Consider the following 57,084-nt stretch of genomic DNA (forward strand, 5'->3'; position numbering starts at 1 on the left):
GGCTTCGCCGCCATCGGTACCGACACCCATCCGCCGGGCTCGCTGGCCGCGGTGGTGCGTCGTGCCGCCAGCCCCGGACCGTTTGGCATTCGCCGGGTGATCGCCGACATGGCGGCGAGCACCGAGCTGTTCTGCCGCGAGGCGCCTGCCGTGTTGCGGGCGCTGGAAGTGGAGGCGGTGCTGGCCGACCAGATGGAGCCGGCCGGTGCGCTGCTGGCCGAGCACCTCGGGCTGCCATTCGTTTCCATCGCCTGCGCCCTGCCGTTCAACCGCGAGCCGCTGGTGCCGCTGCCGGTGATGCCCTGGCGCTACCGGGCCACGGACTGGGGCGAGCAGCTCAACCGGCACAGCAGCGGCGTCTACGATCGGCTGATGCGGCCGCACGGCGAAGTGATCGAGCGCTATTGCCGGGCGTTCGGCCTGGCCAGGCGCACGAGCCTGAGCGACTGTCTGTCGCCGCTGCTGCAGATCAGCCAGACGGTGGAAGGTTTCGACTTTCCGCGGCAGGCCCTGCCGCCACACTTCCATGCCGTCGGCCCGTTGCGTCGACCTCTGCAGGCGGAGGGGGAGCTGGACCGGCCGATCGACCGCGCGCGGCCCTTCGTCTTCGCCTCGCTGGGCACGCTGCAGGGCCACCGCTACGGCCTGTTGCGCAATATCGCCCACGCCTGTCGGCGGCTCAATGTGCAGCTGTTGATCGCCCATTGCGGTGGGCTGGATGCCGCAGCGGCCGCCAGGCTCCGGCAGGAAGGCGCATGCTGGGTCACCGATTTCGCACCGCAGCGGGCTGTGCTGGCGCAGGCGTCGGCGGTGGTGACTCATGCCGGGCTGAACACCGTGCTCGATGCCTTGGAGGCGGGTGTGCCGATGCTGGCGCTGCCGATCGCCTTCGACCAGCCCGGTGTCGCCGCGCGTATCGAGCACGCCGGCGTCGGCCTGCGCCTGCTTCCGGCGCTGGCCAGCCCGGCGCGTATCGCCCATGCGCTGCGGCGGCTGCTCGACGAAGCGGCCTTCCGCCAGCGTGCCGCGGCGCTCGGTGAAGAGGTTCGCCAGGCCGGTGGCGCGGCCCGCGCCGCCGAGCTGATCGAAAGCGCGCTCGGCTGCGTTCGGCCTCGGTCGGAGGTGGCCAATGACGCCTGATGCAGACCTGATCCTGGTCGGCGGTGGCCTGGCCAACGGGTTGCTGGCCCTGCGCTTGCGCCAGTGGCGGCCGGAGCTGCGCGTGCTGCTCCTGGAGCAGGGCGAAACCCTCGGCGGCAACCACACCTGGTCGTTCCACCAGCACGACCTGACCCCGGCGCAGCAGGCCTGGCTGGCGCCGCTGGTGGAGCAGCGCTGGCCGGGTTACGAGGTGATCTTTCCCGCCCTGCGACGACAGCTCGGCAGCGGCTACGCGAGCATTTTCTCGTCGCGCTTTCATCGGCACCTGATGGCTGAGCTCGGCGGGCAGATTCGCCTGGGCGTGGAGGTGTCCGCGGTCGAGCCGCAACGCGTTCAGCTGGTCGGCGGGCAGAGCCTGGAGGCCGGGGCGGTGATCGACGGGCGCGGCGTGCGGCGCAGCGCTCAGCTGGCTCTGGGCTTCCAGAAGTTTCTCGGCCAGGAGCTGCGTCTGCAGCAGCCCCATGGCCTGCAGGTGCCGATCATCATGGACGCCAGTGTCGCCCAGAAAGACGGCTATCGCTTCGTCTACGTGCTGCCGCTCAGCGTCGACAGCCTGCTGATCGAAGACACCTACTACGCCGACGGCGATGCGGTGGCGCCGGAGGCACTGCGCGCCAGTATCCAGCGCTACGCCGAGGGCCGCGGCTGGGCGATCCGCGAGGTGCTGCGCGAGGAGCAGGGCGTGCTGCCCATCGTGCTGTCCGGCGATATCGCGGCGTTCTGGGGCGAGGCGCGTGGCGTGCCGCAGAGCGGGCTGTCGGCCGCGCTGTTCCACCCCACCACGGGCTATTCGCTGCCCGATGCGGTGCGCCTGGCCGACCACCTGGTCGCTCTCGATCGCTGGGATGCAGGCAGCCTGTTCGCCGCGATTCGCGACTATTCCACGCTGCAGTGGCGCAGGCGCGGCTTCTTCCGCCTGCTCAATCGCATGCTGTTCATGGCCGGCCCGGCGGATCGCCGCTGGGCGGTGATGCAACGTTTCTACCGGCTGCGCGAACCGCTGATCCAGCGCTTCTACGCGGCCGAGCTGACTGCCTGGGACCGCTTGCGCATCGTCTCGGGCAAACCTCCCGTGCCGGTGGGCGAGGCGCTGCGGGCGCTGGCCGCCAGCAATCTGCACAAGGACAGACGATGAACCAGGCAACAGGTGGTGTGAGGCGGGCGGTGGTGATCGGTGCCGGTTTCGGCGGGCTGGCGTTGGCGATCCGCCTGCAGCGTGCCGGCATCCAGACGACGCTGCTGGAGAAGCGCGACAAGCCGGGTGGCCGCGCCTACGTCTATCACGACCAGGGCTTCACCTTCGACGCCGGGCCGACGGTGATCACTGATCCGCCGGCGCTGGAAGAACTCTTCAGCGGCGCCGGCAAGCGCATGGCCGACTACGTCGAGCTGCTGCCGGTCAGCCCCTTCTACCGGCTGTGCTGGGAGGACGGCTACAGCTTCGACTACGTCAACGACCAGGCCCAGCTGGACCGGCAGATCCACGCGCTCAACCCTCGTGACGTGGCCGGCTATCAGCGCTTTCTCGCCTATTCGCGGGCGGTGTACGAGGAGGGCTACGTCAAGCTCGGCACCGTGCCCTTCCTGTCGTTTCGCAGCATGATCGGCGTCGCGCCGCAGCTGGCCAAGCTGCAGGCCTGGCGCAACGTGTACAGCATGGTGGCCAACTTCGTGGAGAACGACCGGCTGCGCCAGGCGCTGTCCTTTCACTCGCTGCTGGTGGGCGGCAATCCGTTCGAGACCTCGTCCATCTACGCGCTGATCCATGCCCTGGAGCGCCAGGGTGGTGTCTGGTTTCCGCGCGGCGGCACCGGAGCGCTGGTGCAGGGGATGGTCCGGCTTTTCGAGGATCTGGGCGGCAAGCTTGAACTCAATGCCGAGGTGGCGCGCATCGAGCTGGCCGAAGGGCGGGCGAAGGCGGTGATCACGGGTGGCGGTCGGCGCTTCGATACCGATGCGGTGGCCTCCAACGCCGATGTGGTCAACACCTACAAGCAGCTGCTCGGCCACGAACAGCGTGGTCGCGAAGAGGCCAAACGGCTATCCGGCAAGCGTTTCTCGATGTCGCTGTTCGTCATCCATTTCGGCCTCAAGCGCCGCCACGAGCACCTGCAGCATCACACGGTGTGCTTCGGGCCGCGCTACCGCGAGCTGATCGACGAGATTTTCAAGCGTGAGACCCTGGCCGATGATTTCTCCCTCTACTTGCATGCGCCCTGCGTAACCGATCCCTCGTTAGCGCCGGAAGGCTGTGCCAGCCACTACGTGCTGGCGCCGGTGCCACACCTGGGCACGGCGGATATCGATTGGGCGGTGGAGGGGCCGAAGTATCGCGACCGCATTTTCGAATACCTGGAGCGGCACTACATTCCCGATCTGCGCGGTGATCTGGTGACCCACCGCATCTTCACCCCGCACGATTTCCGCGACGAGCTCAACGCTCATCTGGGCTCGGCGTTTTCGCTGGAGCCGATCCTCACCCAGAGCGCCTGGTTCCGCCCGCACAACCGTGATGACGTGATTCCCAACCTCTATATCGTCGGCGCCGGCACTCACCCCGGTGCCGGCGTGCCGGGGGTCGTGGGTTCGGCCAAGGCCACTGCCGGGCTGATGTTGGAGGACTTTCTATTGAAGGAGCAGGCCGGATGAACGACAAGGTCGTCGATCACTCGACCCAGGCGATCAATGTCGGCTCCAAGAGCTTCGCGGCGGCGGCAAAGCTGTTCGACGAGCGCACCCGCCAGAGCGCCGTGATGCTCTACGCCTGGTGCCGTCACTGTGATGACGTGATCGACGGGCAGGCGCTGGGGCATGGTCAGGTCGAGGGTGATCGATCGACTGGCGAGGCGCGGTTGGCCGAGCTGGTTGACCTGACCGAACGCGCCTATGCCGGCGAGCCGATGAGCGATCCGGCTTTTGCGGCGTTCCAGCAGGTGATTCAGCGGCACCAGATCCCCCGTGACTACCCGCTGGAGCATCTGGCCGGCTTTCGCATGGACGTGCAGGATTACCAGTACCGGACCCTCGACGACACCTTGCTCTACTGCTACCGGGTTGCCGGCGTGGTGGGGCTGATGATGGCGCGGGTGATGGGCGCCGAAGCGGAGCCGACGCTGGATCGCGCCTGTGATCTGGGCTTGGCCTTTCAGCTGACCAATATCGCCCGCGACATCGTCGAGGATGCGCAGATTGGGCGCGTCTACCTGCCGGCCGAGTGGCTGGCCGAGGTGGGCATCCCTGAAGATGAGGTCGCGCTACCTGAGCATCGTGCGGCATTGGCCACGCTGGCAGCGCGACTGGTGGATCTGGCCGAACCCTACTATCAATCGGCATCTCAGGGCTTGCGGGACCTGCCGTTACGCTCGGCCTGTTCGATCGCCACGGCGCATGGCGTCTATCGGCAGATCGGCGTCGAGGTGAAAGCGCGCGGCGCAGCGGCCTGGGATGCGCGGGTGTCGACGAGCAAGGCACAGAAGCTGCAGTTCCTGCTGGGAGGTGGCGTGTTGGCGCTGGCCTCGCGGCGGATGCAGGTCAGGCCGCGTCCTGACGATCTCTGGAGACGTCCTCGCTAGGTAGGGTCTGTTGACGTTTCGCTCGCGGCCGCGCCGGAGCTCATTTTTCCGCGGAGCAAGGCATGAGGAGAGAAGTTTGGTTATTCCAAATAAACGACGAATAACGCCGCGCCGCGCAAAAATGGGCCCGGCCCTTCGGGTTGCGCGGCAAATGGCGCCAGCTGTCGTTGCAGGACTTGGCAAGGGAATAACCATTACCGGCGTCCTGCGCCTAAGTTGGCGCCATTTGACGCGGCAACGCGGCTCGCGCCGAAACGTCAACAGACCCTAATTCTTCTTGCGCAGCGGCCCGTCGTGCAGTTCGCGCAGCTGGCGCTTGAGCACCGCCAGCGGCGGCGCGTAGAGAAAGCCGAAGGACACGCAGCGCTCCTTGCCTTCGACCGCGTGGTGCAGGCGATGCGCCTGATACAGCCGCTTGAGGTAGCCGTTGCGCGGCACGTAGCGCAGCGGCCAGCGGTGATGGACCAGCCCGTCATGAGCGACGAAATAGAGAAAGCCGTAGGCCGTCATCCCGGCGCCGATCCATTCCAGCGGGTGATAACCGGCCGTGCCGAGGGCGATCAGCCCGATCGCCACCCCAGCGAACACCACCGCATAGAGGTCGTTCTTCTCGAACCAGCCGTTGCGCGGCTCGTGGTGCGACTTGTGCCAGCCCCAGCCCCAGCCGTGCATCACGTACTTGTGTGCCCACCAGGCGAAGACTTCCATGCCGGCCAGGGTGGCGAGGAAGACGAGCGTATTGGTCAGTGGACTCATGGCGGGATTCCGTGTGACGTGCGGTCGATTCTACGCCCCGTCGCGGCGGCTCAGGGCTCGCCGCGACGGACTGCGTAATGACTCAGGCTCGCCAGCCGCCGGCAAGTTCACGAGTCAGCTGGCCGGCCGGGACCTCCCGGCAGCCGCTGACATTTTGCCCGGCCCACAGCGGCGTGCAGTGATCCAGGCCCTGCTTCTCGGTCTGGGCGCGCAGCGCGCCGATGGCGTTGCCGGCCAGCGGGAAGGGCGGAACCCCTTCGGGCAGCGGACCCAGCTCGCGCATGATGCGGTTGACGATGCCGCGTGCCGGACGCCCGCTGAACAGGGTGGTCAGCGCGGTATGCGCTGCGTGCGGGCTCTTCAGCGCGGCGCGATGCAGCGCATTGGTGCGGCTCTCCGGGCACAGCAGGTAGGCCGTGCCCAGTTGCACGCCAGCCGCGCCGAGCGTCTGCGCTGCAGCCACGCCCCCGGCATCGGCGATGCCGCCGGCGGCGACTACCGGCACGTTCAGCGCGGCGACCAGTTGCGGCAGCAGGGCAAAGGTGCCGAGCTGGGTGGTCAGGTCCTCGCTAAGGAAGATGCCACGGTGGCCGCCGGCCTCCAGACCCTGGGCAATCACCAGGTCGACACCATGCTGCTGCAGCCAGAGGCCTTCGGCGACCGTTGTCGCGCTGGAGGCGATCTTTGCCCCGGTGGCGCGGGCGCGTTGCAGCAGATCGGGCGCCGGCAGGCCGAAATGGAAGCTGACCAGCGCCGGCTTGTGCCGCTCCAGCACCTCGGCCATTGCCGCGTCGAACGGTTGGCGGGTGGCGCCGGTGGGAATGCTCGCCGGGTCGATGGCGAACTCGGCGAACATGGGTGCGAGCATCCGGTGCCAGGCGTCGAAGGCCGTCGGGTCGGCAGCCGGCGTCTGGTGGCAGAAGAAGTTGACGTTGTAGGGCCGGTCGGTCAGCGCCTCGATGGCGGTCAGCTCGGCGTCCAGCGCCTCGGCGTTGAGCATACCGGCCGGGATCGAACCCAGCCCGCCGGCCTCGCAGACCGCCGCGGCCAGCAGATGATTCTGCGCACCGGCCATGGGTGCCTGGATGATGGGATGCTCGATGCCGAAAAAATCGCGCAGGTCCATGAGGTCAGCTCCGTTCAGTCGTCGTGGGTGGGCACTGTAGCCCTAGTCGGTGGCCGGGGAAAACGACGCTGGTCATGCCGGACCTGCGCGGCGCAAGGCGGACGGGTAAACTGCGCGGCTCTCGAGGAGGATCAGATGAACTACCGCCACGCCTTCCATGCCGGCAACCACGCCGATGTGCTCAAACACCTGGTGTTGAGCCGGATCTTCGCCCTGCTGTCGCGCAAGGAGGCCCCGTTCGCCTACCTCGACAGCCACGCCGGCGTCGGCCTTTACGACCTGGCCGGCGACCAGGCCAGCCGTACCGGCGAGTGGCTGCAGGGCATCGCCCGCATCTGGCAGGCCGAAACCCGCCCGGCGCTACTAGACGACTACCTCGGCGTGATCCGCTCGCTCAACCCGGACGGCGCGCTGCGCTACTACCCGGGCTCGCCGGAACTGGCGCGGCAGCTGACCCGCGAGCAGGATCGGCTGCAGCTCAACGAGAAGCATCCCGAGGATGGCGCCCTGCTCAAGGACAACATGTCCGGCGACCGCCGCGTGGCGGTGCACCGGGGCGAGGGCTGGCATGTACCGCGAGCGCTGATGCCGACCCGCGAGAAGCGCGTGGTGCTGCTGATCGACCCGCCATTCGAACAGGCCGACGAACTGAGCCGATGCGTCACGGCGCTCAAGGAAGCGCTCGGCCGCATGCGCCAGACTATCGGCGTGATCTGGTATCCGATCAAGGACGAGCGCCAGCTCAAACGCTTTTATCAGGACCTCGCCCGCAGCGGCGCACCGAAACTGCTGCGCGCCGAACTGTTCGTCCACCCCGCCGACGACGCCAGCCGCCTGGCCGGCTCGGGCCTGGCCATCGTCAATCCGCCGTGGGGGCTGGAGGATGAGCTGCGTGAGCTGTTGCCGTGGCTGGCCGAGCAGTTGGCGCAGAGTCAGGGTAGCTGGCGACTGGACTGGCTGATCGAAGAGGCCTGAGCCGCTGAGATCGCCACCCGGTGGATCGATAAAGCGCGATCCACCCTACGCAGACGCCTGATTTCGTAGGGTGGATGTCGCTTTTCACATCCACCGTCACGGGGCTGAAGTCGCACCGCTTGGCCGTCCTCAGAACAGTCTGAGCGGCTCTTCCTGCAGCGCCGACATCTGCTCGCGCAGGATCAGCACCTGGTCGCCCCAGTAGCGCTCGCTGCCGAACCAGGGAAAGCTCATGGGGAAGGCCGGGTCGTCCCAGCGTCGTGCCAGCCAGGCGCTGTAGTGCATCAGCCGCAGCGCGCGCAGGGCCTCGATCAGCGGCAGCTCGCGCGGGGCGAAATCGTGGAATTCGTTGTAGCCGTCCACCAGTTCGGCCAGCTCGGCGAGCCGCTCGTGTCGCTCGCCGGCGAGCATCATCCACAGATCCTGTACTGCCGGGCCCATGCGGCAGTCATCCAGGTCGACCAGATAGAATGCGTCGTCGCGGGCGAGGATATTGCCCGGGTGACAATCGCCATGCAGGCGGATCGGGGTGAAGTTGGTGCTGGCGAAGACATCCTCGACCCGCTTGAGCAGGTCCCGCGCCACCGACTCATACGCTGGCAGCAGGCTCCGCGGCACGAAGTCGCCTTCCAGCAACGTGCTCAGCGAATCATGGCCGAAGTTCTGTACGCCCAGGGCTTCGCGATGCTCGAACGGGCGGTTGGCGCCTACCGCATGCATGCGGCCCAGTAGCTGGCCGAGGCGATAGAGCTGGTCGAGATTGCCGGGCTCCGGTGCGCGGCCGCCGCGGCGCGGGAAGAGGGCGAAGCGAAAGCCGGCGTGCTCGAACAGCGTGCTGCCGTCGCGCTCGAGCGGTGCCACCACCGGCACCTCGTGCTCGGCCAGTTCCAGACTGAACTGGTGCTCCTCGAGGATCGCCGCGTCGCTCCAGCGCCCCGGACGATAGAACTTGGCGATCAGCGGCGCTTCGTCTTCGATGCCCACCTGATAGACGCGGTTCTCGTAGCTGTTGAGCGCCAGCACGCGGGCATCGCTGAGGTAGCCGATGCTTTCCACGGCGTCGAGGACCAGGTCCGGCGTGAGTGTGTCGAAGGGATGGGACATGACCGGCTCCGCTGACTAGGTCGTCCAGTGTACGCCCTCCATCGGTCGGCGGCTTCATTCGCCTGGTTTCGGGGTGCGCGCCAGGCAATAGACATCGACCCGTTCGGCGCCGGCGCGCTTGAGCAGGCGCGCAAGGGCTTCGGCGGTGGCGCCGGTGGTCAGCACATCGTCGACCAGCGCCAGATGCCGGCCCTTGATGTCGGCACCGGTTGCGATGGCGAAGGCCTGACGCAGGTTGCGGCGGCGGGTGGCGGCGTCCAGCTGCTGCTGAGCCGGGGTGTCGAGCACACGTTCGAGCACGCGGGCGTCGGTGGCGATGCCCAGTGGGCGGCTCAGCCAGTCGGCGAGCATCTGCGCCTGGTTGAAACCGCGCTGGCGCAAGCGACGACGGGCCAATGGCACCGGCAGCAGCAGGTCCGGCCGCGGCAGCCCATCGGCGAAGGCGTGCTCCAGATGATGTGCCAGGCGTTCGCCGAGCAGCCGGCCATAGGGCCAGCGTGCCTGGTGCTTGAAGCGGGTGATCAGCGCATCCACCGGGAAGGCGAAGCGCCAGGGCACTTCGACGTGATCGTAGCTGGGCGGTCGCTTCAGGCATTCGCCACAGACCAGCCCGCGGCTGGGCAGCGGGACCGCGCAGACTGTGCACCGAGCGTCGAGCCACGGCAGATCTGCCTCGCAGGGGCTGCACAGAGGCTGACCCTCGCAGCGCTCGTCGCAGAGTAGGCAGTTGTGTTCAATAATTGACCAGTTGTAAACCATGATTCCTTTCCTGGTTGACAGCGTTTCGAGCTTGGCTAACCATTCCGCATCCGTGCCAGGCCGCCGAGCCGCTATTAATTACAAGGAATGCCCATGAGCGCCACCTCCGCTTCCGTTACCCGCCACGACTGGTCCCTCGCCGAGGTCAAGGCGCTCTTCGAGCAACCCTTCAACGACCTGCTGTTCCAGGCGCAGACCGTGCATCGCCAGCACTTCGACCCCAATCGTGTTCAGGTTTCGACGCTGCTCTCGATCAAGACCGGTGCCTGCCCGGAAGACTGCAAGTACTGCCCGCAGTCCGGTCACTACAACACCGGTCTCGATAAAGAGAAACTGATGGAAGTGCAGAAGGTGCTGGAGGCCGCAGCCGAGGCCAAGGCCATCGGCTCGACGCGCTTCTGCATGGGCGCGGCCTGGAAGCATCCGTCAGCCAAGGACATGCCCTACGTGCTGAAAATGGTCGAGGGCGTCAAGGCGATGGGCCTGGAAACCTGCATGACTCTCGGCAAGCTGGATCAGGAGCAGACCCGCGCCCTGGCCGCTGCGGGCCTGGACTACTACAACCACAACCTGGATACCTCGCCGGAGTTCTACGGCAACATCATCACCACCCGCACCTACGCCGAGCGTCTGGAGACGCTGAGCTACGTGCGCGAGGCGGGGATGAAGATCTGCTCGGGCGGCATCCTCGGCATGGGTGAGTCGCTGGACGATCGCGCTGGCCTGCTGATCCAGCTGGCCAACCTGCCGGAGCACCCGGAGTCGGTGCCGATCAACATGCTGGTCAAGGTCAAGGGCACGCCGCTGGCCGAGGAACAGGACGTCGATCCGTTCGACTTCATCCGCATGCTCGCCGTGGCGCGAATCATGATGCCGAAATCCCATGTGCGTCTGTCGGCCGGGCGTGAACAGATGAACGAGCAGATGCAGGCCCTGGCCTTCTTGGCGGGTGCCAATTCGATCTTCTACGGCGAGAAGCTGCTGACCACCGCCAACCCGCAGGCGGACAGGGACATGCAGCTGTTCGCGCGTCTGGGCATCAAGCCGGAAGAACGTCAGGAGCACGCCGACGAGGTGCACCAGGCAGCCATCGAGCAGGCGCTGATCGAGCAGCGCGACAGCAAGCTGTTCTACAACGCCGCGGTCTGATCTTCTCGCCGGGGGGATGAGCGTCGCGTTCGTCCTCCCGGTGCCTGCTCTGGTTTCTTCGCAGTGACGGCCCGCTTGCGGTTGTTCACGGTCTCCGGTTCCTGCCATGACATTCGATCTCGCTTCCCGCCTCGCCGCCCGTCGTGCCGAGCACCTCTATCGCCGGCGTCCGCTGCTGCAGAGTCCGCAAGGGCCTGAGGTGACGGTCGACGGTGAACGCCTGCTGGCGTTCAGCTCCAACGACTACCTGGGCCTGGCCAACCATCCCGAGGTGATCGCGGCGCTGCAGCAGGGCGCCGCGACCTGGGGCGTGGGCGGCGGTGCCTCGCATCTGGTGATCGGTCACAGCACGCCGCATCACCAGTTGGAGGAGGCGCTTGCCGAGTTCACCGGCCGGCCGCGCGCGCTGCTGTTCTCCACCGGCTACATGGCCAATCTGGCGGCGGTGACCGCGTTGGTCGGGCAGGGTGACACGGTGCTGGAAGATCGCCTCAACCACGCCTCCCTGCTCGATGCCGGTCTGCTCAGTGGTGCGCGCTTCTCTCGCTATTTGCATAACGACGCGAGCAGCCTCGCCAAGCGACTGGAGAAGGCCAGCGGCAACACCCTGGTGGTCACCGATGGCGTGTTCAGCATGGACGGCGACCTCGCCGACCTGCCGGCGCTCTGCGCCGAGGCGAAGCGACATGGCGCCTGGATGATGGTCGACGATGCCCACGGCTTCGGCCCGCTGGGCGCCACCGGCGGCGGCATCGCCGAGCATTTCGGTCTCGGGATCGACGAGGTGCCGGTGTTGGTCGGCACCCTCGGCAAGGCCTTCGGTACTGCGGGCGCCTTCGTCGCCGGCAGCGAGGAGCTGATCGAAACGCTGATCCAGTTCGCCCGTCCCTACATCTACACCACCAGCCAGCCGCCAGCGGTGGCCTGTGCCACACTGAAAAGCCTGGAGCTGCTGCGCAGCGAGGGCTGGCGCAGAGACCAGCTGAACCGACTGGTCGCGCGCTTTCGCGCCGGCGCGGCGCAGATCGGCCTGACGCTGATGGCCAGCCCGACGCCGATCCAGCCGGTGCTGGTGGGCAGCAGTGCGCGGGCGCTGAGGTTGTCGGCCTTGCTGCGCGAGCGCGGCATCCTGGTCGGCGCCATACGTCCACCGACCGTTCCGGCCGGTAGCGCGCGGCTGCGGATTACCCTCACCGCGAGCCACAGCGATGCGCAGCTCGAGCGCCTGCTGGAGGCGCTGGCCGAGTGCTGGGCCCTGTTGCCCGAGGAGTGCGACGATGCGTGATCGACTGATTCTGCTACCCGGCTGGGCGTTCGGCCCGGCGGCGCTGGAACCCCTGGCCGAACTGCTGCGCAAGCGTGAACCGCGGTTGCAGGTCGAGATCGCGTTGCTGCCAACGCAACCTCAATCCGGCGCCTGGCTTGACGAACTGGATGCGCGAGTGCCGCCTGACAGCTGGTTGGCCGGCTGGTCGCTGGGCGGCATGCTGGCCACGCAACTGGCCGCGCGCCGCGGCGACAGCTGCCCCGGCCTGATCACCATCTGCAGCAACCCCTGCTTTCGCAGTCGCGACGACTGGCCGACGGCCATGCAAGCGGAAGTGTTCGATGCCTTCGAGGAAGCCTTCCGCCTCGGCCCGGACGACACGCTCAAGCGCTTCAGTTTGCTCTGCAGTCGCGGCGCCTACGATCCACGCACCCTTGCCCGGCAATTGCAGGTGAGCCTGCTGGATCAGCCGCAGGCGGTGTCGGCCGCGGGTCTGCGCCTGCTCGCCGAACTGGACGGGCGCGCGGCGCTGCAGCGCTATGTCGGGCCGCAGCTGCACCTGTTCGCCGGCAGCGATGCGTTGGTACCGGCGGCCGCGGCCGACGCCTTGCTGGCCTGCCTGCCGGATGTGGAGGTCGATGTGCTGGCCAATGCCAGCCATGGTTTGCCGCTGGAACGCGCGGAAGACGTGGCGACGGCCATGCTGGCCTTCATGGGTGAGGGCGAGGATGACTGACAGCACCACCCTGTTGCCGGACAAGCGCCAGGTCGCCGCGTCCTTTTCTCGCGCGGCGGCCAGCTACGACAGCGTCGCGGCCCTGCAGCGGCAGGTCGGCAACCAGCTGCTGGCGCGGCTGCCCGCCGATCTGCAGGTCGCCAGCTGGCTCGATCTGGGTAGCGGCACCGGCTATTTCTCTCGCGTGCTGGGAAGCCGCTTCGTGCACGCCGAGGGTGTCGCACTGGATATCGCCGAAGGAATGCTGCGCCATGCCCGGCCGCAGGGAGGCGCGCGGTATTTCGTGGCTGGCGACGCCGAACGCCTGCCGCTGCGCGATGCTGGCCTGGACCTGATCTTTTCCAGCCTGGCCCTGCAGTGGTGCGAAGATTTCGCCAGCGTGCTCGGCGAGGCGCGACGGGTGCTTCGCCGGGGCGGCACCTTTGCCTTCAGCAGCCTCTGTGTGGGCACCCTGCAAGAGCTGCGTGACAGCTGGCAGGTGGTGGACGGTTTTACCCACGTCAACCGTTTTCGCACCCTGGACACCTACCAGCGACTCTGCCGGGATAGCGGTCTGCAACTGCTCGGCCTCGAGGTTCGCCCCGAGGTGCTGCATTTTGCCGATCTGCGTCAGCTGACCCACGAACTCAAGGCGCTCGGCGCGCACAACCTCAATCCCGGTCGTCCGGGCGGCCTCACCGGCCGTGCACGCATCCGCGCGTTGGTCAGCGCCTACGAGCGCTACCGCCAGGCGGCGGGGCTGCCGGCCACCTATCAGGTCGTCTACGGCCTGCTGCGCAAGGAACCCTGAAATGAGTCTGGCCTTCTTCGTCGCCGGTACCGATACCGATGTCGGCAAGACCACCATCGCCGCCGGCCTGCTGCAGGCCGCCCGCGCGCAGGGGATGTCCACCGCGGCGATCAAGCCGGTCGCCTCCGGCTGTGAACTGACCGACGCCGGCCTGCGCAACAGCGACGCATTGGCGCTGCAAGCCGAGTGCAGTCCAGCGCTGGATTACGCCACGGTCAACCCGTTTGCCTTCGCGCCGGCGATCGCGCCGCATATCGCCGCTCGCGAAGCCGGTGTCGAGCTGAGCGCCGAGCGTCTGGTTCAAGTGATACGGCCGGTTTTGGCGCGGCAGGCCGATTTCACCCTGGTGGAAGGTGCAGGCGGCTGGCGCGTGCCGCTCAACGCGCAGGAAAGTCTTTCGGCGGTCGTACAGGCGCTGGGCTTGCCGGTGATCCTGGTCGTCGGCGTGCGGCTGGGGTGCATCAATCACGCGGTGCTCAGTGCCGAGGCGATTGCCCGGGATGGGCTGGCACTGGCCGGCTGGGTGGCCAACATCGTCGACCCGGCAACCTCGCGTCTGGAGGAGAATCTGGCGACGCTGGCCGAGCTGCTGCCAGTGCCCTGTCTCGGCCGTGTGCCGCGTCTGGACCAGCCAGATGCTCAGGAGGTCGCCCGCCATCTGTCGCTCGGCGCCCTGCAACTGCCGAGCGGTCGAGGTTCCACGAACTAGCGCCTTGCCGGCGCAACCGGCATCTGCTTGAATGCTGGCAACCTGATAGCGCGTGGAGCGAACCATGCAGATCTCCAACAGCCTGATGGGCGCCGGGCTGAGCGCCTTCCAGAATGGCCAGCAGCGCGTCGAGCAGGCCGCAACGAGCATCGCCTCCGCCAGTGCATCCGCGCTGGGCAATTCCCAGGCGGTTGCCGAACTCAGCGAGGAGTTGATCCAGCTGAAGGTCGGCGAACACACCGCCAAGCTCGGTGCCCGCATGATCCAGAGCGCCGACGAAGTGCTCGGTACGCTGATCGACACCCAGGCCTGACCAGACCTCCCGCTTTCCCTTCCCCCGCAGCGCGACTCCTTTCATTTGCCGGGCCTGCTCAGCTGTTCCCGCGCTCGTTGTCTGTTTCGCCGGCGCCCGTCCATGGGTCAAGCGATTGCAACAATGCATTTCCAATACGCTCGTCCGTCTTGCCCGGTACCGGGGCGGGTGCGACTGTGCCCGTAATCTGGCCGATTCAGCCGATCGACGGCGACCCTTCCCCTGCTTGACATCGCTCAGGTCGAAACGTATGTTTCAAACGCCTGTTTGACCCATCGGGCGTATCGTCCGACGGTCGGAATCGAATTCGAATGGCCGGACTTGCCGGTCAGCTGCAACAAGAACTCACCGCTGAGGTTTACGCTATGCCCGATTACAAGGCCCCCTTGCGCGATATCCGTTTCGTACGTGACGAGCTGCTCGGCTACGAGGCGCACTATCAGAGCCTCCCGGGATGTGAAGACGCCACCCCGGACATGGTCAATGCCATTCTCGATGAAGGCGCGAAGTTCTGTGAGCAGGTGCTGGCACCGCTGAACCGCGTCGGTGATACCGAGGGCTGTACCTGGAGCGAGTCCGGCGTGAAGACGCCGACCGGCTTCAAGGAGGCCTATCAGCAGTTCGTCGAAGGCGGCTGGCCGAGCCTGGCCCACGACGTCGAGCACGGCGGCCAGGGCCTGCCGGAGTCTCTCGGCATGGCCATGAGTGAAATGATCGGCGAAGCCAACTGGTCCTGGGGCATGTACCCCGGCCTGTCCCACGGCGCCATGAACACCCTGCATGCCCACGGGACTCCCGAGCAGCAGCAGACCTACCTGACCAAGCTGGTATCCGGCCAGTGGACCGGCACCATGTGCCTGACCGAGCCGCACTGCGGTACCGACCTGGGCATGCTGCGCACCAAGGCCGAGCCGCAGGCCGACGGCAGCTACAAGGTCACCGGCACCAAGATCTTCATCTCCGCTGGCGAGCACGACATGGCCGAGAACATCGTCCACATCGTACTGGCCCGCCTGCCCGACGCCCCTGCCGGTACCAAGGGTATCTCCCTGTTCATCGTGCCGAAGTTCCTGCCGAACGCCGAAGGCGAGGCGGGCGAGCGCAACGGCGTGTCCTGCGGCTCCATCGAGCACAAGATGGGTATCCACGGCAACGCCACCTGCGTGATGAACTTCGACGGCGCCACTGGCTTCCTGATCGGCCCGCCGAACAAGGGGCTGAACTGCATGTTCACCTTCATGAACACCGCGCGCCTGGGTACCGCGCTGCAGGGCCTGGCCCACGCCGAAGTGGCCTTCCAGGGCGGCATCAAGTACGCCCGCGAGCGCCTGCAGATGCGTTCGCTGACCGGCCCCAAGGCTCCGGAAAAGGCCGCCGACCCGATCATCGTGCATCCGGACGTGCGCCGCATGCTGCTGACCATGAAGGCCTTCGCCGAAGGCAACCGCGCCATGCTCTACTTCGCCGCCAAGCAGGTCGACGTGATGCAGCGCAGCCAGGACGAGGAGCAGCGCAAGGCGGCTGACGCCATGCTGGCCTTCCTCACCCCGATCGCCAAGGCGTTCATGACCGAAGTCGGCTTCGAAGCGGCCAACCACGGCGTGCAGATCTACGGTGGCCACGGCTTCATCGCCGAGTGGGGCATGGAGCAGAACGTGCGCGACAGCCGCATCTCCTGTCTGTACGAAGGCACCACCGGCATCCAGGCGCTCGACCTGCTCGGCCGCAAGGTGCTGATGACTCAGGGCGAGGCGCTCAAGGGCTTCACCAAGATCGTGCACAAGTTCTGCCAGGCCAACGAAGGCAACGATACCGTCAAGGAATTCGTCGAGCCGCTGGCCAAGCTGAACAAGGAATGGGGCGAGCTGACCATGAAGGTCGGTATGGCCGCCATGAAGAACCGCGAGGAAGTCGGTGCCGCATCGGTCGACTATCTGATGTACTCCGGCTATGCATGCCTGGCCTACTTCTGGGCCGACATGGCGCGCGTCGCAGCCGAGAAGCTGGCGGCCGGCACCGAGGAAGAGGGCTTCTACAAGGCCAAGCTGCAGACTGCCCGCTTCTATTTCGCGCGCATCCTGCCGCGTACCCGTACCCATGTGGACGCCATGCTGTCCGGCGCCGACAACCTGATGGAGATGGCCGAGGAAGATTTCGCCCTCGGTTACTGATCGGTTGCTGCTGAAGAAGGCCGCTGCATCTGCAGCGGCTTTTTTTTGCGCCGATTTCGGCCGGTCTGCAAGACAACTGTGCTTTTCGACCTTTTGGCTGCACATCCGTAGCCGTTAAGGCAAAATGCCAGCTTTTCTCGCTGCGCCGGTATTCTCGTGTCGCGCCCCTATTCGCCTCGCTTCAGCCACTTCCTTGCACCGCTGGCATTGCTGCTTGGCGGCGAGGCGATCGCACGCCAGGTCGTGCTGAACGAGTTCTTCACTTCGCTGTACAACGTGCTGCCGACGGTACTTTTGCTGCTCGGTGGGGCGCTGTGCACGATGTATGGCCGCATTCGCGAGCTATTCCTGCTGCTTTGCGTCTATATCGTCTATTTCCTGCTCGACACTCACGCCGACTATTACCGGGCCCATGGCAGATTGCTGGACGAAGCGGCACTGACGTTCCATCTGTGCAGTCTGTTGCTACCGCTTTTATATGGCTTGTATGGCCTGTGGCGAGAGCGCAGCCACCTGGCACAGGATGGTCTGGCCCGGGCGGCGGTGCTGTTTGCCCTGGGCGTCGTTGCGGTCGCGTTGGCGAAGCGATTTCCGGAGGCGCTGCACGCCTGGCTGGTGGTGATCCGCTGGCCATCGCTGCAGGCCGATTGGCTGCCGCTCATCCAGCTGGCCTATCCCGCTTTCATCGTTGCGCTGGCGTTGCTGGTGGTGCAGTACCTGCGCCAGCCCAGGCCTTCACATGCGGCGCAGATCGTCGCGCTGATTGCCTTGCTGCTGATGCTGCCTCAGACGTTCAGTCGCATCGCCGCACTGAACATCCTCAGCAGCCACGTGTTGCTCATGCTGGTCGTGGCTATCGCTCACGAAGCCTATCTCATGGCCTTTCGCGACGAGCTGACCGGTCTGCCGGGGCGGCGTGCGCTGAACGAGCGACTGCAGCGCCTCGGCCGGCAGTACGTGCTGGCCATGGCGGACGTGGATCATTTCAAGAGTTTCAACGATACCCATGGCCATGATGTCGGCGACCAAGTGCTGAAGATGGTGGCCAGCCGCCTACGCAAGGTCGGTGGTGGCGGGCGCGCCTATCGCTACGGTGGCGAGGAGTTCACTCTGGTGTTTCCGGGGCGTAGCGTCGAGCAGTGTCTGCCGCACCTGGAGGCTGTCCGCCAAGCGATTGAGGGGTACGCCCTGCAACTGCGTGACGCCAGCAAGCGACCCAAGGATGACCGCCAGGGACGTATGGCGCGTGGTCATTCATCGGCAGCGCAGGTGTCGGTGACCATCAGTATCGGGGTGGCCGAGCGGCAGGGCGACCAGCGCAGCCCGGAGGAAGTTATCAAGGCGGCCGATCAGGCGCTGTATGGCGCCAAGAAGGCCGGACGCAATTGCGTTCGGGTGCATGGCAGCGGGCGCGGCGCAGTGCGTATGGCCGGCCATTCGCGTTAGGGCTGTAGCGGTTCGCTTATGACCGCACAAAACTATCTGGTCATAAAAAGACGCTTAATCCTGTCCTGGTTGTTCGGTTAGACTCGCTGGAAACGGCCCACAGTGGCTGCAACCCAGTGTCTTGCGAGGAACCTTGCCATGGCTGACTACCAAGCGCCGCTGCGCGACATGCGTTTTGTCCTGAATGAAGTCTTCGATGCGCCGAAGCTCTGGCAGGCGCTGCCAGCCCTGGCCGAGGTGGTCGACGCGGAAACCGCCGACGCGATCCTCGAAGAGGCCGGCAAGATCACCGCCAACAGCATCGCCCCGCTCAATCGCAGTGGTGACGAAGAGGGTTGCCGCTGGGACGGCGGTGCGGTGTCGACACCGGCCGGCTATCGCGAGGCCTATCAGCTGTACGCCGAAGGTGGCTGGGTGGGTGTCGGTGGTGACCCGGCATTCGGTGGCATGGGCATGCCCAAGGTCATCTCGGCGCAGGTGGAGGAAATGATGAACTCCGCCAGCCTGGCGTTCGGTCTGTATCCGATGCTGACGTCCGGCGCCTGCTTGTCGATCTACGCCCATGCCAGCGAAGAGCTGAAGCAGAAGTACCTGCCGAACATGTACGCTGGCGTCTGGTCCGGTTCCATGTGCCTGACCGAACCGCATGCCGGTACCGACCTCGGCATCATCCGCACCAAGGCCGAGCCGCAGGCCGATGGCTCCTACAAGGTCAGCGGCACCAAGATCTTCATCACGGGCGGCGAGCACGACCTGACCGAGAACATCATCCATCTGGTGCTGGCCAAGCTGCCGGATGCACCGGCCGGTTCGCGTGGTATCTCCCTTTTCCTCGTGCCCAAGGTGCTGGTCAACGACGACGGCTCGCTGGGCGAGCGCAACTCGCTGTCCTGTGGATCGATCGAACACAAGATGGGTATCCAGGCGTCCGCGACGTGCGTGATGAACTTCGACGGCGCCACTGGCTGGATGGTCGGTGAAGCCAACAAGGGCCTGGCGGCGATGTTCACCATGATGAACTACGAGCGCCTCGGCGTCGGCATTCAGGGGCTGGCCACTGGCGAGCGGTCCTACCAGAGCGCCATTGAATACGCTCGCGAGCGCATCCAGAGCCGTGCCCCGACCGGCCCGATTGCGCAGGACAAGGCTGCCGACCCGATCATCGTGCACCCCGATGTGCGGCGCATGCTGCTGACCATGAAGGCGCTGAACGAAGGCGGGCGAGCCTTCTCCAGCTACGTCGCGCTGCAGCTCGATATCGCCAAGTTCAGCGACGACGAAGCGGCACGGCAGCGGGCCGAGGCGCAGGTTGCGCTGCTGACGCCGGTGGCCAAGGCCTTCCTCACCGACATGGGATTGGAAACCACTGTGCATGGTCAGCAGGTGTTCGGCGGCCACGGCTTCATTCGCGAATGGGGCCAGGAGCAACTGGTGCGCGACTGCCGTATTACCCAGATCTACGAAGGCACCAACGGCATCCAGGCGCTGGACCTGGTCGGACGCAAGATTGTCGGCAGCGGCGGCACCATGTATCAGGCGTTCGTCGATGAGATCCGCGCGTTCGTCGCCATTGCCGGTGCGGATCTGCGCGAGTTCACCGAGCCCCTCAAGGCTGCGCTGGACAACCTCGACGAGCTCACCGCCTGGGTGATCGATCAGGCCAAGGCCAATCCGAACGAGATCGGCGCCGCTTCGGTCGAGTATCTGCACGTGTTCGGCTACACCGCGTACGCCTACATGTGGGCGCGGATGGCGGCGGTTGCACTGGCCAAGCAGGGCGAGGGCGATTTCTATCAGAGCAAGCTGGGCACGGCGCGCTTCTACTTCGCCCGGCTGTTGCCACGCATCCACTCGCTGACTGCCTCGGTCAAAGCAGGAAGCGATTCGCTGTACCTGCTCGAAGCGGCACAATTCTGAGTGGAGAGGCTTAATCTAAGGGCAATTTGAAATTATTTGGCCATGACGTGGAACGATTAAGCCGCCCCTTTTGTCATAAAACTCGCGCCATGTAAGCCTGGACTTACAGGATTGCGTCAAGGATGACGTGATGTAGGAAAAGGCTTACAGGGCGTGATGCAAAATGGCTACTACTGGCTCACAAGGCCCGGCGGTACTCTACTGCATAGGGACGTTGCGCAAGGAAAGCGCGGATCAACAACACGGACCAACAAGGAGCGGTGCCAGGACGGCACGCGATCATGGATGTCAGGATTCAGTCTGCAGAGCCCCGCTTCGGCGGGGTTTTTCTTTTCCGCGCCACCGTGGCTTAGCCATGGTGCTATGGGCAAAGCGCGCGAGCCCTCTTTTTGGGTGAGGCTTAACCTGCCCCTTCGGCGCTTTCAGCCGGGCAGGCACACGCCTGTTCCACCCAGCCCGCAATAACCCCTCGGATTCTTGGCCAGATATTGCTGGTGGTATGCCTCTGCATAGAAAAAAGCTGGAGCGTCGGTAATTTCCGTGGTGATCGCGGGATAGCCGGCCGCGCTGAGGCCGCGCTGGAATCGCTCGCAACTGGCCTCCGCTGCACCCCGCTGGCGCTCGTCCATGCAAAAGATCGCGGATCGGTACTGGCTGCCGACATCGTTGCCCTGACGCATCCCCTGGGTGGGGTTGTGCGATTCCCAGAAGACCCGCAGCAGTGTTTCGTAATCGATGATCTGTGGATCGAACACTACCAGTACGGCTTCGGTATGGCCGGTCAGGCCGGAACAGACTTCTTCGTAAGTCGGATTGGGCGTTGGGCCGCCAGCGTAACCGACGGCCGTCGTCCAGACGCCAGGCAGTTCCCAGAATCTCCGCTCCGCCCCCCAGAAACAGCCCATCGCGAAAACGGCCTGCTCAAGGCCTTGGGGAAAGGGCGGTTGCAGCGGGTGCCCGTTGACATAGTGTGCAGCGGGAACCGGCATCGGTGTCGAACGGCCAGGCAACGCCTGCTCGGCCGTCGGCAATGTCTGTTTGTTGAGCAGAATCTGCGAACGTAGGGACATGCGGGCCTCGGTCAGAGCGTGAGCTGGACTTGTAGGCTACAAAAGGCCGGGCGGCAGCGAAAGCGTCGCGCGTCGCCTGGCATGCTCAGGCATTGTGGGGATAACGCTGCAGCGCCTCGTGCAGCGAGCTGCTGGAGATCGGTCTGTCGAACAGGTAGCCCTGGCCGATGTCGCAGCGATGCTGGCGCAGGAACCTTAGCTGTTCGGCGGTTTCGATGCCTTCGGCGACGACTTTCAGATTCAGCTTGCGTGCCATGGCGATCACTGCCGAAGTGATCTCGACGTCATCCTGGTTGCCCGGGATGTCCTTGATGAAGCTTCGGTCGATCTTGATGACGTCGATGGGAAACTTCTTCAGGTAGCTGAGCGAGGAATACCCTGTGCCGAAATCATCCATCGCCAGGGTCAGCCCCAGCGCCTTCAGGCCGAGCAGCTGCTGGCGGGTTTCCTCGGTGGCATCGAGCAGCAGGCTTTCGGTCAGTTCCAGTTCCAGCTGAGCAGGTGGCAGTTGCTCTTCGAGCAGTATTGTCGCGATCGAACCGAGCAGGTCCGGGTCGGAGAACTGCTTGGGTGAGAGGTTGATCGCCACCTGAGGGGCGCCAAACCCCAGTGCCGACAGCCGGACACCCATGCGGCACGCTTCGCGCGCCACCCATTTGCCAATGGGGATAATCAGGCCGGTTTCTTCCGCAACACTGATGAACTGATCCGGGCTGATCATGCCCTTTTCCGGATGGTTCCAGCGCAGTAGTGCCTCCAGGCCCTGCAGTCGACCGCTGCGCAGGCAGAGCTTGGGTTGATAGAACACCTCCAGCTCGTTCTGTATGAGCGCGCGGCGCAGGTTGTTCTCGACGAACAGTTTGTAGTTGGCCTCGGCGTGCAGCGCCTCGGTAAACACCTGCACCTGATTCTTGCCGTTGGCCTTGGCTTTGTGCAGTGCCTGCCCGGCATGCTTCATCAGCGTCTCGGGATCGCGGCCATGCTCGGGCGAACAGGCGAGACCGAGCGAGCCACTGACGCTGATCAGCTGTTTGTCGACGAACAGTGGCTTGTCGAGGATGTGCAAGACCTGGTCGGCAAGGCGAATTCCCTCCTCGAGCTCCATTTCATCGAACATCAGGGCGAACTCGTTGCTGGCGAAGCGCGCCAGTACGCTCTGCTGGCTCAATCCGTTGCGCAGGCGGCGGGCGAGGCTGGCGAGCAACTTGTCGCCGGTCTGGTGGCCAAGGCTGTCGTTGATCCGCTTGAAGTTGTCGATATCGACGAGCAGCAGGCAGAGCCGCGGCTCGGCGCCGGCTGCGAAGCGTTCTTCGAGGCTGCGGATGAAATAGGGTCGATTGCCGAGGCTGGTGAGATTGTCGGTGTAGGCCAGGCGCTCGATGTGCTGGTGCGCCAGCTTGCTACGGGTGATGTCTTCGTAGATGCCAATGTAGTGGGTGAGAATGCCGTCCTCGTTGAAGACCTTGGAGATCGACAGCTGACCCCAGTATGGCTCGAGGTTCTTGCGTCGCGAGCGGAACTCGCCCTGCCAGCTGTTGCTGTGCGCCAGTGCCGATGACGTGGCGAACAGCAGCTCGCTGAGATTTTCCAGCGCTTTGAGGTCTGCCAGCCGCTGACCGCGAACCTCGGACTCGGTGAACTGGCTGATGGTCGTGAAGGCCGGATTGACGTACTCCACCCGTCCTTCGCGGTCGACCAGAATGAACGCGCTGGCACTCTGCTCGACGGCGCGCTGGAACAGGCCGAGCATATGGGTGGCACTGAGTCGCTGCTGGTTGGCCAGTACCTGGGCGTACTGATCGGCCAGCTCGCCGGCGAACGCAATCTCGTCGGCTTGCCAGGTTCGCGGATTGCCATCGTGTTGCAGGCTCAGCACGCCAACCACCTCGCCGCCGACTCGGATGCTGGCGTCGAGTATCGACTGGGTACCCAGGGGCGCGTAGAGCTGTCCGCCGAGTTCGCTGGTTCGATGATCCTGCAGCACGTCCCGTGCATCCACTGCTCGACCGCTCTGCAACGCCTGCAAGTAGCGGGGAAAAGGCGCCAGCTCGAGCGGCGCGAGGGTTTCATAGCTATCGCTGATGCGTGCGTAGCAGGCGATCGGCTCCAGGCGCGTTCCGCTCAGATGCCAGATCGCGGCACGGTTGAGCTCGTAGACTTCGCAGGCCGCCTGGGTGATCAGCTGTGCCGCTTCGAGTTGTGGGTTGGCCGAGCCGTAGCGGTGCCTGGCCAGCCGGACGATGAGGCTCTGCTGGGTGCGTGAGCGCAGCATGTGCTCGACATGCTCGTCCTGGGTCTGCTCATGCTCCTGCAGTGCCATGCGCAAGCGGGCGTTCTGCGTTCTCAGGTCATGATCCGACTCGGGGTGTCGGCCGGCCAACAGGTATCCCCTGAGCAGCTCGCGACCGTATTGCTGGCAAACTTCGCCGAGCTCGGTGATATCCAGGACTCCGTCAGGCGTGTGCAGCCGGTAGCCGACCTGATAGTGATTGCGCCCGGCCAGCTGCTGCTGGATGTCTTCGTGCAGCTGGTGGCGAGCGCTGGGTTCCATGAGACTGGCATAGGGCGAGTCGACCAGCGAGCAGAGGTCACCGGCGCTGACTCCGAATGCACGTTCGCAGGTCGGATCGAGAAACAGCAGTGTCCAGCTCGGCTCGTTCAAACGCTCGAAGCGCAGCATGCCGAGCCGTGATGGCACTGGCAACTGCGTCACAACCTCGGTCGCCAGTCGGCTGGCGGCATCGGTATGTATTTTCATCGAGCGGCTGGCTTCCAGTATGCTCCACGGAGTTGGGCTGGCCTGGGCTCCAGGTGCCGTTCCAGCGAAGGACGATGGCTAAATAATATTAATTCCGGGCAAGGGTGCATCATGCGACAGGGACTGACAAGTCGGCTTGCGAAGTTAGTGATGGTCTCGCTTTTCTGTACCTTCGGGATACCCCTTCAGGCTGCTGAACCGGTGGAGTTCGCATCTGATGAATCGGCCAACTATCTGGCCGAACTGCGCCGGCTGTATCTGACCGGCAGCGACCGTCAGGCCTTGCTGGCACACAGCAACGGGCTGCTCGGCACCTACGCCTTGCGTGCCGGTTTCCAGATCGGTCAGCCCAACCCCCAGGATGTGCTCTACGAGCTGAGCGTGGCGACGCCCGGCGAGCTCCGCATCCGCGAAGAGGTGCGTGGCAGTAACGGCGGCGTAGCGGTACGCAACCGCAGCCTTTCGGTATTCGGGCTCGACCCCTATCTCCAGTACCAATGTCCGGCGCAGGGCTTCAGTTGCGCGATCAACAGTCCGGCCGATGGTTTGCCGCTGGTGGTGATCCAGCGTGACCCGGCGGGTGCTGAGGAGCTTGCCAAGGCGCTGTCCTATCTGATCCGAAACCTGCAGAAGGGGTGAACCCGACGCTGCAGATTGTTCTACCGTCGGGCTGAGTCGTAGAAGGCTCCGGTAAAGAAAAACGCCGCATCCTCGAAGAGAATGCGGCGTTTTTTTCTTCAGCCCGAGCGGTTACAGCAGCAGCGTGCGGATGTCCTCCAGCAGTTCGGACAGGCGCTTGGTGAAGCGCGCCGCCGCGGCGCCGTTGATCACTCGGTGATCGTAGGACAGCGACAGCGGCAGCATCAGGCGCGGCTGGAAGGCCTTGCCGTCCCATACCGGCTGCATGGTGGCCTTGCTGACGCCGAGGATCGCCACCTCAGGCGCATTGACGATCGGCGTGAAGCCGGTGCCGCCGATATGGCCGAGACTGGAAATGGTGAAGCAGGCGCCCTGCATGGCGTCCGGCGAGAGCTTCTTGTTGCGTGCCTTGTCCGCCAGTTCGGCAGCTTCGCCAGCCAGTTGTAGCAGGCTCTTCTTGTCCACGTCACGGATGACCGGGACCATCAGGCCGTCCGGCGTGTCCACGGCGAAACCGACGTGCACGTACTTCTTGCGGATCAGCGCCTTGCCGCTCGGCGCCAGCGAACTGTTGAAGTCCGGCAGCTCCTTGAGCAGGTGCGCGCAGGCCTTGAGCAACAGCGGTAGCACGGTGAGCTTGACGCCGGCCTTCTCGGCCACCGCCTTCTGCGCCACGCGGAAGGCCTCCAGTTCGGTGATGTCGGCCGACTCGAACTGGGTCACGTGCGGCACGTTCAGCCAGCTGCGATGCAGGTTGGCGGCGCCGATCTGCATCAGTCGCGACATCGCGACTTCCTCGACCTCGCCGAACTTGCTGAAGTCCACCGCCGGGATCGGCGGAATGCCGGCTCCACCGGCCGCGGCCGCGGTCGGTTCGGCCTTGCCCTGCTGCAGCATGGTCTTCACATACTGCTGCACGTCTTCCTTGAGGATGCGCCCCTTCGGGCCGCTGCCGGTGACTGCGCTCAGCTCGACGCCGAACTCGCGGGCCAGCTGGCGCACGGCCGGGCCGGCATGCACCTTGGCGCCGTCGCGGCTTGGTGCGCCGACCGCCTGTGGAGCCTCGCTCTGCGCGGTCGGTGCCGGCTTGCGGTCGGCCTGTTCCGGGCTTGCGGCCTTGGCCGGTTCGGCGGGACTCGGTGCTGGCGTCGACTCGGCCTGCTTGGCCGGTGCCGCGCCCTGGACCTTTAGGGTCAGGATCAGATCACCGGTGCCGACCTCGTCGTTCAGCTTGATCGCCAGGCTCTCTACCACGCCGGCCACTGGAGACGGAATCTCCATGCTGGCCTTGTCCGATTCCAGGGTGATCAGCGACTGCTCGGCCTGTACCGAATCACCCGCCTTGACCATGATCTCGATGACGTTGGCCTTGCCGGCCGAGCCGATATCCGGCACGCGGATCTCCTGGCTCTGTTCGGCGCCTGCTGCGGCCGGTGCTTCGCTGGCCGCTGGGGCTTCGGTGGCTTCGGCTTCATCGGGCGCCTGGCTCGGTTGCGCGGCCTCCGCGGCAGGCGCCGCGGGTGCTTCGGCAGCGGCTTCGCCACCTTCGCTTTCCAGCTCCAGCAGTTCGTCGCCTTCTTTCAGGCGGTCGCCCAGCTTCACCTTGAGGGCCTTGATGACGCCGGCCTTGGGCGCCGGAATCTCCATGCTGGCCTTGTCCGACTCCAGCGTCAGCAGGCTCTGTTCGGCTTCGATGCGGTCGCCGACCTTGACGAACAGCTCGATCACTTCACCTTCGCCGCTGCCGATGTCGGGTACGCGAATCAGTTCACTCATGGCTTCGCTCCTCAGCAGTCCAGCGGGTTGGGTTTGTCGGTATCGATACCGAACTTGACGATGGCCTCGGCCAGCACCTTGGCTTCCATCTCCCCACGTGCGACCAGCTGCTCCAGCGCGGCCAGCACGACCCAGTTGCGATCCACTTCGAAGTGATGACGCAGCTTCTTGCGGCTATCGCTGCGGCCGAAACCGTCGGTGCCCAGCACGCGGTATTCGCGGCTCGGTACCCACTGGCGGATCTGGTCGGCGAACAGCTTCATGTAGTCGGTGGAGGCCACTACCGGGCCCTTGCGGCCGGCCAGGCACTGTTCGACGTAGGACTGCTGTGGCTTCTCGTGCGGGTGCAGGAGGTTCCAACGATCCACCGCCAGGCCGTCGCGGCGCAGTTCGTTGAAGCTCGGCACGCTCCAGACGTCGGCGGCGACGCCGTAGTCTTCGCGGAGGATCTTCGCCGCCTCGCGCACTTCGCGCAGGATGGTGCCGGAACCAAGCAGCTGGACGTGATGCGCGGCGTCCATCTTGTCTTCTTCGAGCAGGTACATGCCCTTGATGATGCCTTCTTCCACACCCTCCGGCATCGCCGGCTGCTGGTAGGCTTCGTTCATCACGGTGATGTAGTAGAAGATGTTCTGCTGCTCTTCGGTCATCTGGCGGATGCCTTCACGGATGATCACCGCCAGCTCGTAGCCGTAGGTGGGGTCATAGGTGCGGCAGTTGGGGATGGTTGCGGCGAGGATATGGCTGTGGCCGTCCTCGTGCTGCAAGCCTTCGCCATTGAGCGTGGTACGTCCGGCGGTGCCGCCGATGAGGAAACCGCGTGCACGGCTGTCACCAGCCGCCCAGGCCAGGTCGCCGATGCGCTGGAAGCCGAACATCGAATAGAACACGTAGAACGGCAGCATCGGCTGGTTGTGATTGCTGTAGGCAGTCGCCGCTGCAATCCAGCTGGACATGGCGCCGGCCTCGTTGATGCCTTCCTCGAGGATCTGCCCCTTCTTGTCCTCGCGGTAGAACATCACCTGATCCTTGTCTACCGGCTGATACAGCTGGCCGACCGAGGAGTAGATGCCGAGCTGGCGGAACATGCCTTCCATACCGAAGGTACGCGCCTCGTCCGGAATGATCGGCACGATGCGCGAGCCCAGATCCTTGTCCTTCACCAGCTGTGCCAGTACGCGGACGAAGGCCATGGTGGTGGAGATCTCGCGATCGCCGGAGCCGTCGAGGATGGCCTTGAGGGTGTCCAGCGGCGGCGTCGGGATGCTGAAGCTCTTGGTGCGGCGCTGCGGCACGAAGCCACCGAGGGCCTCGCGCTTCTGGCGCAGGTATTTGGCCTCGGCGCTGTCCTCCTCGGGTTTGTAGAACGGCAGCTTCTCCAGGTCCTCGTCGCGGATCGGGATGTTGAAGCTGTCGCGGAAGCGCTTGAGGCTCTCGACGTCGACCTTCTTGACGTTGTGCGCGATGTTCTGCGCCTGGCCGGAGCCGGTACCGTAACCCTTGATGGTCTTGGCCAGGATCACGGTGGGCTGGCCCTTGTGGTTCACCGCCTGGTGATAGGCCGCATAAACCTTGTACGGGTCATGGCCGCCGCGGTTGAGCTTCCAGATTTCCTCGTCAGAGAGGTCCTCGACCATCTTCAGCAGCTCGGGGCGTGCGCCGAAGAAGTGCTTGCGCACGAAGGCGCCGTCGTTGGCCTTGTAGTTCTGGTAGTCGCCGTCGACCACCTCGTCCATGCGCGCCTGCAGCAGGCCGGCATCGTCCTTGGCGAACAGCGGGTCCCACAGGCGGCCCCAGATGACCTTGTTGACGTTCCAGTTGGCGCCGCGGAAGTTGCCTTCCAGCTCCTGGATGATCTTGCCGTTGCCGCGCACCGGGCCGTCCAGGCGCTGCAGGTTGCAGTTGATGACGAAGATCAGGTTGTCCAGTTTCTCGCGGCCGGCCAGCGAGATGGCACCGAGGGATTCCGGCTCGTCGCACTCGCCGTCGCCGAGGAAGCACCAGACCTTCTGCTTGCCGGCCGGGATGAAGCCGCGGTCTTCCAGGTACTTCATGAAGCGAGCCTGGTAGATCGCCTGGATCGGGCCGAGACCCATGGAGACGGTCGGGAACTGCCAGAAGTCCGGCATCAGCCAGGGGTGCGGATAGGAGGACAGGCCGTTGCCGTCCACTTCGCGGCGGAAGTTGTTCAGCTGCTCTTCGCTGATGCGGCCTTCGAGGAAGGCGCGGGCGTAGACGCCGGGCGAGGCGTGGCCCTGGAAGTAGATCAGGTCGCCACCGTGCTCTTCGGTCGGTGCCTGGAAGAAGTAGTTGAAGCCGATGTCGTACAGCGTCGCGCTGGAGGCGAAGGTGGAGATGTGACCGCCGAGGTCCGGGTCCGCCAGGTTGGTGCGCATGACCATGGCCAGCGCATTCCAGCGTACCAGCGAGCGAATGCGGCGTTCCATGAACAGGTCGCCGGGCATGCGTGCTTCGTGGGTGACGGGAATGGTGTTGCGATACGGCGTGGTGATGGCGTAGGGCAGCTGGGTGCCGCTGCGTGTGGCCAGTTCGCCCATCCGGGTCATCAGGTAGTGAGCGCGTTCTTCACCCTCGCGGTCGAGGACGGACTCGAGGGCGTCCAGCCATTCCTGGGTTTCGACGGGATCGAGATCTTGCATGGCTTGCTCCATGGCGGAAAGGCTTCCAGAATCGGTCGCCTGTTCGCTACCGGCTTTGTGGGCCGGTGCGTGTAATGTTCTTGGACGAGTGCCGGGGGTAGGGCCGGGCGTCTGTAGTTTTACTACAAAACTGCGCCGGGATCAGCCCCCTGAAATACTCTTTAGTAGTAAAACTACAGATCAGCGGCACTGGCATTTCCCTGTAATAGGTACTTGCGAGGCTCTGAATCGCGCGGTCCATCGTATTCGCTGCTGTGAAGGAAACCTTCCAATGAGTCTGCCGTCGCTGGTTGCATTGCCGCCCTCACTCCTGCCTTTTGTCAGTCGTGCCGAGGAGTCGTTCCTCGCGGCTGCCGGCAACCTGTCGGAAGCGCTTGCGGCACGATGCCGCGCCTGGCTGACCGAGCATGGCGAAGCGTTCGCCCGGGTCTGCGCGGCGAGCGACTTCGTCAGCGAACAGGTTAGCCGAGATCCACAGATGCTGCTGCAGCTGGCCGAGCTGGGCTGGCTGGATCGGTCGCTGGAAGCCGGCGAACTGCGCGATGCGCTGAGCGAGCTGATTGCCGCCTGTGACAATGAGGACACCCTGGCGCTGACGCTACGGCGTTTCCGTAGCCGCCAGCAGGTGCGCATCATCTGGCGCGATCTGACCCGCCAGGCGGCCCTGGCCGAGACCTGTCGCGATCTCTCCGATCTGGCCGACGCCAGCGTCGATCTGGCCTACCACTGGCTCTACACCCGCCATTGCGAGCAATTCGGCGTGCCCACCGGCCGGCGCAGCGGCCAGCCGCAGCACATGGTGATCCTCGGCATGGGCAAGCTGGGCGCCCATGAACTGAACCTGTCCTCCGACATCGACCTGATCTTCGGCTATCCGGAGGGCGGCGAGACCGTCGGCGCCAAGCGCTCGCTGGACAATCAGGAATTCTTCGTCCGCCTTGGTCAGCGGCTGATCAAGGCATTGGACGCCATCACCGTCGACGGCTTCGCCTTCCGAGTCGACATGCGTCTGCGTCCGTACGGCTCGTCCGGACCACTGGTCTACAGCTTCAATGCGCTGGAGCAGTACTATCAGGATCAGGGGCGCGACTGGGAGCGCTACGCCATGATCAAGGCACGGGTCATCGGCGGCGACCAGCAGGCCGGCAAGGAGCTGCTGGAGATGCTGCGACCCTTCGTCTACCGGCGTTACCTGGACTTCTCCGCCATCGAGGCGCTGCGCACCATGAAGCAGCTGATCCAGCAGGAGGTCCGGCGCAAGGGCATGGCTTCGAACATCAAGCTGGGCGCCGGTGGCATTCGCGAGGTCGAATTCATCGCCCAGGCCTTCCAGCTGATCCACGGTGGCCGCGATCTCAGCCTGCAGCAGCGTCCATTGCTCGGTGTGCTGGCCACGCTGGAGGGGCAGGGTTATCTGCCGGCCGCGGCAGTGGCCGAACTGCGCGAAGGTTATGAATTCCTGCGCTATACCGAGCATGCGCTGCAGGCGATCGCCGACCGTCAGACGCAGATGCTGCCGGACAACGAGGGGGACTGTGCGCGGGTGGCGTTCATGCTCGGCTTCGACGGTTGGGCGGCCTTCCATGAGCAACTGCTGTACTGGCGCGGGCGCATCGACTGGCATTTCCGCCAGGTCATCGCCGACCCGGATGAGGACGAGAATGCCGAGGGCGAGGCCCTGGTCGGCGGCGAATGGCTGCCGCTGTGGGAGCAGGACTGGGACGAGGAATTCGCCTGCCGCCAGCTGTCCGAGGCCGGTTTTCGTGATGGCCAGGGCGCCTGTCAGCGGCTCGCCGCGCTGCGCAACGCCAGCCAGGTACGCACCATGCAGCGTCTCGGCCGCGAGCGTCTGGACGCCTTCATTCCACGGCTGCTGGCGCAGGCCGTCGAGCAGGACGATCCGGATCTGGTGCTCGAACGCGTACTGCCGCTGGTGGAAGCGGTCGCCCGGCGTTCGGCCTACCTGGTCCTGCTGACTGAAAATCCCGGGGCGCTGCAGCGCTTGCTTGAGCTCTGTGCGGCCAGCCCGTGGATCGCCGAGCAGATTGCACGCTTCCCGCTGTTGCTCGACGAGCTGCTCAACGCCGGTCGTCTGTACAGCCCGCCGCTGGCGCCGGAACTGGCGGCTGAGTTGCGCGAACGGCTGATGCGCATTCCCGAGGATGACCTGGAGCAGCAGATGGAGGCGCTGCGGCATTTCAAGCTGGCGCACCGGCTGCGGGTGGCCGCTTCGGAGATCGCTGGGACGCTGCCCTTGATGAAGGTCAGCGACTACCTAACCTGGCTGGCGGAGGCGATCCTGCAGGAAGTGTTGACCCTTGCCTGGCGCCACACCGTCGCGCGTCATGGCCAGCCACAGCGCAGCGATGGCACGCTCTGCGATCCGGCGTTCGTCATCGTCGGTTACGGCAAGGTCGGTGGCATCGAGCTCGGGCATGGTTCGGATCTGGATCTGGTGTTCATCCACGACGGTGACCCCGCCGCCGAGACCAATGGGGCCAAGCCCATCGATACCGCGCAGTTCTTCACTCGCCTGGGCCAGCGCATCATCCATCTGCTCACCACCCAGACCACCTCCGGCCAGCTCTACGAAGTGGACATGCGCCTGCGCCCGTCCGGCGCTTCCGGGCTGCTGGTCAGCTCGCTGGGCGCCTTCGAGCGCTACCAGAGCCAGGAGGCCTGGACCTGGGAGCACCAGGCGTTGGTGCGCGCGCGAGTGCTGGTCGGCTGCCCGCAGCTGACGGCCGACTTCGAACGGGTGCGCGCCGGTGTGCTGGGTCGCGAACGCGATCTCGAGGCGCTGCGCCGCGAGGTCAGCGAGATGCGCGCGAAGATGCGCGACAACCTCGGCACCCGCGCGACGCATGCGGGAACCGCCGAGCAGGCCTTCGACGCCGCTGCCGAGTTCAATCTCAAGCAGGACGCCGGTGGTATCGTGGATATCGAATTTATGGTGCAATACGCGGCTTTGGCGTGGTCGCACCAGCATCCCGAACTGCTGCGCTATACCGATAACATCCGCATTCTCGATGGGTTGGAGCAGGCCGGGTTGATGACCGGCGATGAGGTGCGGCTGCTGCAGGACGCCTACAAGGCGTACCGTGCCGCGGCCCACCGGCAATCACTGCAGAAGCAGCCCGGAGTGGTGAGTGGGGATCAATTCCACGACGAGCGTCGCGCAGTCATGCGGATCTGGCGCGAGCTGGGGCTCAGCTGAGCCCGCGTCGGGCTACCGAGCAATATCGAATTCTGAGGAGCTGGCAAGATGTCGATGGCCGATCGTGATGGCGTCATCTGGTATGACGGCGAACTGGTGCAGTGGCGCGATGCGACCACCCATGTGCTGACCCATACCCTGCACTACGGCATGGGCGTGTTCGAAGGTGTTCGCGCCTACAGCACCCCGGACGGCACGGCGATCTTCCGCCTGCAGGCGCACACCGACCGCCTGTTCGATTCGGCGCACATCATGAACATGCCGATGCCGTATTCGAAGGAAGAGATCAACGAGGCGACCCGCGCCGCGGTGCGCGAGAACAACCTGGAAAGCGCCTACATCCGCCCGATGGTGTTCTACGGAAGCGAAGGCATGGGCCTGCGCGCCAGCGGTCTGAAGGTGCACGTGATCGTCGCGGCCTGGCATTGGGGCGCCTACATGGGCGACGAGGCGCTTGAGCTGGGCATCAAGGTGCGCACCAGTTCCTTCACCCGTCACCACGTCAACATCACCATGACCCGCGCCAAGTCCAACGGTGCCTACATCAACTCGATGCTGGCCCTGCAGGAAGCCATTTCCGGCGGCGCCGACGAAGCGCTGATGCTGGACCCCGAAGGCTACGTGGCCGAGGGTTCGGGCGAGAACATCTTCATCATCAAGGATGGCGTGATCTACACCCCGGAAGTCACCGCCTGCCTGAACGGCATCACCCGCGGCACCGTGCTGACCCTGGCCGCCGAGCACGGCCTGAAGGTGGTCGAGAAGCGCATCACCCGCGACGAGGTGTACATCGCCGACGAAGCCTTCTTCACCGGTACCGCAGCCGAAGTCACGCCGATCCGCGAAGTGGACGGCCGCGCCATCGGTATCGGCCGTCGCGGCCCGATCACCGAGAAGCTGCAGAAAGCCTACTTCGATCTGGTCACCGGCAAGACTGATGCCCACGCCGAATGGCGGACCCTGGTCAAGTAAGCCTGGCGCTGGAAGCCGGCAACGCATGACTCGCTTGCCGGCCACGCTTCCAGCCCCTCAGCTTATGGCTTAGAGCTTATGAACATACTGATCGTAGGACCCAGCTGGGTTGGCGACATGGTGATGGCGCAGACGCTGTTCGTCTGCCTGAAACAGCGCCATCCCGACTGCCAGATCGACGTGCTGGCGCCTGAGTGGAGCCGGCCGATTCTCGAGCGCATGCCCGAGGTGCGCCAGGCGCTGAGCTTTCCGGTCGGGCACGGCGTGCTCGACATGGCGACCCGGCGCAAGGTTGCGCAGAGCCTGCGCGGTCAGTACCAGCAGGCGATCCTGCTGCCCAACTCCCTGAAGTCGGCGCTGGTGCCATTCTTCGCCGGTATCCCCAAGCGCACGGGCTGGCGCGGCGAGATGCGTTTCGGCCTGCTCAGCGACATGCGCAAGCTCGACAAGCAGCGCTACCCGCTGATGATCGAGCGCTTCATGGCGCTGGCCTTCGAGCCGGGCGCCGAGCTGCCCAAGCCGTATCCGAACCCCTCGCTGCGCATCGACACCGCGACTCGCGACGCCGCCCTGGCACGTTTCGGCCTGAGTCTGGACCGGCCGGTGCTGGCGCTGTGCCCCGGTGCCGAGTTCGGCGAATCCAAGCGCTGGCCGGCGGAACACTTCGCCAAGGTAGCCGAGCTGAAGATCCGGGACGGCTGGCAGGTCTGGCTGTTCGGCTCGAAGAACGATCACCCGGTCGGTGAGCAGATCCTCGAACGCCTGATTCCGGGCCTGCGCGAAGAGGCGGTGAACCTGGCCGGAGATACCAGCCTGGCCGAGGCAATCGATCTGCTGTCCTGCGCCGATGCGGTGGTGTCCAACGACTCGGGGCTGATGCATGTTTCCGCCGCGCTCGGCCGGCCGTTGGCGGCGGTCTACGGCTCCACCTCGCCAGCTTTCACTCCACCGCTTTCCGAGCAGGTTGAAGTGGTGCGCCTGGGCCTCGACTGCAGTCCCTGCTTCGAGCGCACCTGCCGCTTCGGCCACAACAATTGCATGCGCGAGCTGAAGCCGCGCGCGGTGATCGAGGCGCTGGAACGTCTGGTCCCGCAGTCGGTCGAGGTGCGCTGATTGAAGGTCCTGCTGGTCAAGACCTCGTCGCTCGGTGACGTCGTGCATACCCTGCCGGCGCTGACCGACGCGCAGCGGGCGCTGCCCGGCATCCAGTTCGACTGGGTGGTGGAGGAGGGCTTCGCCGAGATTCCGGCCTGGCATCCGGCGGTGACACAGGTGATCCCGGTAGCGATTCGTCGCTGGCGCAAGCACCCGCTGCAGACCCTGCGCAAGGGTGAATGGCAGCGCTTCAAGGCACGCCTGCGGGAAGGCCGTTACGACCTGGTGATCGACGCCCAGGGCTTGCTGAAAAGCGCCTGGCTGACCCGCTACGTCAAGGCTCCGGTCGCTGGATTGGACCGGGAGTCCGCGCGTGAGCCCATCGCCGCACGCTTCTATGACCGATGCTACGCCGTGCCGCGTGACCAGCATGCGCTGGAACGGGTGCGTCAGCTGTTCGCCCAGGCGCTCGCGTATCCGCTGCCGCAGGATGTCGCCGATTACGGTCTCGATCGCGAGCAGATGGCGGCGCCCAGCGACCAGCCGTACCTGCTGTTTCTGCACGGCACCACCTGGCCGAGCAAGCACTGGCCGGAAGCCTACTGGCGCGAGCTGGCCGAGCGCATGAGTGATTTCGGCTGGGCGATCCGCCTGCCGTGGGGCAATGCCGAAGAGAAGGCGCGGGCCGAACGCATCGTCAGCGGCATAGCCAACGCCGCGGTGCTGCCGAAGCTCAATCTTGCCGGTGTCGCCCGGGTCATCGCCGGTGCACGCGCCTGCGTCGCGGTGGATACCGGCCTCGGCCACCTGGCCGCGGCGCTGGATGTGCCGAGTATTTCGCTCTATGGTCCGACCTTGCCCGGGCGGGTCGGCGCCTATGGCCGCTCCCAGGTGCACCTGTGTGCCGGCGGACCGAACGCCGGTCGCGGTGACCGGCACAAGCCCTGTTTCGACGATCTGCGCCCCGAGCGCGTCGTCACCGAACTGAAAGCCCTGCTGCGGGCCCCGGAGTCCGTCTGATGCAACTGGCCTTCATTCTCTACAAGTACTTTCCGTTCGGCGGTCTGCAGCGCGACTTCATGCGTATCGCCCTGGAATGTCAGCGTCGCGGCCACACGATCCGCGTCTACGCGATGATCTGGGAAGGCGAGGTGCCGGACGGCTTCGAAGTGCTTATCGCGCCGGTCAAGGCGTTGTTCAACCACACTCGCAACGAGCGCTTCACCGCCTGGGTCGAGGCCGATCTGGCCAAGCGGCCGGTGGACCGGGTGATCGGCTTCAACAAGATGCCGGGGCTGGACGTGTACTACGCCGCCGACCCATGTTTCGAGGACAAGGCGCAGACGCTGCGCAACCCGATCTATCGGCGCTGGGGCCGCTACAAGCACTTCGCCGAGTACGAGCGCGCAGTGTTCGCGCCCGAGGCGAAGACCGAAATCCTGATGATCTCCGAGGTGCAGCAGCCGCTGTTCGTCAAACACTACGGCACGCCCGCCGAACGCTTTCACCTGTTGCCGCCGGGCATCGCTCAGGATCGCCGCGCGCCGGCCAATGCCGCGCAGATTCGCGCCGAGTTCCGCGAGGAGTTCGAAGTGCGGCCCGACGAGCTGCTGCTGGTGCAGATCGGTTCCGGCTTCAAGACCAAGGGGCTGGACCGCAGCCTCAAGGCACTCGCCGCATTGCCGCGTGAACTGAGCCAGCGCACCCGGCTGCTGGTGATCGGCCAGGACGATCCCAAGCCGTTCAAGCTGCAGGCCAAGGCGCTAGGCGTTTCCGGCATGGTCGAATTCCTCAAGGGGCGCAGCGATATTCCGCGTTTCCTGCTGGGCGCCGATCTGCTGATTCATCCGGCCTATAACGAGAACACCGGTACCGTCCTGCTGGAAGCGCTGGTCGCCGGGCTGCCGGTGCTGGTCACCGATGTGTGTGGCTATGCGCACTACATTACCGATGCCAGCTGCGGGCGCGTGGTGCCCAGCCCGTTCGAGCAGCAGGCGCTCGACCAGATGCTGGCGCAGATGCTCGCCGATGACGCGCAGCGCTCGGCCTGGAGTCGCAACGCGCTGGCCTTCGCCGAGACGGCCGATCTCTACTCGATGCCGCAGAAGGCCGCCGACGTGATTCTCGGGGAAAGCGCATGAACGTCGTGTGTCTCCGGCGGGCGTCGTCATTGGGGGCTCCATGCGCCTGATGCTGACCGAGCCGTTCGAAAGCCTGTGGCAGGGCAAGGACCCCTTCGAAGAGGTCGAGCGTCTGCAGGGCCAGGTCTACCGGGAACTGGAAGGTCGCCGCACGCTGCGTACCGAGGTTGCCGGGCGAGGTTACTTCGTCAAGATTCATCGCGGCATCGGCTGGGGCGAGATTGCCAAGAACCTGCTCACGGCCAAGGCACCCGTCCTTGGTGCGGGCCAGGAATGGCGAGCGATCCAGCGCCTCAAGGAAGTCGGCGTGCCGACCATGACCGCGGTGGCCTATGGCGAGCGAGGGGGCAATCCGGCAAGCCAGCACTCGTTCATCATCACGGAAGAACTGGCGCCGACTGTCAGCCTCGAGGATTTCTCGGCGAACTGGCTGGAACAACCACCGGCACCGGCGCTCAAGCGCGCCCTGATCGCCGAAGTCGCCCGCATGGCCGGCACCATGCATCGCGCCGGGGTCAATCACCGCGACTTCTACATCTGCCACTTCCTGCTGCACACCGACAGGCCGGTGACGGTCAGCGATCTGCGCCTGTCCTTGATCGACCTGCACCGCGCCCAGACTCGCGGTCACACACCTGTACGCTGGCGCAACAAGGATCTGGCCGGGCTGTACTTCTCGGCCCTCGAGATCGGGCTGACCGGCCGCGACAAGCTGCGCTTTCTGCGCGTTTACTTCCAGCGGCCGCTGCGTGAGGTCCTGCGTGATGAGGCATCCCTTCTGGCGTGGATGCAGCGCAGGGCTGAAAAGCTACTGGATCGTAAGCAGCGTTATGGGGATGCGCTTTGATGGCAGGCTGGACTCTCGATCCTGCCTACATCGATCTGCATGATGACTTTGGCAGCCTGACAAGCGTGTTCGCCCTACAAGGCGAGCGTCTGACGCAAGATCTGCTTTCGGAGGTCATCCGTATCGAGCGCAACGGCGTGCGCTACTACGTCAAGCGTTACTCCGGCGCAGGCAAAGGTTTGCGGCGATTCATCGGCCGCCCACGTGTCAAGGCGGAGTGGCAGAACCTCATGCTGTTTCGACGTTGGGGCATTCCGACCGCGCCGATCGTGGCTTACGGCATGGAGCGGCGCGGCGGTGCGTTTCTACGCGGTGCCCTGATCACTCGCGAGCTGGAGCAAACCGACGATCTGGCGTTGCTGGCGACCACTCACGACGCCCGTCTTCGCGATCCGCGCTGGGTGCAGGAGGTCAGCCTGCAGTTGGCGCGCTCGACACGGGCGATGCATGATCGGGGCTTTGCTCACAACGATCTCAAGTGGCGCAACCTGTTGGTCGATCCGCAGCGTCGCCTTTATCTGATCGACTGCCCTACCGGCGCCTTCTGGCATGGTCCGTTTCTGCAGCGGCGTATCGTCAAGGACCTGGCATGTCTGGACAAGGTGGCCAAGTACCAGCTCAGCCGAACCCAGCGCCTGCGGTTCTATCTGCAGTACTGCCAACGAAAGCGACTGGTTGACAAGGACAAGCCGCGCATCCGGCAGATTCTGAATTATTTCCAGGGGCGGGAATGAACGATTTCATTGCACAGGCTGATCGCGCGACGCTCGAACGGCACGGTCTGGCGGGGTTCGATGCACTCTGGTCGGTCCAGCTGACGGCTGTCGATGAGCCCAACATCGAGCGCGGCGGCTGGAGCACTGTCTTCCGGCTGGAGCTCGATGGCTCGGCGTTCTATCTCAAGCGGCAGAGCAATCATTTGACTCGCACCCTGGCGCACCCATTCGGTGAGCCAACTTTTGCCCGGGAGTTTCGCAATATACGCCGCTATGCCCGGCTTGGTGTGCCGGCGTTACAGGCCAGCTTCTTCGGGCAGCGCAAGGTTGGCGGCGAAAGGCGCGCTATTCTCCTGACGCGTGCACTGGATGGTTGGATGGATCTGGATGGTTGGCTGAAACGATGGTCGGAGCTGGACGACTCACAACACGAAGCGATCATCGGCGCAGTTGGCGGCTTGGCGCGTACGCTGCATCAGGCCGGACAGATGCATGGTTGCTTCTATCCCAAGCATATCTTCCTGCGTGAGGAGGGTGGGCGTTGGCAGGCCTGCCTGATCGACCTGGAGAAGACTCGCCCTCTGTTGTTGGGGCGGCGCGACCGGATCAAGGATCTGGAGCCGCTGGTGCGGCGTGCAAGCATTATCGGCGAGCAAGGCGTGCGCTATTTGCTGGAGGCCTATCTGGACGACTCTCGCTTGGCTGTGCCTTGGCTGCGGCAGCTGTATCAGCGGCGCGAAGCCAAGGAGACCCGCTAATGAGGTTGGCCGAGCTGGCTGGAAGCGGGCGTGAGCCTGCCTACCCCGCACAAGTCGAGTTGCCGGATGCGGCGAATCTGCATATCGATCTTTGGCTGCGTATCCTGCCCGGGCAGCGCTATGTCGGCCGCGCGCGTTTGAATGGTCGCCAGGTCCTGGCCAAGCTCGTGGTGGGTGGCAAGGCGCAGCGTCATTACCGGCGTGAGCTGGCTGGTGCGAAGCTGCTGGCGGACCAGCATTTTCCAACACCTGCGCTGGTGGGGCAGGGCTGGCACGAGGGTGAGGGTGGCTGGCTGCTGTTCGACTGGCTCGATTCCGCCGAAAGTCTGTGGGAGAGCTGGCGCTCCGTCGAGGCGGAGCCTGTGCTGACGGACGGGCAGCGTGGCGTGCTCGGTGAGGCGCTTGAGCTGATCGCCAGGATGCATGCGCAAGGCCTTTGGCAGGCGGATCTGCATCTTGACAACTTCCTCAAGGCCGACGGTCAGCTCTACGTGGTCGACGGCGGTGGTGTAAAGGCCGAGACGCCCGGGGAGCCGTTGTCGCGTGAGCAGGTACTGGAGAACCTAGGCGTCTTCTTCGCGCAGCTACCGGCAGAGATCGAACCTTTCATCGAAGAACTGCTGGTGCCCTATCTGCTGACCAACAGCGAGCACGCCCTGCCGCTGGAGGCGTTGCTCAAGCAGGTTCACAAGATTCGTAACTGGCGGCTAAACGATTTTCTGAAGAAGGTCGCCCGAGACTGCAGCCTCTTCAGTGCGCGTATCGGCCCGTTTGGGGCGCAAGTGGTTCGGCGTGACGAGGCGGCCGCGCTGCACTCGCTGTTGGCTGATCCGGACGCTTGCATCGCCCAGGGCCGGCTTTTCAAAACCGGTGGTGCAGCTACAGTTGCGCAATGCGAACTGGACGGCCGGGCCCTGCTTATCAAGCGCTACAACATCAAGGATCCGCTGCATTGGTTGAAGCGCTTCTGGCGGCCGAGCCGCGCCTGGCACAGCTGGGTCGAGGGTAATCGGCTTGATTTTCTCGGGATATCCACTCCTCGCTTGCTGGCCGTGATCGAGCGCCGCTGGCTGTGGATGCGCGGGCCGGCGTGGCTGATTACCGATTTGCTGCGCGGAGAAGATATAATTGCGCGTTTTCAGCCGTATCTGGATGGCTGCCCTCCAGAGCAGGAATTGGTTGCCCTGGACCGGCTGTTCGCGGCATTGATCCGCGAGCGAATCAGTCATGGTGATCTCAAAGGGCACAACCTGTTCTGGGAGCATGATCGCTGGTCGTTAATCGACCTGGATGCCATGCAGCAGCATGGCAGCGATGCCAGCTTCGCTCGGGCGTATGCCAAGGACCGTGCGCGATTCCTGCGCAACTGGCCGACCGACAGCGCTCTGTACCGGCTGCTTGACCAACGTTTACCCGCGGTGCCCGGCACCAGCATCGAAGATTAAGAGGCAATACCCGTGGCATTGACGATTCTCGGCCTTTCCGGCGCCCTCAGTCATGATCCTTCCGCCGCCCTGTATATCGACGGCAAGCTGATCGCCGCCGTCGAAGAAGAGCGCTTCGTGCGCGACAAGCATGCCAAGAATCGCATGCCCTACGAGTCAGCCAAGTTCTGCCTCGAGCAGGCCGGCATCAAACCGTCCGACGTCGATGTGGTGGCGATCCCGTTCGCACCCATCAGCATCTTCGAAAAGGCGCGCTGGCACTATGCCAAGCGTTACTGGTACGCACCGGATCGCGCGCTGGATGCCATTCTCATGGGCAACCGCCGCTACTACCGCTACAAGAAACGCATCGAATGGTGTCTCCAGCAGCTGGGCTTCGACCTGAAGAAGGTCAAGATCCAACCAGTCGAGCATCACCTGGCTCATGCCTCCAGCGCCTATCACTGCTCGGGCTTCACCGAGAAAACCGCGATTCTCGGCATCGATGGCAAGGGCGAGTACGCCACCACCTTCTTCGGCTGGGGTGAGAACGGCAAGATCCACAAGATCAAGGAATTCTACGACCCGGATTCCTTGGGCGGACTGTATGGCGCGATCACCGAATACCTCGGCTTCGAGATGCTCGATGGCGAGTTCAAGGTCATGGGCATGGCGCCGTACGGTGACGCGGCCAAGTACGATTTCTCGCGCCTGGCGACCTTCGAGAACGGCGAGCTGACCATCAATACCGAATACGCCAACGTCATCGGCTTCCGTCGCTACAAGGAGAAGGGCAAGGGCTACTACTTCTCGCCCAAGCTGATCGAGTGGCTGGGACCCAAGCGCGAAGGCGATATCGCCGACGACCCGTACATTCATTACGCGGCCAGCATGCAGGCGCTGTTCGAGAAGCTTGCGCTGGAGATGATGGACTACTACCTCGGTGACATCATCCGCGAGACCGGCAAGATCGCCTTTGCCGGCGGTTGCGCGCTCAACGTCAAACTCAACCAGAAGATCATCGCCCGCGAGGAGGTCAAGGAGCTGTTCGTACAGCCGGCCTCCGGTGATGCTGGAACCGCTGTCGGTGCGGCGGCCTATGTGTCGGTGCAGCGCGGCGTTCCGGTAGAGAAGATGGAGCACGTCTACCTCGGCCCGTCCTATTCCAATGAAGACGTTATCGCTGCCTGTGCCCGGCATCCGAACAAGCCCGTGTTCAAGCAGATCGCCAACACCCCCGAGCGCATCGCCAGGATCATGGTCGACGGCAACCCGGTGGCCTGGTTCCAGGGGCGCATGGAATTCGGCCCGCGTGCGCTGGGCGGTCGCTCGATCATTGGTTGCCCGAGCGTGCCGGGCGTCGCCGACCGCATCAACGAGCAGATCAAGTTCCGCGAGCGTTGGAGACCCTTCTGCCCGTCGATGCTCGATACCGTGGCGCCGCAGATGCTCAAGGTCGACCATCCGAGCCCGTTCATGACCTTCACCTTCGAGGTCAACGAAGGCTGGAAGGAGCGTGTCGGCGAGGTGGTCCATGAAGACGGTACCTCCCGCGCCCAGGTTCTCGAGCGACAGCACAACCCGCGCTGGTACGACCTGATGCTGGAGCTGGAAAAGCTGACTGGCAACGGCGTGTCGCTGAACACCTCGCTCAACCGCCGCGGCGAACCGATGATCTGCTCGCCGACCGACGCGCTGAACATGTTCTACGGCTCGGACCTGCAGTACCTGATCATGGAGGACATCCTCGTGGTCAAGGAGGGCAAGGATTGGTATGAGCACATCTGATTTGCTGATCAGTATCGTCATTCCAGCCTACAACTATGCGAAGACGTTGCCTCGCGCGGTCGAGTCCGTGATCGCTCAGTTAAGTGAGAGTAGCGAGCTGTTGGTCATCGATGACGGTTCAACCGACGAGACACCTGCGGTACTTGCCGATCTGCAAGACAAGCATCCTGGACTTTTTCGTGCTATCCGCAAGCCCAACGGCGGGCTTTCATCGGTCCGTAATCGCGGCATAGCAGAAGCCAAAGGGACGTATCTGGTGTTTTTGGATGCCGATGACGAGTTGGCGCCGGATGCCCTGAGGTTGTTGAGTGAGCACCTCGTGCAACATCCGCAAACGCGCATGGTAATTGGTGGGTACTGGGCGGTCTGGCCTGATGGAAAGCGCCGCAAACATTTGCCAGCGGCGCTTCCTAAAGATCGGCAGGGGCGGTTACGTGGGTATTTGCTGGATAAGACCATCGGTCTTGCCAACGGGGCATCCGCCATCCATTGCGACGTTTTCCGGCTCGGAAACTACCCAGAAAACTTTCGAAATGCCGAGGACATTCCAGTCTTCAGTCAAGCACTCGCAAACTTTGAATGCTCGGTTCTTGCCGCGCCCATGGCGTTGATCTACAAGCACGACGACAGTATGAGGCACGATATCAAGCAGGATTGTGCGGTTGGGCTTGCCGTCGTCGAGGAGATATTCGACAAGGGGCGGGTGCCTGCGGAAATGGCGCCGTTACGCAGGGCATTCAAAGCTCAGCGTTGCCTTTCGCTGTTTCGTGGGCTTTTGAGCGCAGGGCGGTTTGTCGAAGCGCGCCAAATGTATCGCCAGGCGATCGGTACTGATTGGCGAGTAGTATTCAAGACGTCATATACCCGCAAAGCGCTGCGGCTTTGGCTGAGCGGAAAACGCTGAGCGTGGGACGTCCCGTGGACAGGGCGTTGCGTCGACTGCGTGACTTCGTAGTCAGCGCACCCGTGCGCCGGGGGAAGGGGCAAATGGCGGCATGGCGACTGCGCTGTCGGTTGGCGGGTAAGAGCCTGTTGGCTTTCATGTTCTCCAAAGGCCGCCATATCCCAGCAACGCAATGCGACGTCTTGTTGATTCATCCCTCGCGTAAATCGTACGAGCAAGGCCGAAAAGGCGCCTTTCTACAGGCATTGAGGGCCACCGGTCTCCACGTTGAGGAATTTGTCGAGGAGTCAGATGATGTACTGATTCGCGCCCGACAGTTCTCCAGACCCGCCAAGCCAGTTCCGTTGCTGTTGTACTGGCATGCTGCGCATGCAGCGTTTCTGCTGCGACGTTATCGGGCCAAGGTGGTGCTGACCGAGCGAAACGGGTGGATAGTCCCAAGTTTCATCAAGGCGCTACGCACCGAGGGCATGCGAGTAATGCATCTGGCACATTCGGTGCCGTCTGGGCAGTCCAGTCGCTATGACTACTTCGATTACGATTACTATCTAATGTTTGGCAAAAGCTCCTATGACTATCTTTACTCGCTTAGCGAAGCTTTTGGTGAATGCTGTGCCGTATATGCGGGACCGTATTATCTAACAGATAAAAAAAGTACCGTGCGGGCTGAGACTTACAGTGGGCAAGCACCGCGTTTGTTGTTTCTCGGCTCAGGCCCGGATTACGAACATGCCGAATCCTATCAGCATTATTGCAGGTGGGTCGTGACGTGGCTTGAACAGCACCTAGATGCAAGACTTTCGGTGAAGCTTCATCCCCGTGGGGAAGGTTATCCCTGGCTGGACTATGCAGCGAGTTCTGAGCGAATTACTCTCTTGCCTGTAGGCGTGACGCTAGAGCAATGTGCCGAGCACTTCGATCTTGTACTGTGTGGGTATACCAATGCCATTTTGGATGTTGCTCGTGCCGGTACTCCTTTCGTGCTTCTGGGGCAAGGTGAGGATTTTTTTTCTGTTGAGCAATATGCCTTGCCGATGTGCACCCACGAGTCACAATTGGCATTGTGTATCGAGTCGGTTCTAGAGGATCCAGAAAAAATATGTGAACGTTTGTCGGCTTTTCTGGGCTATCACCTTTATCACGCAAGTGACCCGCTGGCCTCGCTAGTGGGCAGCGTGGAAAAGGTGATAGCTGGCTCGGGGCTGGCTGGTATCCGCCTTTCTGCTCCCGAAAAAAAAACTAATTAAGCACTCTTATGAAGATAGTATTTCTCGGGTTGGCCAAGCATCAAACTAGGTATTTTAGTTCCCTTCTCCAGAACACTGAGTTGAGTGGGGTTGTTATTACTCCAGCTGCGCTACCGAGTCCATCCATTTCGCTTCTCCGACAAGCGCTACGCCGTGTGGACTGGGGGCGGCTGGTGAAAGAAAAATGCACCGAGCGGGCGACCAAGGGGCGTTATCATGGCGCACTATACCGAGTGCTGCTCAGGCTTGAATTGCTGGTTATGGCGCTTCGTTTCGGTCGATTGCTGCGCAAGGAAAACCCCGATGCTGTAGCTGTATGGAACGGTGGTCATCGTTATTGCGCATTGCTTGCAAGCATGTGCAGCGCCAACGCGCAGATGCTTTATTTCGAAAACGGCTTGCTTCCTGGCACCACGACAGTTGATCCCAATGGTGTAAATTATCGGAACTCCGTGCCTCGAGATCCGGCATTCTATCGAGATTACGCCAACCGACATCCTGAGCGGCTCCGACCTATTCGAGCGGTTGCGCTGATTCCCAGAGAAACGAAGCGTCAAAGCCAAGCGGTCGAACTTCCCGGTAAGTTTATTTTTATTCCGTTTCAAGACGATTGGGATACGCAAATTCGGCTGTTCTCGCCGTGGATACGCAACATGCGCGAGCTTTTTTCCTTTGCTGAGCTAGTAGCGGAGCGCATTGGGAGAACGGTGGTTCTGAAGGAGCACCCGTCAAGTCGGGTCAAATATCCGGATCTGGCCAGGCGTGTCTCAGATAGGGTCATTTTCGCCAACGGGAATTCGACGCAGGAATTGATCGAAAAAGCAGATTGCGTCGTTACGATCAACTCGACAGTCGGCCTCGAAAGCATTCTCTTGGCGAAGCCCGTGCTGGTTTTGGGGGAGGCTTTCTATGCGGTGGAAGGCGTTGCGGCCAAAGCGCGAAGTGCAGAAGAGGCTCTCGCGTTGCTAGAACAACTGCCAGCCTGGGCGTTGAGCGAGGAGCTGCAGCGTGCGTTCATCAGCTATCTCCAAGATGAGTATTGTGTGGCTGGCCGCTGGCAAGACGGCGGATCAGAACACTATGCGGCGGTAGCGAGGAGAATCGAGGCCTTGGCAGCATGAGTCTACCTTGGTCATTTCCAGAACCCTTGAGAGTGTTGCTCGCGCTCGGACTATATCTGCAGCTGGCGGGAGTTTGTTTCATTGTGGATGGCAGTCGTTACGCCACCATTACCAACATAACGCTGTTCGCCCCCGCACTCGTCGCGCTCGTTTTCTTTAGGCAGTCCTGGCCGCCCTTCAATAAGGCTGCCTTCGGCGTGTTGTTGGCCCTGTGCGCGTGGGTGGCCTTCGTTGCTGTGTTCAACGAGGGGAGCGTTGGCAAGCCGTGGAGATGGCTGCGACTGCTCCTTTATGTGGGACTCTACGTAGTAGCCATCGGCCTGGTGATGCAAAGCGAGACGCTCTGGCGAGCCCTGCTTTTGTCGGTGGTCAGCACTGCGGCGGTGTTTGCATGGCTCAGCCTGTTTCAAGCGCTCTTCATCGATAACCGAGGCTTCGGTTTCAGAGAGTTCAGGCTGGACTCCTGGGCGGGTCATGAAATGGCAGATTTCGAAAATCCGATTGTGTCCGCCTTGTATTTTGGCGTCATAGCGATCATGGCGCTTTGCCTGTCGTTGCGCGAAAAAGGTGGGCTCAAGCTATTGTCCATACTCGCATTCCTAGGAGCTTCGGCGTACTGCTATTTCACTTATTCGCGAGGGGTCTGGGTTGGCTTATTGGCTGCGGTTATGGCTTGTCTGGCGGTTTCGCTCACGGCACGACAATTTCGCTTGCTGCTATGGGGCTTTCTTCCGTTAACCCTTGCCGGACTCTTTCTTCTCGGAACAGCAGGTGGAATAGACGCGAGTTATCGAGACGAAATCTTTTGGCAATGGTGGTCGAGGATCGGCACGTTCTGGTTATGGGGAGCCGGAGCGGGGGGCGATCCGAATATTTGTATTGAAGGGATTCAGCGCTGTTTCAATCAGGCGCACAGCCTCTACCTGCAGATTTTCTATGAGTATGGGATTCCCGGTTTGCTGCTCCTGCTGGTGTTGATTGCCGCGCTTCTGCTAGGTGGATGGCGCCATCGTTCGGGGCAAAACTTCACCCCTCTGGGCTTGGCGCTAATGGTGTTTGTCATCGTTGTATCCGTTGCAAATTACTATGTGATTTTTCTGCGTCCAGGTGTGTTCTGGATTGTTTTCTGGCTGCCGGCTGCAATCCTGTTATGCGAAGGCGCGGGGAGTGGGCGCTCCGAGGTGCGATGATGTCAATGTTGAAAAACATGAAGCGGTACTGGTGCCTAGAGATTCTAGGCACGCCGAACGAGTTTTCGTGGCGCAGGCTCTGGCGGAAGTACAAAAGAAGCAATCGTTATGCTTATTTGTTCTGGTTTCGGGTTGCCTACGTGCTTCACGCTGATGGCGGTCGCTTTTGGAAGCGGCGAGCGAAGCTGCTCAACGAGCGAATAAGCCGAAAGTACAACGTCGAGATCATGCTTGGCGCGACGGTTGGTGAAGGCTTATGGATTGCCCATACCTCAGGTATCGTGATTAGCGCGTACTCTAGAATTGGCAAGAACTTCAAGATCTGGCAGGGCTGCACCGTTGGCATAAAAGGTGGTGAGGGCGAAAAATCGATAATTATTGGAAATGATGTCAGTCTTTGTGTTAACTCATGCGTGATTGGTGATGTTATCTCCATTGCGGATAACGTGGTGATCGGTGCCATGACGCTGGTCAATAAAGATATTTTCCAACCTGGAATTTATGTGAACAAGCGGGTTCTGGGTAAGTTTGGTTGCGGTGACGGTTTGCCGAAGTCCCCTATCTAGCTGTTAGTCTGCTCACTTTTCAAGGGGCGTTTGTATAAAGCTTAATAAGCTCCTCAATAGGGAATTCCTCAAGCTTTTTTCTTTTTAAATGGTTGCGTAAGTGGCCAAAGTTCCGGCTGACCAAGCTCCGGCCGAGAGGCGCTCGCTTATTCTGCAGGTCAAGGACATCGATCAGGCCAAACGAGCCGTTTGGAAGTAAAATAATATTTCCAATATGCAATGACCTGAAGTAGATGCCGCTTTTATGCAGGCTTTTTATAAAGTTAGCTAGCTCGGGCAGGTGTTTTTTGATCAGATACGGGTCAGTACGGAAAACGGACTCTATCGAAACACCTGGAAGAGGTTGGTACAGGCAGCCGCTCAGACCTGTGCTCTTGTCAAGCCAAAACGTCTCGATGATTTCAGGCACGTTGAAGCCGGCGTCTCGTAGCATCGCAAGGTTCCTGGCGAACCGTGCTGCATAGGGAAACAGACGAGCCAGAAAGGGGCGTCGACGAGTATAGAAGATCTTCAGAAAGCTCCCGTCCGCCAACGCTAGAACTTTGGGGCCGCGCGCGTCCTTTTCCAGTACCTTGCCTTCCGTCAGCCAGTTTTCCAACTCCTGCGCTGTTACAATCCGCATCTTGTTCCTCTAGCCAGTCGTATGGGGCTGCCGAATGGCCAATTCTACCCAGCAATCGAGCATGAAGGTCTATTTGCGGTTGCTGCGCTATGTGGCCCCTTACTGGGGACTGTTCGCAATGAGCCTCCTTGGCTTTCTGCTCTTTGCCTCCACCCAGCCCGCGCTGGGCTACATTCTGAAGTTCTTCGTCGATGGGCTGAACAACCCGGACGCGAGTTTCTTCGCCCAGGTGCCGCATCTCAACGAGGTGCGGTGGCTGGCCGAGCTGAAACTGCTGCAGGCAGTGCCGCTGCTGATCATCCTGATCGCGCTGGTGCAGGGCATTGGCTCGTTTCTCGGTAATTTCTTCCTGGCCAAAGTTTCCCTTGGGCTCGTGCACGATCTACGCGTCGCGCTGTTCAATAACCTACTGACCCTGCCCAACCGCTACTTCGACAGCCACAACTCCGGCCATCTGATCTCGCGGATCACGTACAACGTGACCATGGTCACTGGAGCGGCAACCGATGCGATCAAGGTCGTGGTGCGCGAGGGCATGACGGTGATTTTCCTTTTCGCCACGCTGCTGTGGATGAACTGGAAGCTGACCCTGGTGATGCTGGCGATCCTGCCGGTGATCGGCTTCATGGTGTCGAGTGCCAGCAAGAAATTCCGCAAGCAGAGCAAGAAGATTCAGCTTGCGATGGGCGATGTGACGCATGTGGCATCGGAAACCATTCAGGGGTATCGCGTGGTACGTAGCTTCGGTGGCGAGCCCTACGAGCGGGATCGCTTCTTGGCGGCGAGCTCGGAGAACACGGCTAAGCAGCTGCGCATGGTCAAGACCAATGCGGTATACACGCCGAGCCTGCAGCTGGTGATCTACAGCGCCATGGCAGTGCTGATGTTCCTTGTGCTGCTGCTGCGAGGCGATGCGTCTGCTGGCGATCTGGTCGCTTACATCACGCTGGCCGGGTTGCTGCCCAAACCGATTCGCCAGCTGTCGGAAGTCAGTTCGACCATTCAGAAAGGTGTCGCTGGCGCTGAGAGCATCTTCGAGCAGCTCGACGAGCAGCCGGAAATAGACAGTGGCACGCTGGAGCGCGATGCGGTCAGCGGACGTCTGGACGTGCGCAACCTCAATTTCGTCTACCCGGGCAGCGACAAGCCAGTGCTGCACGACATCAGCTTCACCGTGGAGCCCGGGCAGATGGTGGCGCTGGTCGGTCGGTCCGGCAGCGGCAAGTCGACACTGGCCAATCTGATTCCGCGTTTCTATCACCACGAGACCGGCCATATCCTGCTCGACGGTGCGGATGTCGAGTCCTACACGCTGCGCAACCTGCGCCGGCATATTGCCTTGGTGACGCAGCAGGTAACCCTGTTCAACGATACCGTGGCCAACAACATCGCCTACGGCGATCTGGCCGGCGCGCCGCTGGACGATATCCGCCGTGCGGCCCGTGATGCCTATGCCGACGAGTTCATCGAGCAAATGCCCGAGGGCTATCAGACCCTGGTCGGGGAAAACGGCGTGCTGCTGTCCGGTGGACAGCGGCAGCGCCTGGCGATTGCCCGTGCACTGCTCAAGAATGCCCCGGTGCTGATTCTTGATGAAGCGACTTCGGCGCTGGATACCGAGTCCGAGCGGCATATCCAGGGGGCTCTGGACCATGTGATGCAGGGCCGCACCACGTTGGTCATCGCTCACCGGCTGAGCACAATCGAGAAGGCCGACCTGATCCTGGTGATGGAGCAGGGCCGCATCGTCGAGCGTGGCACCCATGCCGAGCTGCTGGCGGCGAACGGTGCCTACGCCAGGCTCCACGCGACGCAGTTTCAGGACGACACGCCAGACGAGCAGGGCGCCTGATGCTGCAGTTTCTGAGGAGCTGGCGTGAGCGCGGCTGGTGCGAGATCGATGCCGACACCTATGCGCAGATCTGGCAGCGCTACGGCGGCAGCGTTGCCACTCACCCCGCCGTCGTCGAGCGCCTGGCCGGTCTTGCCGGGATTCCGGTGCGCTATCTGGCGTGGGAGCGGCAGGGCGAATTGATCGCCGCGGTGCCCTGCTGGGGCCGGCATCTGGCCCTGTCCAAGGACGTATTGAAAAAGACCGGCAAGCGCGGGCTGTTCGATCTGGGTAATGCCGAGATCATCCTGCCCGTCGCCGAGCAGGCGGCGATCCCGGTCCGCCAGCGCATGCGCTACGTGTCAGAGCTCAATGCAGGCGCGATCAGCACCTTGCGCGAGCAACCGGAGGGTCTGGCGCTGGCGCGCGAACCGGAGGCGTACTCGAAGAAGTTTCGATACAACCAGCGCCGCGAACAGCGTTTGCTGGAAGAGGCGGGCGGTGCGCTTCGCCCCGTGCTCGATTTCTCTGCGGCGGAGCAGGCGACGATGTACGCCGAGTTGTTTCAACGGCGCTGGAATTTCGAGGCGCCGGGGAGGGCGCATCTGCACGAGGTGTTCGAGCTGCTGCGCGAGTTCATGACCGGCTCGGTGGTGTTTCTCGACGAGCAGCCGATCGCCATCCAGGTTCTCTATCGGGTCGAGTCGCCGAAGTGGGTGTCCGTCGAGTACATCAATGGCGGTGTCGACCCGGTGCAGCGGGACTTCAGCCCAGGCAGCGTGCTCAGTTTCGTCAACACCCAGACGGCCTGGGCCGAGGCGCGGGCGTTGGGCAAACCGCTGCGTTACTCCTTTGGCCGGGCGGATCGCGAGTACAAGGATCGCTGGTGCCACCGAGTTCCGGTCTATCAGGTGTGAGCCATGAGTGCACGCAAGCAGCAGTTGCTTAGACGCCACCGCAAGCACAAACGCATCGCCCTGCTGGTCGCGCTGGTCGCGCTGCTGCTGCTCGGCGCGCTGGTTGCTTGGTGGTTGGTTCCGCTCTTGCTGGTGTTGGGCTGGATCGCTCATGAGGCCTGGTTTGCCGACCACCTGTTCTACAGCCCTCAGGACGATTACGACTATGTATTCCCGGATGATGCCCAGCGTTATCCGGTGCGGATCGACGGCGGCCGAATCACGGCGCCGGAGCGCTTCGAAGCCGCGGATACGCTTATTCTCGAGATCGAGCTCAAGGCCAGCTGGCTGGGGCGGTGGCTTGATCCGCAGGTGTGGGTCGGTGACGACCGTCAGGATTTCGAGCGGGGCGTTGCCGGCCGGCGCTATCTCAACCTGTCCGGCCAGCATGGGCCGCTGAGTGGCGGTGTGCTGCGTGTCAGCGGGCGCTTCTGTCGCCTGTCCGGCGAGGCGACGCTCTTTGCGATGCGCAACCCGGATTATTCCGAGCGCCGCGTGCTGATCGTCGCCCCGCATGCCGACGATGCCGAGCTGGCCGCTTTCGGCCTGTACAGTCAGGCACGCGATGTGGCCATCGTGACCCTGACCCAGGGCGAGATCGAAGCCGACAGATACCGTCGGCTGGGTCTGGACGATGCGTCTGCCGCCAGGCTCAAGGGGCGGTTGCGCACCTGGGATAGCCTGGCAGTGCCGTTGTGGGGCGGCGTACCGCAGACGCGGTGCGTCCAGCTGGGCTATTACTGCCTGCAGCTGCCCGCCATGGTGGCCGACCCGCAGACGCCGTTCGGTTCGCGCGAATCCGGTGAGCAGGACGTGCGCAGCGTGCGCCGGCACAATCCACTGCTGTTGCCCGCGGACGTGGACGGTGTGCCCAGTTGGGACAATCTGCAGGCCGATCTGCGGGTTCTGCTCGCCCATTTTCGCCCTGAGGTGGTGGTCACACCGCACCCTGAACTGGATCCTCACGCTGACCATGTGGCTGCCACCCGGGCCTTGTATCAGGCCATGGAGGAGGGCGACTGGCTGCCGGAAACACTGCTGTTGTATGCCAACCACCTGCACGATAACGACCGCTGGCCGATGGGGCCGGCTGATGGCGGCGTGGCTTTGCCGCCCGCCATCGAGCCGCTGCCGGCCGATCGCCTATGGAGCCCGACGCTGGATTCCGAGGCTCGGCTGAACAAGGCCATGGCGCTGGCGATGCAACACGATCTGCAGGGTCCTTTGCCGCTCAAGAAGCGCCTGCGCCGCCTGATCCAGGCCGCACTCGCCGGTCGCCGCTGGCCGTCCACCGGCGATGACGAGTTTTTCCGCAAGGCCGTGCGCAGACACGAGCTATTCTGGGTGCGCAAGCTCTAGCAGCCTTGTTGCGCTGGCCGGTCCAGTGCGAGCTGCATGTTATGATCGCCGCCGTTTTCTGTTTGTCATCGGAGCCCCAATGAAGCTGTCCATGCCCCGTTTCGACCAAGCCGCCGTACTGGTGGTGGGTGATGTCATGCTCGATCGCTACTGGCATGGCGGCACGTCGCGGATCTCGCCTGAGGCGCCGGTACCGGTGGTCAAGGTCGAGCAGATCGAGGATCGGCCCGGTGGCGCGGCCAACGTGGCGCTGAACATCGCGGCGCTCGGGTCTGCCGCGGCGCTGGTGGGCGTGACCGGCGAGGACGAGGCGCGTCAGAGCCTGGCTGACAGCCTCGCGGCTGCCGGTGTGCAGGCGCATTTCCAGTGCATCGATGACCAGCCCACCATCGTCAAGCTGCGGGTGATGAGTCGCCATCAGCAACTGCTGCGCATGGATTTCGAGGAGCCGTTCAACACCGATCTGGCCGCGTTGCTGGCCGAGGTGGAAGGGCTGCTGGCCGGGGTCAAGGTGCTGGTGCTGTCGGACTATGGCAAGGGCGCGCTGAAGAACCATCAGGCGCTGATCCAGGCGGCGCGGCAGCGTGGCATTCCGGTGCTGGCCGATCCCAAGGGCAAGGATTTCGACATCTACCGCGGTGCCACGCTGATCACGCCGAACCTGGGCGAATTCGAGGCGATCGTCGGGCATTGTGCCGACGAGGCCGAGTTGGTCAGCAAGGGGGCCGAGCTGATGAGCCGGCTCGAGCTGGATGCGTTGCTGGTCACCCGTGGCGAGCACGGCATGACCCTGCTGCGCCCTGATCACGCACCGCTGCACCTGCCGGCCCGTGCCCGCGAGGTGTTCGATGTCACCGGTGCCGGCGATACCGTCATCTCGACGCTGGCCGCTGCGATTGCGGCTGGCGAGGAATTGCCACAGGCCGTGGCACTGGCCAACCTGGCCGCCGGTATCGTGGTCGGCAAGCTGGGCACCGCCTGCATCAGCGCGCCGGAGCTGCGCCGCGCGGTGCAACGCGAGGAAGGCTCCGAGCGTGGCGTGATGACCGTCGAGCAGCTGCTCACCGCGGTCGAGGATGCCCGCGCCGAGGGCGAGAAGATCGTCTTCACCAATGGCTGTTTCGACATCCTGCACGCCGGCCATGTGACCTACCTCGAGCAGGCCCGCGCCCAGGGCGACCGGCTGGTGGTGGCGGTGAACGATGATGGTTCGGTGAGCCGCCTCAAAGGTCCGGGCCGGCCGATCAACTCGGTGGACCGCCGCATGGCGGTGCTCGCCGGTCTGGAAGCGGTGGATTGGGTGGTGTGCTTTTCCGAGGACACGCCGGAAAACCTGCTGGCCCAGGTCCGTCCCGATGTGCTGGTCAAGGGCGGCGACTATGGCGTCGATCAGGTCGTCGGTGCCGATCTGGTCAAGTCCTACGGCGGTGTGGTGAAGGTGCTGGGGCTGGTGGAAAACAGCTCGACCACCGCCATCGTCGAGAAGATCCGCAGCCGCTGAGTCCTTTGGATACGCCTACCGCGTATCGCGTCAGTAGGTGGATAGCCGCTTTGCGCGGCTACCCACTACCTTGTTAACGGGCGGCCGCCATCGGCCGTGCCGCCCACCAATCCCGCCAGCGAACGCGCTCGTCGCGCACCACCCAGCCTTCCTGCGGCGCAAAGCTTTCCGATAGCCACAGGCCGCGAGTGTTCACCGGGCTGAACTGGCCATTACGCAACTGCAGCAGCTGATCCTGCGGCTGGCCCTGCTGCAGCGGTATCAGGTAGATGTCGGGCCGGCTGCGCTCCAGGCGCGCAACCAGTTGTCCGTCCTCCAGGCGCTCGTCGACGTGGAACAGGCTCAGCTGACGCGCCTCTTTCGGTAGTTCCATGCGCATGTCATAGACCAGCTGCAGCGATGCGGTCGGCAGGTGTACATAGGCGCGAGGACGCTCCATAAGCACCATGTTGCCGCACTGTACCGGGCGCGTGGCGCCGGATTGCGAGGCGAGCTTGAAGTGCACCGCCTCGCGGTAGTGCAGGCTGGCCTGGTACGGCGTGGGCAGCCACGTATCGCCGAAACGACCGGCGAGCCAGCCTTCAGGAGTTTCCAGCAGGCATTCTTCGGCAATTTCCTGGATGGCTGTGAGCAATGGCAGGTTCAGCTCATGGGCCGGGATGTAGCCGGAGATCAGCTTGAGTACAACGTCGCCGCGGTCCGGCCGATGCTGACGGACCAGCACCCAGTATTCGCGGCCCTGCCAGCTCATGGTCAGACGCACCGAAACGCCGAGATTGGCCAGTTCGATGGCAAAACGGCCCGGATCGGAGACCTCAACCGGGCGACGGCGCTCGATCACTTCGCTGAAGTTCAACGGCCGGCCCAGACTCTGGTAGCTCAGGTTGTCCTGGCTGGCCTCGACGTAGAGAGGCAGGGTCTTGAATGCGGCAGGGCTCTTGCGCACCAGAACTCTTGGCATTCGGTTTCTCCTTGCGGCGAAGAAAGTAACCGCGCGGCATCAGCGTAATGCGCTTTCCGCGCAGCGGATGAACGTTGCCGCCAGGACCGTTTCAGTTGCCGGTCAGAACGGCAGCAGCAGTCCGTACGTTAGCCGTCAAATGCTGCGGATTGATAGTGCCGATGATCGCGCCGCTGACCCCTGGGTGACCGAACAGCAGCTCGAAACTGCGGCGGACCGGGTCGTCGCCTGGCTTGAGGCAGGCATGACCGCTGGCCAGGGCTTTCTTGATCAGGATGCCCTTGCCGTGTGCAGCAGCGTAGTCGAGGACCGGTCGTTCGGCCTGCTCGTTGAGGTTGTAGGTCACCATCGCGCAGTCGCCCTGCTGCAGCGCAAGCAGCCCACCATCGACCGTCTTGCCGGACAGGCCGAAGGCGAGGATCTTGCCCTCGCGCTTGAGTTCGGCCAGGGCCTGGTAGACCTCGGTGTGCTGCAGGATATCGAGGTCGTTGCCGTCCGAGTGCACCAGCACCAACTCGATGCGGTCGGTACGCAGGCGCTTGAGGCTGCGCTCCACCGAGAAGCGCGTATGGGTGGCAGAAAAGTCGAAGCGCGACTGGCCGTTCTCGAACTCCTCGCCAACCTTGCTGACGATCACCCAATCCTCGCGCTGTCCGGCCAGCAACGGGCCGAGCCGTTCCTCGCTGACGCCGTAGGCCGGCGCGGTGTCGATCAGGTTGATACCGAGTTCGCGGGCCAAGGTCAGCAGCTGGCGGGCCTGGTCATGGTCGGGGATGGCGAAGCCGCTGGGGTACTTCACGCCCTGGTCGCGGCCCAGCTTGACCGTGCCCAGACCCAACGGCGAGATGCGCAGGCCGGTGCTGCCCAGCGGGCGGTGCAGGTCATGCAGCGTCGCGTTCATGGCAGCAGCCCTTCCCAGAATGGCCCGGTCAGCGGCGGACGTGGTAGTTCGGGCAGTGCGGGATGGTTGGCCGGGCGAATGCCGTCACGGGCGAGGGCGGCTTCGACGCGGTCGGAGAAGTCGGGGGACAGCGCCAGCTTGGTCGGCCAACCGACCAGAAGTCGGCCCTGCTCGGCAAGGAAGGCGTTGTCCGGACGGGCGAGCGCCGATTGTGCAGGCTCGGCGCGGTCGATACGCAGCGTGGCCCATTGCGCGGAGCACAGGTCGATCCAAGGCACCAGTTCGGCCAGTTCCTTTTTCGCGGCGGCGATCTGAGTGGCTTCGTCGCGCGCCACGCCATCGGCTTCGGCCAGGTCGCCGCCGAGATACCAGAGCCACTCGCCGTCCGCTGTCGGATGGCTGGTGACCGTGATCCGCGGTTTGGTGCCGCCCCCCAGGCAATGGGCATAGAGCGGCTTGAGCGTGGGCGCCTTGACGATGACCATGTGCAGCGGACGGCGCTGCATGGCCGGTTGTTGCAGGCCGAGCGACGCGAGCAGCTCGGCAGTCCCGCCACCGGCGCTGAACACGATGCGCTGGGCGCGGATCTCGCGACCATCGACGCGCAACCCGACCAGCTCGTTGTCGTCGAGCAGCGGTTCGATCCGCTCGCAGGCCAGCAGGCTGTCGCCAGCCAGTTCGGCCAGCCGGGCGATCAGGCTGGGCACGTCCAGCACCAGCTCGCTGAGCCGATAGACCTTGCCCTTGAACCGTGGATGCTGCAGCGCAGGCGGCAGCTCATCGCCCTTGACCTGGCCGACCCGCGAGCGCACCGCCTTGCTGGCGAAGAAGCTGGTGAGGTTGCCGGCCAGGGTGCCTGGCGACCACAGATAGTGTGCATCGGACAACAGACGCACGCCGCTGAGGTCCAGCTCGCCCTTGCCTTCGAGCGCTTCGCGCCAGCGCCGCGGCATGTCCGCAATCGCCTCGGAGGCACCGGTGAGCGCACCGCTCAGCGCGTACTTGGTGCCGCCATGGATGATGCCCTGGGACTTCACGCTCTGCCCGCCGCCCAGTGCTCCCTTGTCGACCAGCAGGGTGGCAAAACCCAGTCGGCGCAGGCGCGCGTTCAGCCAAAGGCCGGCGACGCCGCCGCCAACGATCAGGACGTCGGTGCTGAGGGATTCGGGCATGTGCAGACCTCATTGGGTAAACGGTCGCGCAGTATAACTGCAGTCCGCCGGCAGCTTAGTGGCCTGCACTGCGGGAGAACAACTGGATAACCACCACGCCGGCGATGATCAGCCCCATGCCCAGTACCGCCGGCAGGTCCAGGTACTGACGATAGAGCACCGCCGCGGCGACGCTGACCAGTACGATGCCGAGCCCGGCCCAGATGGCATAGGCGATGCCTACCGGGATGGTCCGTACCACCAGCGCGAGCATCCAGAACGACAGGCTGTAGCCGGTCACCACCAGCAGCAGTGGCAGCGGACGATTGAAGCCGGCCAGTGCCTTCATCGAGGTGGTGGCGACCACCTCGGCGCAGATGGCGATGGCCAGGTAAACATAGCCGGACATGGCGAGATCCTGATTATGGGCGGGCAACTTCGTTCGGTTCCGACCTCGCCAACAAGTTCGTCGGCAGGGCGGTTATGGCTCGCGAGCAGGCAGCTTGCTAAGCTCCGCGCCCATGAATCGCACCCTCTATACCCTGTTGTTTCACCTCGGCCTGCCGCTGGTGTTCCTGCGCCTGCTGTGGCGCGCCTGGCGCGCCCCGGCCTACTCCCGTCGTATCGGCGAGCGTTTCGCCTTCGGTTTGCCGCGGCTGCGTCCGGGTGGCATCTGGGTGCATGCGGTCTCGGTGGGCGAAAGCATCGCCGCGGCGCCGATGGTCCGTGAGCTGATGGCACGCTACCCGCAGCTGCCGATCACCATCACCTGCATGACGCCGACCGGCTCCGAGCGCATCCAGGCGCTGTTCGGAGACAGCGTGCAGCATTGCTACCTGCCCTATGACCTGCCCTGGACCGCGGCGCGCTTTCTGGATCGCCTGCAGCCGAAGCTGGCGGTGGTGATGGAGACCGAGCTCTGGCCCAACCATATCCATCAGTGCGCCCGGCGCGGCATTCCG

The 57,084-nt window shown here is 63.7% G+C and carries 48 protein-coding genes (2 of these 48 only partly in view); 35 read left to right on the forward strand and 13 right to left on the reverse strand.

Going from position 1 to position 57,084, the window contains the following annotated elements:
• The 4 genes in view from ACX1DW_RS19405 to ACX1DW_RS19420 are tightly spaced (each overlapping or abutting the next) and all read left to right on the forward strand, a layout consistent with a single transcriptional unit that may run on beyond the window.
• Positions 1-1,140 carry the 3' portion of a glycosyltransferase gene (locus tag ACX1DW_RS19405; RefSeq protein WP_458992182.1) on the forward strand. 147 nt of this gene lie to the left of the window's left edge, so 1,140 of the gene's 1,287 nt are visible here — the last part of the coding sequence; its start codon lies off the left edge, out of view; it ends in the stop codon at positions 1,138-1,140.
• Positions 1,130-2,296, forward strand: a complete 1,167-nt coding sequence (crtY, locus tag ACX1DW_RS19410; RefSeq protein ID WP_458992183.1) for a lycopene beta-cyclase CrtY — start codon at positions 1,130-1,132, stop codon at positions 2,294-2,296. Before ACX1DW_RS19405 ends, crtY begins: the two co-directional genes overlap by 11 nt.
• Positions 2,293-3,810, forward strand: a complete 1,518-nt coding sequence (locus ACX1DW_RS19415) for a phytoene desaturase (RefSeq protein WP_458992184.1) — start codon at positions 2,293-2,295, stop codon at positions 3,808-3,810. Before crtY ends, ACX1DW_RS19415 begins: the two co-directional genes overlap by 4 nt.
• Positions 3,807-4,733 (forward strand): phytoene/squalene synthase family protein, encoded by a 927-nt coding sequence (locus ACX1DW_RS19420; RefSeq protein WP_458992185.1) that lies wholly within the window; start codon positions 3,807-3,809, stop codon positions 4,731-4,733. The genes ACX1DW_RS19415 and ACX1DW_RS19420 overlap by 4 nt, the downstream gene beginning before the upstream one ends.
• Positions 4,734-5,000: 267 nt before the next feature.
• On the opposite strand, the gene ACX1DW_RS19425 is transcribed toward ACX1DW_RS19420, so the two are convergent.
• A complete protein-coding gene (locus tag ACX1DW_RS19425; RefSeq protein WP_458992186.1) occupies positions 5,001-5,489 on the reverse strand; it encodes a sterol desaturase family protein in 489 nt (162 codons plus the stop codon).
• 82 nt (positions 5,490-5,571) lie between these two features.
• Complete coding sequence (locus ACX1DW_RS19430; protein ID WP_458992187.1) at positions 5,572-6,615, reverse strand: NAD(P)H-dependent flavin oxidoreductase; 1,044 nt, start codon at positions 6,613-6,615, stop codon at positions 5,572-5,574.
• A 135-nt stretch (positions 6,616-6,750) separates the two neighbouring features.
• Between ACX1DW_RS19430 and ACX1DW_RS19435 the strand changes: the two genes are divergently transcribed.
• Positions 6,751-7,590 carry a 23S rRNA (adenine(2030)-N(6))-methyltransferase RlmJ gene (locus tag ACX1DW_RS19435; RefSeq protein WP_020305763.1) on the forward strand — a complete coding sequence of 280 codons (840 nt, stop codon included), beginning with the start codon at positions 6,751-6,753 and terminating at the stop codon, positions 7,588-7,590.
• Between the two features lie 129 nt (positions 7,591-7,719).
• On the opposite strand, the gene ACX1DW_RS19440 is transcribed toward ACX1DW_RS19435, so the two are convergent.
• Entirely contained in the window at positions 7,720-8,694 is a 975-nt protein-coding gene (locus ACX1DW_RS19440; RefSeq protein ID WP_458992188.1) for a serine/threonine protein kinase, read from the reverse strand.
• Positions 8,695-8,748: 54 nt separating this feature from the next.
• Positions 8,749-9,453, reverse strand: coding sequence for a phosphoribosyltransferase family protein (locus ACX1DW_RS19445; protein WP_458992189.1), 705 nt, complete (start codon positions 9,451-9,453; stop codon positions 8,749-8,751).
• A gap of 93 nt (positions 9,454-9,546) precedes the next feature.
• Here ACX1DW_RS19445 and bioB point away from each other — a divergent pair, with 93 nt between their 5' ends.
• The 9 genes from bioB (at position 9,547) to ACX1DW_RS19490 (ending at position 19,951) form a co-directional block, all read left to right on the forward strand.
• Positions 9,547-10,602: a biotin synthase BioB gene (bioB, locus tag ACX1DW_RS19450; protein WP_458992190.1), complete on the forward strand. Its 1,056-nt coding sequence runs from the start codon at positions 9,547-9,549 to the stop codon at positions 10,600-10,602.
• 106 nt (positions 10,603-10,708) lie between these two features.
• Entirely contained in the window at positions 10,709-11,887 is a 1,179-nt protein-coding gene (bioF, locus tag ACX1DW_RS19455; protein WP_084899786.1) for an 8-amino-7-oxononanoate synthase, read from the forward strand.
• A complete protein-coding gene (locus ACX1DW_RS19460; protein WP_312763320.1) occupies positions 11,880-12,605 on the forward strand; it encodes an alpha/beta fold hydrolase in 726 nt (241 codons plus the stop codon). Before bioF ends, ACX1DW_RS19460 begins: the two co-directional genes overlap by 8 nt.
• The gene (bioC, locus tag ACX1DW_RS19465; protein WP_458992191.1) at positions 12,598-13,395 is read left to right on the forward strand and encodes a malonyl-ACP O-methyltransferase BioC; all 798 of its coding nucleotides are present in this window, start codon (positions 12,598-12,600) and stop codon (positions 13,393-13,395) included. The genes ACX1DW_RS19460 and bioC overlap by 8 nt, the downstream gene beginning before the upstream one ends.
• 1 nt (position 13,396) lies before the next feature.
• The gene (gene bioD, locus ACX1DW_RS19470) at positions 13,397-14,104 is read left to right on the forward strand and encodes a dethiobiotin synthase (RefSeq protein ID WP_458992192.1); all 708 of its coding nucleotides are present in this window, start codon (positions 13,397-13,399) and stop codon (positions 14,102-14,104) included.
• Between the two features lie 64 nt (positions 14,105-14,168).
• Positions 14,169-14,417, forward strand: coding sequence for a hypothetical protein (locus tag ACX1DW_RS19475; RefSeq protein WP_267931375.1), 249 nt, complete (start codon positions 14,169-14,171; stop codon positions 14,415-14,417).
• 365 nt (positions 14,418-14,782) lie between these two features.
• Positions 14,783-16,588: a phenylacyl-CoA dehydrogenase gene (locus tag ACX1DW_RS19480; protein WP_020305770.1), complete on the forward strand. Its 1,806-nt coding sequence runs from the start codon at positions 14,783-14,785 to the stop codon at positions 16,586-16,588.
• 156 nt (positions 16,589-16,744) lie between these two features.
• Positions 16,745-18,034 (forward strand): GGDEF domain-containing protein, encoded by a 1,290-nt coding sequence (locus ACX1DW_RS19485; RefSeq protein ID WP_458992193.1) that lies wholly within the window; start codon positions 16,745-16,747, stop codon positions 18,032-18,034.
• Between the two features lie 138 nt (positions 18,035-18,172).
• Positions 18,173-19,951, forward strand: a complete 1,779-nt coding sequence (locus ACX1DW_RS19490; RefSeq protein ID WP_458992194.1) for an acyl-CoA dehydrogenase C-terminal domain-containing protein — start codon at positions 18,173-18,175, stop codon at positions 19,949-19,951.
• A gap of 422 nt (positions 19,952-20,373) precedes the next feature.
• Here ACX1DW_RS19490 and msrA read toward each other — a convergent pair whose 3' ends face one another.
• Positions 20,374-21,021, reverse strand: coding sequence for a peptide-methionine (S)-S-oxide reductase MsrA (gene msrA / locus ACX1DW_RS19495; RefSeq protein WP_458992195.1), 648 nt, complete (start codon positions 21,019-21,021; stop codon positions 20,374-20,376).
• A gap of 85 nt (positions 21,022-21,106) precedes the next feature.
• The gene (locus ACX1DW_RS19500) at positions 21,107-23,779 is read right to left on the reverse strand and encodes a sensor domain-containing protein (RefSeq protein ID WP_458992196.1); all 2,673 of its coding nucleotides are present in this window, start codon (positions 23,777-23,779) and stop codon (positions 21,107-21,109) included.
• A 150-nt stretch (positions 23,780-23,929) separates the two neighbouring features.
• Here ACX1DW_RS19500 and ACX1DW_RS19505 point away from each other — a divergent pair, with 150 nt between their 5' ends.
• Positions 23,930-24,418: a hypothetical protein gene (locus ACX1DW_RS19505; protein ID WP_102838819.1), complete on the forward strand. Its 489-nt coding sequence runs from the start codon at positions 23,930-23,932 to the stop codon at positions 24,416-24,418.
• A gap of 111 nt (positions 24,419-24,529) precedes the next feature.
• Here the strand turns inward: ACX1DW_RS19505 and aceF are convergent, their stop codons facing one another.
• Together aceF and aceE are read right to left on the reverse strand one after the other, a co-directional pair.
• A complete protein-coding gene (gene aceF / locus ACX1DW_RS19510; RefSeq protein WP_458992197.1) occupies positions 24,530-26,194 on the reverse strand; it encodes a dihydrolipoyllysine-residue acetyltransferase in 1,665 nt (554 codons plus the stop codon).
• Positions 26,195-26,205: 11 nt separating this feature from the next.
• Entirely contained in the window at positions 26,206-28,854 is a 2,649-nt protein-coding gene (gene aceE / locus ACX1DW_RS19515; protein WP_063540924.1) for a pyruvate dehydrogenase (acetyl-transferring), homodimeric type, read from the reverse strand.
• Positions 28,855-29,125: 271 nt separating this feature from the next.
• Between aceE and glnE the strand changes: the two genes are divergently transcribed.
• The 15 genes from glnE to ACX1DW_RS19590 all read left to right on the forward strand — a co-directional run bounded on the left by glnE (position 29,126) and on the right by ACX1DW_RS19590 (position 46,840).
• The gene (gene glnE / locus ACX1DW_RS19520; RefSeq protein ID WP_458992198.1) at positions 29,126-32,071 is read left to right on the forward strand and encodes a bifunctional [glutamate--ammonia ligase]-adenylyl-L-tyrosine phosphorylase/[glutamate--ammonia-ligase] adenylyltransferase; all 2,946 of its coding nucleotides are present in this window, start codon (positions 29,126-29,128) and stop codon (positions 32,069-32,071) included.
• Between the two features lie 48 nt (positions 32,072-32,119).
• Positions 32,120-33,043: a branched-chain-amino-acid transaminase gene (ilvE, locus tag ACX1DW_RS19525; protein ID WP_208216876.1), complete on the forward strand. Its 924-nt coding sequence runs from the start codon at positions 32,120-32,122 to the stop codon at positions 33,041-33,043.
• A 78-nt stretch (positions 33,044-33,121) separates the two neighbouring features.
• Positions 33,122-34,156 carry a lipopolysaccharide heptosyltransferase II gene (waaF, locus tag ACX1DW_RS19530; protein ID WP_458992199.1) on the forward strand — a complete coding sequence of 345 codons (1,035 nt, stop codon included), beginning with the start codon at positions 33,122-33,124 and terminating at the stop codon, positions 34,154-34,156.
• Complete coding sequence (gene waaC, locus ACX1DW_RS19535; RefSeq protein ID WP_458992200.1) at positions 34,157-35,158, forward strand: lipopolysaccharide heptosyltransferase I; 1,002 nt, start codon at positions 34,157-34,159, stop codon at positions 35,156-35,158.
• Positions 35,158-36,279, forward strand: coding sequence for a glycosyltransferase family 4 protein (locus tag ACX1DW_RS19540; RefSeq protein ID WP_458992201.1), 1,122 nt, complete (start codon positions 35,158-35,160; stop codon positions 36,277-36,279). Before waaC ends, ACX1DW_RS19540 begins: the two co-directional genes overlap by 1 nt.
• Positions 36,280-36,319: 40 nt before the next feature.
• Positions 36,320-37,126 (forward strand): lipopolysaccharide core heptose(I) kinase RfaP, encoded by an 807-nt coding sequence (gene rfaP, locus ACX1DW_RS19545; RefSeq protein WP_230724282.1) that lies wholly within the window; start codon positions 36,320-36,322, stop codon positions 37,124-37,126.
• The gene (locus ACX1DW_RS19550) at positions 37,126-37,860 is read left to right on the forward strand and encodes a lipopolysaccharide kinase InaA family protein (RefSeq protein ID WP_458992202.1); all 735 of its coding nucleotides are present in this window, start codon (positions 37,126-37,128) and stop codon (positions 37,858-37,860) included. The genes rfaP and ACX1DW_RS19550 overlap by 1 nt, the downstream gene beginning before the upstream one ends.
• The gene (locus ACX1DW_RS19555) at positions 37,857-38,600 is read left to right on the forward strand and encodes a lipopolysaccharide kinase InaA family protein (RefSeq protein ID WP_458992203.1); all 744 of its coding nucleotides are present in this window, start codon (positions 37,857-37,859) and stop codon (positions 38,598-38,600) included. Before ACX1DW_RS19550 ends, ACX1DW_RS19555 begins: the two co-directional genes overlap by 4 nt.
• Entirely contained in the window at positions 38,600-40,045 is a 1,446-nt protein-coding gene (locus ACX1DW_RS19560) for a BUD32 family EKC/KEOPS complex subunit (protein WP_458992204.1), read from the forward strand. The genes ACX1DW_RS19555 and ACX1DW_RS19560 overlap by 1 nt, the downstream gene beginning before the upstream one ends.
• A gap of 12 nt (positions 40,046-40,057) precedes the next feature.
• Positions 40,058-41,812, forward strand: a complete 1,755-nt coding sequence (locus ACX1DW_RS19565; RefSeq protein ID WP_458992205.1) for a carbamoyltransferase family protein — start codon at positions 40,058-40,060, stop codon at positions 41,810-41,812.
• The gene (locus ACX1DW_RS19570) at positions 41,799-42,716 is read left to right on the forward strand and encodes a glycosyltransferase family 2 protein (RefSeq protein WP_458992206.1); all 918 of its coding nucleotides are present in this window, start codon (positions 41,799-41,801) and stop codon (positions 42,714-42,716) included. The genes ACX1DW_RS19565 and ACX1DW_RS19570 overlap by 14 nt, the downstream gene beginning before the upstream one ends.
• 83 nt (positions 42,717-42,799) lie before the next feature.
• Positions 42,800-43,963, forward strand: a complete 1,164-nt coding sequence (locus ACX1DW_RS19575) for a hypothetical protein (protein ID WP_458992207.1) — start codon at positions 42,800-42,802, stop codon at positions 43,961-43,963.
• A gap of 173 nt (positions 43,964-44,136) precedes the next feature.
• Positions 44,137-45,084, forward strand: coding sequence for a capsular polysaccharide export protein, LipB/KpsS family (locus ACX1DW_RS19580; protein WP_458992208.1), 948 nt, complete (start codon positions 44,137-44,139; stop codon positions 45,082-45,084).
• Positions 45,081-46,274, forward strand: a complete 1,194-nt coding sequence (locus tag ACX1DW_RS19585) for an O-antigen ligase family protein (RefSeq protein ID WP_110775651.1) — start codon at positions 45,081-45,083, stop codon at positions 46,272-46,274. Before ACX1DW_RS19580 ends, ACX1DW_RS19585 begins: the two co-directional genes overlap by 4 nt.
• Positions 46,274-46,840, forward strand: coding sequence for a serine acetyltransferase (locus tag ACX1DW_RS19590; protein WP_231600320.1), 567 nt, complete (start codon positions 46,274-46,276; stop codon positions 46,838-46,840). Before ACX1DW_RS19585 ends, ACX1DW_RS19590 begins: the two co-directional genes overlap by 1 nt.
• 19 nt (positions 46,841-46,859) lie before the next feature.
• Here the strand turns inward: ACX1DW_RS19590 and ACX1DW_RS19595 are convergent, their stop codons facing one another.
• On the reverse strand, positions 46,860-47,462 hold the full coding sequence (locus tag ACX1DW_RS19595; protein ID WP_458992209.1) for a BUD32 family EKC/KEOPS complex subunit: 603 nt from the start codon (positions 47,460-47,462) through the stop codon (positions 46,860-46,862).
• Positions 47,463-47,496: 34 nt separating this feature from the next.
• Here ACX1DW_RS19595 and msbA point away from each other — a divergent pair, with 34 nt between their 5' ends.
• The 4 genes from msbA (at position 47,497) to hldE (ending at position 53,109) form a co-directional block, all read left to right on the forward strand.
• On the forward strand, positions 47,497-49,314 hold the full coding sequence (msbA, locus tag ACX1DW_RS19600; protein WP_458992210.1) for a lipid A export permease/ATP-binding protein MsbA: 1,818 nt from the start codon (positions 47,497-47,499) through the stop codon (positions 49,312-49,314).
• Positions 49,314-50,210, forward strand: coding sequence for a GNAT family N-acetyltransferase (locus ACX1DW_RS19605; protein ID WP_267935646.1), 897 nt, complete (start codon positions 49,314-49,316; stop codon positions 50,208-50,210). Before msbA ends, ACX1DW_RS19605 begins: the two co-directional genes overlap by 1 nt.
• A 3-nt stretch (positions 50,211-50,213) precedes the next feature.
• The gene (locus tag ACX1DW_RS19610) at positions 50,214-51,608 is read left to right on the forward strand and encodes a PIG-L deacetylase family protein (protein ID WP_458992211.1); all 1,395 of its coding nucleotides are present in this window, start codon (positions 50,214-50,216) and stop codon (positions 51,606-51,608) included.
• 79 nt (positions 51,609-51,687) lie between these two features.
• Positions 51,688-53,109 carry a bifunctional D-glycero-beta-D-manno-heptose-7-phosphate kinase/D-glycero-beta-D-manno-heptose 1-phosphate adenylyltransferase HldE gene (hldE, locus tag ACX1DW_RS19615; RefSeq protein ID WP_458992212.1) on the forward strand — a complete coding sequence of 474 codons (1,422 nt, stop codon included), beginning with the start codon at positions 51,688-51,690 and terminating at the stop codon, positions 53,107-53,109.
• Between the two features lie 73 nt (positions 53,110-53,182).
• On the opposite strand, the gene ACX1DW_RS19620 is transcribed toward hldE, so the two are convergent.
• The 4 genes from ACX1DW_RS19620 to ACX1DW_RS19635 all read right to left on the reverse strand — a co-directional run bounded on the left by ACX1DW_RS19620 (position 53,183) and on the right by ACX1DW_RS19635 (position 56,531).
• Entirely contained in the window at positions 53,183-54,070 is an 888-nt protein-coding gene (locus ACX1DW_RS19620; RefSeq protein WP_458992213.1) for a metal ABC transporter ATPase, read from the reverse strand.
• 91 nt (positions 54,071-54,161) lie between these two features.
• Entirely contained in the window at positions 54,162-54,971 is an 810-nt protein-coding gene (locus ACX1DW_RS19625; protein ID WP_110775667.1) for an aldo/keto reductase, read from the reverse strand.
• Positions 54,968-56,143: an NAD(P)/FAD-dependent oxidoreductase gene (locus ACX1DW_RS19630; protein ID WP_133455508.1), complete on the reverse strand. Its 1,176-nt coding sequence runs from the start codon at positions 56,141-56,143 to the stop codon at positions 54,968-54,970. Before ACX1DW_RS19630 ends, ACX1DW_RS19625 begins: the two co-directional genes overlap by 4 nt.
• Before the next feature lie 55 nt (positions 56,144-56,198).
• A complete protein-coding gene (locus tag ACX1DW_RS19635) occupies positions 56,199-56,531 on the reverse strand; it encodes a DMT family transporter (protein WP_017246573.1) in 333 nt (110 codons plus the stop codon).
• Between the two features lie 112 nt (positions 56,532-56,643).
• On the opposite strand from ACX1DW_RS19635, the gene waaA reads away from it, so the two are divergent.
• Positions 56,644-57,084, forward strand: partial view of a lipid IV(A) 3-deoxy-D-manno-octulosonic acid transferase gene (gene waaA / locus ACX1DW_RS19640; protein ID WP_458992214.1) — the start only. Its footprint extends 828 nt past the window's final position; the window shows 441 of its 1,269 coding nt (coding positions 1-441); the start codon lies at positions 56,644-56,646; the stop codon falls past the right edge of the window.

It is taken from the genome of Stutzerimonas sp. KH-1, assembly GCF_054483855.1.

Excerpts from the sequence above, each read along its gene's own strand:
- ACX1DW_RS19590 (WP_231600320.1), top strand. The coding sequence starts at position 46,274 with ATGTCAATGTTGAAAAACATGAAGCGGTACTGGTGCCTAGAGATTCTA.
- bioC (WP_458992191.1), top strand. The coding sequence starts at position 12,598 with ATGACTGACAGCACCACCCTGTTGCCGGACAAGCGCCAGGTCGCCGCG.
- ACX1DW_RS19605 (WP_267935646.1), top strand. The coding sequence starts at position 49,314 with ATGCTGCAGTTTCTGAGGAGCTGGCGTGAGCGCGGCTGGTGCGAGATC.
- ACX1DW_RS19610 (WP_458992211.1), top strand. The coding sequence starts at position 50,214 with ATGAGTGCACGCAAGCAGCAGTTGCTTAGACGCCACCGCAAGCACAAA.
- ACX1DW_RS19585 (WP_110775651.1), top strand. The coding sequence starts at position 45,081 with ATGAGTCTACCTTGGTCATTTCCAGAACCCTTGAGAGTGTTGCTCGCG.
- ACX1DW_RS19445 (WP_458992189.1), bottom strand. The coding sequence starts at position 9,453 with ATGGTTTACAACTGGTCAATTATTGAACACAACTGCCTACTCTGCGAC.
- ACX1DW_RS19425 (WP_458992186.1), bottom strand. The coding sequence starts at position 5,489 with ATGAGTCCACTGACCAATACGCTCGTCTTCCTCGCCACCCTGGCCGGC.
- bioF (WP_084899786.1), top strand. The coding sequence starts at position 10,709 with ATGACATTCGATCTCGCTTCCCGCCTCGCCGCCCGTCGTGCCGAGCAC.
- ACX1DW_RS19635 (WP_017246573.1), bottom strand. The coding sequence starts at position 56,531 with ATGTCCGGCTATGTTTACCTGGCCATCGCCATCTGCGCCGAGGTGGTC.
- msbA (WP_458992210.1), top strand. The coding sequence starts at position 47,497 with ATGGCCAATTCTACCCAGCAATCGAGCATGAAGGTCTATTTGCGGTTG.
- hldE (WP_458992212.1), top strand. The coding sequence starts at position 51,688 with ATGAAGCTGTCCATGCCCCGTTTCGACCAAGCCGCCGTACTGGTGGTG.
- ACX1DW_RS19460 (WP_312763320.1), top strand. The coding sequence starts at position 11,880 with ATGCGTGATCGACTGATTCTGCTACCCGGCTGGGCGTTCGGCCCGGCG.
- ACX1DW_RS19475 (WP_267931375.1), top strand. The coding sequence starts at position 14,169 with ATGCAGATCTCCAACAGCCTGATGGGCGCCGGGCTGAGCGCCTTCCAG.
- ACX1DW_RS19480 (WP_020305770.1), top strand. The coding sequence starts at position 14,783 with ATGCCCGATTACAAGGCCCCCTTGCGCGATATCCGTTTCGTACGTGAC.
- ACX1DW_RS19420 (WP_458992185.1), top strand. The coding sequence starts at position 3,807 with ATGAACGACAAGGTCGTCGATCACTCGACCCAGGCGATCAATGTCGGC.
- ACX1DW_RS19440 (WP_458992188.1), bottom strand. The coding sequence starts at position 8,694 with ATGTCCCATCCCTTCGACACACTCACGCCGGACCTGGTCCTCGACGCC.
- ACX1DW_RS19500 (WP_458992196.1), bottom strand. The coding sequence starts at position 23,779 with ATGAAAATACATACCGATGCCGCCAGCCGACTGGCGACCGAGGTTGTG.
- ACX1DW_RS19430 (WP_458992187.1), bottom strand. The coding sequence starts at position 6,615 with ATGGACCTGCGCGATTTTTTCGGCATCGAGCATCCCATCATCCAGGCA.
- ACX1DW_RS19550 (WP_458992202.1), top strand. The coding sequence starts at position 37,126 with ATGGCAGGCTGGACTCTCGATCCTGCCTACATCGATCTGCATGATGAC.
- ACX1DW_RS19505 (WP_102838819.1), top strand. The coding sequence starts at position 23,930 with ATGGTCTCGCTTTTCTGTACCTTCGGGATACCCCTTCAGGCTGCTGAA.
- ACX1DW_RS19490 (WP_458992194.1), top strand. The coding sequence starts at position 18,173 with ATGGCTGACTACCAAGCGCCGCTGCGCGACATGCGTTTTGTCCTGAAT.
- ACX1DW_RS19560 (WP_458992204.1), top strand. The coding sequence starts at position 38,600 with ATGAGGTTGGCCGAGCTGGCTGGAAGCGGGCGTGAGCCTGCCTACCCC.
- bioD (WP_458992192.1), top strand. The coding sequence starts at position 13,397 with ATGAGTCTGGCCTTCTTCGTCGCCGGTACCGATACCGATGTCGGCAAG.
- ACX1DW_RS19555 (WP_458992203.1), top strand. The coding sequence starts at position 37,857 with ATGAACGATTTCATTGCACAGGCTGATCGCGCGACGCTCGAACGGCAC.
- ACX1DW_RS19435 (WP_020305763.1), top strand. The coding sequence starts at position 6,751 with ATGAACTACCGCCACGCCTTCCATGCCGGCAACCACGCCGATGTGCTC.
- ACX1DW_RS19540 (WP_458992201.1), top strand. The coding sequence starts at position 35,158 with ATGCAACTGGCCTTCATTCTCTACAAGTACTTTCCGTTCGGCGGTCTG.
- ACX1DW_RS19630 (WP_133455508.1), bottom strand. The coding sequence starts at position 56,143 with ATGCCCGAATCCCTCAGCACCGACGTCCTGATCGTTGGCGGCGGCGTC.
- ACX1DW_RS19415 (WP_458992184.1), top strand. The coding sequence starts at position 2,293 with ATGAACCAGGCAACAGGTGGTGTGAGGCGGGCGGTGGTGATCGGTGCC.
- waaF (WP_458992199.1), top strand. The coding sequence starts at position 33,122 with ATGAACATACTGATCGTAGGACCCAGCTGGGTTGGCGACATGGTGATG.
- ACX1DW_RS19620 (WP_458992213.1), bottom strand. The coding sequence starts at position 54,070 with ATGCCAAGAGTTCTGGTGCGCAAGAGCCCTGCCGCATTCAAGACCCTG.
- ACX1DW_RS19625 (WP_110775667.1), bottom strand. The coding sequence starts at position 54,971 with ATGAACGCGACGCTGCATGACCTGCACCGCCCGCTGGGCAGCACCGGC.
- aceE (WP_063540924.1), bottom strand. The coding sequence starts at position 28,854 with ATGCAAGATCTCGATCCCGTCGAAACCCAGGAATGGCTGGACGCCCTC.
- aceF (WP_458992197.1), bottom strand. The coding sequence starts at position 26,194 with ATGAGTGAACTGATTCGCGTACCCGACATCGGCAGCGGCGAAGGTGAA.
- msrA (WP_458992195.1), bottom strand. The coding sequence starts at position 21,021 with ATGTCCCTACGTTCGCAGATTCTGCTCAACAAACAGACATTGCCGACG.
- rfaP (WP_230724282.1), top strand. The coding sequence starts at position 36,320 with ATGCGCCTGATGCTGACCGAGCCGTTCGAAAGCCTGTGGCAGGGCAAG.
- crtY (WP_458992183.1), top strand. The coding sequence starts at position 1,130 with ATGACGCCTGATGCAGACCTGATCCTGGTCGGCGGTGGCCTGGCCAAC.
- ilvE (WP_208216876.1), top strand. The coding sequence starts at position 32,120 with ATGTCGATGGCCGATCGTGATGGCGTCATCTGGTATGACGGCGAACTG.
- glnE (WP_458992198.1), top strand. The coding sequence starts at position 29,126 with ATGAGTCTGCCGTCGCTGGTTGCATTGCCGCCCTCACTCCTGCCTTTT.
- ACX1DW_RS19595 (WP_458992209.1), bottom strand. The coding sequence starts at position 47,462 with ATGCGGATTGTAACAGCGCAGGAGTTGGAAAACTGGCTGACGGAAGGC.
- bioB (WP_458992190.1), top strand. The coding sequence starts at position 9,547 with ATGAGCGCCACCTCCGCTTCCGTTACCCGCCACGACTGGTCCCTCGCC.
- ACX1DW_RS19570 (WP_458992206.1), top strand. The coding sequence starts at position 41,799 with ATGAGCACATCTGATTTGCTGATCAGTATCGTCATTCCAGCCTACAAC.
- ACX1DW_RS19575 (WP_458992207.1), top strand. The coding sequence starts at position 42,800 with ATGGCGGCATGGCGACTGCGCTGTCGGTTGGCGGGTAAGAGCCTGTTG.